Origin of the sequence: Pseudoalteromonas sp. NSLLW24 (assembly GCF_015864725.1) — a bacterium.
Classification (GTDB): Bacteria; Pseudomonadota; Gammaproteobacteria; order Enterobacterales; family Alteromonadaceae; genus Pseudoalteromonas; species Pseudoalteromonas arctica.
In genome coordinates this window covers 115,343-157,459 of the sequence record NZ_JADYWQ010000010.1, presented here as the reverse complement: position 1 = coordinate 157,459, position 42,117 = coordinate 115,343, and the positions used below count along the sequence as shown (strand labels likewise).

The 42,117-nt window shown below is 41.0% G+C and carries 32 protein-coding genes, 1 tRNA gene and 1 pseudogene (1 of these 34 running past the window's edge); 10 read left to right on the top strand and 24 right to left on the bottom strand.

Features of this window, described 5'->3' with window-relative positions:
* From I6E72_RS12470 to I6E72_RS12410, 13 genes and pseudogenes are all read right to left on the bottom strand, one after another.
* Positions 1–77 (bottom strand): annotated as a pseudogene (locus tag I6E72_RS12470) (GTP-binding protein); the annotation flags it as partial.
* 62 nt (positions 78–139) lie between these two features.
* Positions 140–2,254, bottom strand: coding sequence for an elongation factor G (gene fusA / locus I6E72_RS12465; RefSeq protein ID WP_007580132.1), 2,115 nt, complete (start codon positions 2,252–2,254; stop codon positions 140–142).
* A gap of 27 nt (positions 2,255–2,281) precedes the next feature.
* Positions 2,282–2,752 carry a 30S ribosomal protein S7 gene (gene rpsG, locus I6E72_RS12460; protein ID WP_010555004.1) on the bottom strand — a complete coding sequence of 157 codons (471 nt, stop codon included), beginning with the start codon at positions 2,750–2,752 and terminating at the stop codon, positions 2,282–2,284.
* A gap of 97 nt (positions 2,753–2,849) precedes the next feature.
* Positions 2,850–3,224, bottom strand: a complete 375-nt coding sequence (gene rpsL, locus I6E72_RS12455; protein WP_008165517.1) for a 30S ribosomal protein S12 — start codon at positions 3,222–3,224, stop codon at positions 2,850–2,852.
* 194 nt (positions 3,225–3,418) lie between these two features.
* Entirely contained in the window at positions 3,419–7,594 is a 4,176-nt protein-coding gene (gene rpoC / locus I6E72_RS12450; RefSeq protein WP_007580130.1) for a DNA-directed RNA polymerase subunit beta', read from the bottom strand.
* 104 nt (positions 7,595–7,698) lie between these two features.
* Complete coding sequence (rpoB, locus tag I6E72_RS12445) at positions 7,699–11,724, bottom strand: DNA-directed RNA polymerase subunit beta (protein WP_007580127.1); 4,026 nt, start codon at positions 11,722–11,724, stop codon at positions 7,699–7,701.
* A 271-nt stretch (positions 11,725–11,995) separates the two neighbouring features.
* Positions 11,996–12,358, bottom strand: coding sequence for a 50S ribosomal protein L7/L12 (rplL, locus tag I6E72_RS12440; protein WP_002958882.1), 363 nt, complete (start codon positions 12,356–12,358; stop codon positions 11,996–11,998).
* A 76-nt stretch (positions 12,359–12,434) separates the two neighbouring features.
* Positions 12,435–12,929, bottom strand: a complete 495-nt coding sequence (rplJ, locus tag I6E72_RS12435; RefSeq protein WP_002958881.1) for a 50S ribosomal protein L10 — start codon at positions 12,927–12,929, stop codon at positions 12,435–12,437.
* A gap of 322 nt (positions 12,930–13,251) precedes the next feature.
* Positions 13,252–13,956 carry a 50S ribosomal protein L1 gene (rplA, locus tag I6E72_RS12430; protein ID WP_007580124.1) on the bottom strand — a complete coding sequence of 235 codons (705 nt, stop codon included), beginning with the start codon at positions 13,954–13,956 and terminating at the stop codon, positions 13,252–13,254.
* A gap of 3 nt (positions 13,957–13,959) precedes the next feature.
* The gene (rplK, locus tag I6E72_RS12425) at positions 13,960–14,388 is read right to left on the bottom strand and encodes a 50S ribosomal protein L11 (protein ID WP_002958879.1); all 429 of its coding nucleotides are present in this window, start codon (positions 14,386–14,388) and stop codon (positions 13,960–13,962) included.
* Positions 14,389–14,601: 213 nt separating this feature from the next.
* On the bottom strand, positions 14,602–15,165 hold the full coding sequence (gene nusG / locus I6E72_RS12420; RefSeq protein WP_024600085.1) for a transcription termination/antitermination protein NusG: 564 nt from the start codon (positions 15,163–15,165) through the stop codon (positions 14,602–14,604).
* A 4-nt stretch (positions 15,166–15,169) separates the two neighbouring features.
* Entirely contained in the window at positions 15,170–15,547 is a 378-nt protein-coding gene (gene secE / locus I6E72_RS12415) for a preprotein translocase subunit SecE (RefSeq protein WP_002958877.1), read from the bottom strand.
* A gap of 132 nt (positions 15,548–15,679) precedes the next feature.
* Positions 15,680–15,756, bottom strand: a tRNA-Trp gene (locus I6E72_RS12410).
* A 164-nt stretch (positions 15,757–15,920) separates the two neighbouring features.
* Here I6E72_RS12410 and I6E72_RS12405 point away from each other — a divergent pair.
* Positions 15,921–19,901, top strand: a complete 3,981-nt coding sequence (locus tag I6E72_RS12405) for a hybrid sensor histidine kinase/response regulator transcription factor (RefSeq protein WP_197112486.1) — start codon at positions 15,921–15,923, stop codon at positions 19,899–19,901.
* A gap of 136 nt (positions 19,902–20,037) precedes the next feature.
* Entirely contained in the window at positions 20,038–21,168 is a 1,131-nt protein-coding gene (locus I6E72_RS12400; RefSeq protein ID WP_197112484.1) for a CsgG/HfaB family protein, read from the top strand.
* A 50-nt stretch (positions 21,169–21,218) separates the two neighbouring features.
* Here the strand turns inward: I6E72_RS12400 and I6E72_RS12395 are convergent, their stop codons facing one another.
* Together I6E72_RS12395 and deoC are read right to left on the bottom strand one after the other, a co-directional pair.
* Positions 21,219–22,067: an SPFH domain-containing protein gene (locus I6E72_RS12395; protein ID WP_007580116.1), complete on the bottom strand. Its 849-nt coding sequence runs from the start codon at positions 22,065–22,067 to the stop codon at positions 21,219–21,221.
* 10 nt (positions 22,068–22,077) lie between these two features.
* Positions 22,078–22,824 (bottom strand): deoxyribose-phosphate aldolase, encoded by a 747-nt coding sequence (gene deoC / locus I6E72_RS12390; RefSeq protein WP_197112473.1) that lies wholly within the window; start codon positions 22,822–22,824, stop codon positions 22,078–22,080.
* A gap of 450 nt (positions 22,825–23,274) precedes the next feature.
* Between deoC and cysG the strand changes: the two genes are divergently transcribed.
* The 6 genes from cysG to cysQ are packed head-to-tail and all read left to right on the top strand — an operon-like array spanning position 23,275 to position 30,237.
* Entirely contained in the window at positions 23,275–24,702 is a 1,428-nt protein-coding gene (gene cysG / locus I6E72_RS12385; RefSeq protein ID WP_197112471.1) for a siroheme synthase CysG, read from the top strand.
* 49 nt (positions 24,703–24,751) lie between these two features.
* A complete protein-coding gene (gene cysD / locus I6E72_RS12380) occupies positions 24,752–25,651 on the top strand; it encodes a sulfate adenylyltransferase subunit CysD (protein ID WP_138586364.1) in 900 nt (299 codons plus the stop codon).
* Positions 25,651–27,075, top strand: a complete 1,425-nt coding sequence (gene cysN, locus I6E72_RS12375) for a sulfate adenylyltransferase subunit CysN (protein ID WP_007580108.1) — start codon at positions 25,651–25,653, stop codon at positions 27,073–27,075. Before cysD ends, cysN begins: the two co-directional genes overlap by 1 nt.
* Before the next feature lie 31 nt (positions 27,076–27,106).
* Positions 27,107–28,831, top strand: a complete 1,725-nt coding sequence (locus tag I6E72_RS12370; protein WP_165740257.1) for an SLC13 family permease — start codon at positions 27,107–27,109, stop codon at positions 28,829–28,831.
* A 32-nt stretch (positions 28,832–28,863) separates the two neighbouring features.
* Positions 28,864–29,457 (top strand): adenylyl-sulfate kinase, encoded by a 594-nt coding sequence (gene cysC, locus I6E72_RS12365; protein ID WP_010555008.1) that lies wholly within the window; start codon positions 28,864–28,866, stop codon positions 29,455–29,457.
* Between the two features lie 9 nt (positions 29,458–29,466).
* Positions 29,467–30,237 (top strand): 3'(2'),5'-bisphosphate nucleotidase CysQ, encoded by a 771-nt coding sequence (gene cysQ, locus I6E72_RS12360; RefSeq protein WP_024589584.1) that lies wholly within the window; start codon positions 29,467–29,469, stop codon positions 30,235–30,237.
* A 125-nt stretch (positions 30,238–30,362) separates the two neighbouring features.
* Here cysQ and I6E72_RS12355 read toward each other — a convergent pair whose 3' ends face one another.
* Both I6E72_RS12355 and I6E72_RS12350 read right to left on the bottom strand, forming a co-directional pair.
* Positions 30,363–30,692: a hypothetical protein gene (locus I6E72_RS12355; protein WP_039488582.1), complete on the bottom strand. Its 330-nt coding sequence runs from the start codon at positions 30,690–30,692 to the stop codon at positions 30,363–30,365.
* A 163-nt stretch (positions 30,693–30,855) separates the two neighbouring features.
* Positions 30,856–31,653: an alpha/beta fold hydrolase gene (locus I6E72_RS12350; protein WP_007580097.1), complete on the bottom strand. Its 798-nt coding sequence runs from the start codon at positions 31,651–31,653 to the stop codon at positions 30,856–30,858.
* Positions 31,654–32,101: 448 nt separating this feature from the next.
* Here I6E72_RS12350 and I6E72_RS12345 point away from each other — a divergent pair, with 448 nt between their 5' ends.
* A complete protein-coding gene (locus tag I6E72_RS12345; protein WP_197112469.1) occupies positions 32,102–33,391 on the top strand; it encodes an aromatic amino acid transport family protein in 1,290 nt (429 codons plus the stop codon).
* Positions 33,392–33,521: 130 nt separating this feature from the next.
* Complete coding sequence (locus I6E72_RS12340) at positions 33,522–34,865, top strand: M24 family metallopeptidase (protein WP_197112467.1); 1,344 nt, start codon at positions 33,522–33,524, stop codon at positions 34,863–34,865.
* 53 nt (positions 34,866–34,918) lie between these two features.
* Here the strand turns inward: I6E72_RS12340 and speD are convergent, their stop codons facing one another.
* The 7 genes from speD to I6E72_RS12305 form a co-directional block, all read right to left on the bottom strand.
* On the bottom strand, positions 34,919–35,731 hold the full coding sequence (gene speD / locus I6E72_RS12335) for an adenosylmethionine decarboxylase (RefSeq protein WP_007376266.1): 813 nt from the start codon (positions 35,729–35,731) through the stop codon (positions 34,919–34,921).
* A gap of 88 nt (positions 35,732–35,819) precedes the next feature.
* Positions 35,820–36,233, bottom strand: coding sequence for an OsmC family protein (locus I6E72_RS12330; protein ID WP_002958863.1), 414 nt, complete (start codon positions 36,231–36,233; stop codon positions 35,820–35,822).
* 86 nt (positions 36,234–36,319) lie between these two features.
* A complete protein-coding gene (locus I6E72_RS12325; RefSeq protein WP_007580087.1) occupies positions 36,320–36,667 on the bottom strand; it encodes a DUF3802 family protein in 348 nt (115 codons plus the stop codon).
* Positions 36,668–36,799: 132 nt separating this feature from the next.
* Positions 36,800–38,269, bottom strand: a complete 1,470-nt coding sequence (gene astD, locus I6E72_RS12320; RefSeq protein ID WP_007580085.1) for a succinylglutamate-semialdehyde dehydrogenase — start codon at positions 38,267–38,269, stop codon at positions 36,800–36,802.
* A gap of 15 nt (positions 38,270–38,284) precedes the next feature.
* Positions 38,285–39,301, bottom strand: coding sequence for an arginine N-succinyltransferase (gene astA / locus I6E72_RS12315; RefSeq protein ID WP_197112465.1), 1,017 nt, complete (start codon positions 39,299–39,301; stop codon positions 38,285–38,287).
* A gap of 85 nt (positions 39,302–39,386) precedes the next feature.
* On the bottom strand, positions 39,387–40,592 hold the full coding sequence (locus I6E72_RS12310; RefSeq protein ID WP_024600070.1) for an aspartate aminotransferase family protein: 1,206 nt from the start codon (positions 40,590–40,592) through the stop codon (positions 39,387–39,389).
* A 379-nt stretch (positions 40,593–40,971) separates the two neighbouring features.
* Positions 40,972–42,117 carry the 3' portion of an HDOD domain-containing protein gene (locus I6E72_RS12305; RefSeq protein WP_197112464.1) on the bottom strand. Its footprint extends 15 nt past the window's final position, so the window shows 1,146 of its 1,161 coding nt (coding positions 16–1,161); the start codon falls outside the window, past its right edge; its stop codon occupies positions 40,972–40,974.

Genomic DNA, 42,117 nt, shown 5'->3' with positions numbered 1-42,117 from the left:
GTTTTACCGTGGTCAACGTGGCCAATTGTACCAACGTTTACGTGCGGTTTTACGCGTTCAAACTTTTCTTTTGCCATCTTAAAAAATTCCTAATAAAGAAATTAAAGCCTGACTCACTATTGAGCCAGACAAGCTAAAATTATATAACAGCGCGAGCTGAAATTATTGTATCTGCAACGTTTTTAGAGGCTTCAGCGTACTTCACAAACTCCATAGAGTATGAGGCACGGCCCTGTGTTGCAGATCGTAAAGCAGTCGCATAACCAAACATTTCAGAAAGAGGAACCTGCGCATTAATTTGCTTAAGTCCACCTAATGCATCTTCCATGCCTTCGATTATGCCGCGGCGACGGTTTAAGTCGCCAACTACATCACCCATATTTGAATCAGGAGTGAGTACTTCAACCTTCATTACTGGCTCTAGTAGTACAGGGTTAGCTTTAAGCGCCCCATCTCTCATTGCCAGTGAACCTGCTATTTTAAATGCCATTTCATTCGAATCTACATCATGGAATGAACCATCATATAAAGTCGCTTTAACGCCAAGTAATGGGTAGCCTGCCAGTACACCTTGAGACATTTGCTCTTGGATACCTTTGTCTACCGCAGGGACGAACTCTTTAGGAACAGAACCACCTACGGTTTCGTTAACGAACTCGTAAATTGGTGACTCATCATCCGTAATATCCATCGGTTCAAGTTTAATCCAAACGTGACCATATTGACCACGACCACCTGACTGACGTATAAACTTCCCTTCAACCTTAACAGTTGAACGAATAGCTTCTCGGTATGAGACCTGCGGCTTACCAACGTTACATTCAACACTGAATTCACGTTTCATACGGTCGACGATGATATCTAGGTGAAGTTCACCCATGCCAGAGATTATAACCTGGCCTGATTCTTCGTCAGTTTGTACTCGAAAAGAAGGGTCTTCAGCAGCTAGTTTACCCAGCGCGATACCCATCTTATCTTGGTCAGCTATAGTGCGGGGCTCAACCGCAATAGAGATTACTGGTTCAGGGAATTCCATACGCTCAAGCGTAATAATAGAATTCGGATCACACAGTGTTTCACCTGTTGTTACGTCTTTAAGACCAATAGCTGCCGCGATGTCGCCTGCGAAAACTTCTTTGATCTCTTCACGAGAGTTTGAATGCATCTGTACGATACGGCCAAGTCGCTCACGCTTACTTTTTACTGGATTATATACCGTGTCACCCTGTTTAACAGTACCAGAGTAAACACGGAAAAAGGTCAAGGTTCCAACAAACGGGTCTGTTGCAATCTTAAAAGCGAGTGCAGCAAACGGCGCTTTATCATTAGCTGGACGTTCTTCCTCAGTACCATTTTCTAGGATACCTTGGATTTGTTTCACTTGCTCTGGTGAAGGCATATATTCAACAACGCAATCAAGCACAGCTTGAACACCTTTGTTTTTAAATGCGCTACCACAAGTAACTGGAACAATCTCATTAGCTAATGTTCGTTGGCGTAAAGCATTTTTAATTTCTGCTTCACTTAACTCTTCACCTTCTAAGTATTTATCCATTAGTTCTTCTGTTGCTTCAGCAGCGCTTTCAACTAAGTGAGAGCGCCATTCTTCAGCTAATTCCAGAAGTTCTGCCGGTATTGCCTCATAAGAGAAAGTCATACCCTGGTCCGCTTCGTTCCAGTTAATCACTTTCATTTTTATAAGGTCAATAACACCTTTAAAGTCGTCCTCAGCGCCTACAGGCAACTGAATTGGAACAGGCGTTGCTCCAAGACGAGATTTCACCTGGCTAACCACAGCTAAGAAGTCAGCGCCCGTGCGATCCATTTTATTTACGAAGATCATTCTCGGAACTTCGTATTTGTTCGCTTGACGCCAAACTGTCTCAGTTTGCGGCTGTACACCAGATGAAGCACAAAGAACAACTACCGCACCATCTAATACGCGTAAAGAACGCTCTACTTCGATAGTGAAATCTACGTGTCCTGGAGTATCAATAATATTGATACGATGGGCGTCAAATTGAGCGTCCATCCCTTTCCAAAAACACGTTGTTGCAGCAGAAGTGATTGTGATACCACGCTCTTGTTCCTGCTCCATCCAATCCATAGTTGCAGCGCCATCATGTACTTCACCGATCTTATGAGAAAGACCCGTGTAGAACAGAACACGTTCTGTTGTGGTGGTTTTGCCTGCATCTACGTGAGCGACAATACCTATATTACGATAGCGCTCAAGTGGAGTTGTACGTGCCATATGATCCTCTTAAAGGTTAAAGACAGATTACCAACGGTAATGAGCGAATGCTTTATTCGCTTCAGCCATACGGTGAACGTCTTCACGTTTCTTAACCGCAGTGCCTTTATTATCAGAAGCGTCAACGATTTCTTGAGCTAAACGTAAGCCCATAGATTTTTCGCCACGCTTACGTGCAGCGTCTACTAACCAACGCATACCTAATGCGTTACGACGAACTGGACGTACTTCAACTGGTACTTGATAAGTTGAACCACCAACACGGCGAGATTTAACTTCTACCTGTGGGCGGATGTTATCAAGTGCAGTTTCAAAGATTTCTAGGTGCGACTTGCCTGATTTCTCAGCAGCCACGTCTAGCGCACCATAAACAATTTTTTCAGCAGTAGATTTCTTGCCGTCTAACATCACGATGTTAACGAATTTAGCAAGAAGTTCCGATCCGAACTTAGGATCTGGAAGAATTTTACGTTGACCGATTACGCGTCTTCTAGGCATTTTGTATCTCCGGTTTATTCAGGTTTGCTCTTTCGAGTCAATCACCCAAAACAATAATTATAAATATTTAGTGCTTGGCCTTACTAACGGAATACAATTAGCCTTTAGGGCGTTTTGTACCGTATTTAGAACGAGCTTGACGACGATCGCTAACGCCTGCACAGTCAAGTGCACCACGAACAGTGTGAAAACGCACACCTGGTAAATCTTTAACACGACCACCACGGATTAGGATTACACTATGCTCTTGAAGGTTATGACCTTCACCGCCAATGTATGAAGTTACTTCGAAACCGTTAGTTAAACGTACACGTGCTACTTTACGTAACGCCGAGTTTGGTTTCTTAGGTGTAGTTGTATATACGCGAGTACATACACCGCGCTTTTGCGGACACGCTTTTAGTGCAGCTGAGTTACTTTTCGTAACCTTGCTACGGCGTGGCTTACGCACTAGCTGGTTAATAGTTGCCATTTAAATAGCTCCTGAAATTAAAATTACTACTGAAAAAAATAAAAAATCCGCCCTTTATTTACGAGCCTGCATTAAGCACACAAGTAAATGGGTGGCGGAATTTTAATGAGCAAAGTTTAACCTGTCAACCTAAACTAACCGCAAGACAGCATATAACTGCCTTGCGATTACTTAATCTATTGATTAAGAACAGTTTATTGATTTCCAGACAAATCAGCATTTAGAGCGTCTGTAAGTGCTTGAGTTGCCTCTTCTGCACTTACTGTTTGCTCTTCTACTACTACTTTGCTTTGTTTACGGCGAGCCATACGTTCTTGATGATACGCAAAACCGGTACCGGCTGGGATCAAACGACCCACAATTACGTTTTCTTTAAGACCGCGAAGTTCATCGCTCTTACCATTCACTGCCGCATCTGTAAGAACACGTGTTGTCTCTTGGAAAGACGCTGCAGAGATGAAAGATTCTGTTGCTAGTGATGCTTTTGTGATACCCATTAACTGGATTTCAAACTTAGCTGGTATCTTACCTTGTTTTTCAAGGTCACGGTTTGCGATATTAACGCGCGCCACTTCGATTTGTTCACCGGCTAAGAAGTCAGTATCACCGCCGTGCATAATGGTACATTTACGTAACATTTGACGGATAATTGTTTCAATGTGCTTGTCATTGATCTTAACGCCTTGCAAACGGTAAACCTCTTGCACTTCGTTAACGATATAGTTAGCAACATGAGTCACACCACGTAGGCGTAAGATGTCATGCGGTGATTCAGGACCATCGGCGATAACTTCACCTTTAGACACTTGCTCACCTTCAAACACGTTAAGTTGACGCCATTTAGGAATCATCTCTTCGTAATGATCACCTTCAGCTGGAGTAATAACTAAACGCTTCTTACCTTTAGTCTCTTTACCGAAGCTAATTGTACCAGTTACTTCAGCTAATATAGCTGGTTCTTTTGGCTTACGAGCTTCAAATAAGTCGGCTACGCGTGGTAGACCACCCGTGATATCACGAGTTTTCGAACCTTCTTGCGGAATACGTGCTAACACGTCACCTGGGTTTGCTGTAACGCCGTCAATAACTTCAATCGTTGTGAATGAAGGAAGACGTGTTTCTTGCAGACCGCGCTCTTCACTTTCAATGATAAGCTTTGGTTCTTTCGTATTTACTTTAGCAAGATCTTTTACAACTACACGGGTTAAACCAGTTAGCTCATCAGTCTGTGCTTCAGTATTTGAATCATCGATATCGCTAAACGATACTTTTGACTTATGCTCAAGAACGATTGGGTGACTATGCGGGTCCCAAGTAGCAACAATGTCGTTACCTAGAACTTCAGCATTGTCTTGCACTGTTAATACCGCACCGTAAGGTACTTTATAACGCTCTTTCTCACGACCATGACTATCAATGATAGTAATTTCCGTAGAACGAGAGGTAATAACAATCTTACCGTCTGTGTTTAATACGTACTTAGAGTTATGAAGTTTTAATGTACCGTTAGTTTTAACTTGTACATTATTTTCTGCAGATGCTCTAGATGCCGCACCACCGATGTGGAAGGTACGCATTGTTAACTGTGTACCCGGCTCACCAATTGACTGTGCCGCGATAACACCCACCGATTCACCAGCGTTGATGATATGACCACGTGCTAGGTCACGACCGTAACAGTTAGCACAAACACCAAAGTCATTATCACAAGTGATAACAGAACGTACACGAACTTCATCTACTGAATGCTCTTCTAAAAGATCACACAGTTTTTCGTCTAGCATGATATTACGTTCAACAAGCACTGTATTAGTACCTGGAATCACAATATCTTCAGCAACAACACGACCTAGAACACGTTCACGAAGTGCTTCTACAACATCACCACCTTCAATAAGCGGTTTCATTGTTAAGCCATCTTCTGTGCCACAGTCATCTTCATTGATTACCAAATCTTGTGCAACGTCAACTAGACGACGCGTTAGGTAACCCGAGTTTGCTGTTTTAAGTGCTGTATCGGCAAGACCTTTACGCGCACCATGCGTTGAGATGAAGTACTGAAGTACGTTTAGACCTTCACGGAAGTTAGCTGTGATTGGCGTCTCGATGATTGAACCATCTGGACGTGCCATTAGACCACGCATACCCGCCAACTGACGAATCTGTGCAGCACTACCACGAGCACCTGAGTCGGCCATCATAAACACTGAGTTAAATGACGGTTGCTCTACTTCTTCACCTTGTGCATTGATAACTGTGTCTTTCGACAAGTTAGACATCATCTCACGTGATAAGTTTTCGTTTACACGTGACCAGATATCGATAACTTTGTTGTACTTTTCACCAGCCGTTACAAGACCTGATTGGAATTGTTGGTTGATTTCAGTAACTTCAGCTTCAGCTGATTCAATTATCTGTGCTTTAACCGGTGGGATAACTAAGTCATCAATACCGATAGAAACACCTGACTTCATTGCATAATGGAAACCGGTGTACATAACTTGGTCAGCAAAGATAACTGTATCTTTAAGACCTAGACGACGGTAACACTCATTCAATAAGCCAGAAATCTGCTTTTTACCTAGCGGCTGGTTGATTGACGCAAACGGCATGCCTTTAGGTAAAATTAGAGACAGAATCGCACGACCAACAGTTGTATCGATAACAGTAATAGTATCTTCTACTACGCCGTCTTCGTTTTTAACTGATTGGCTAATACGTACTTTCACAATTGCGTGAAGGTCTGCATTGCCACTGCGGTATGCTTTTTCTGCTTCTTTTGGATCTTTAAATATCGCGCCTTCGCCTTTAGCGTTAATGCGGTCACGAGTCATGTAATAAAGACCCAATACAACATCCTGTGAAGGAACGATGATTGGCTCACCATTCGCAGGAGATAGAATGTTGTTTGTTGACATCATCAATGCACGAGCTTCAAGCTGCGCTTCGATTGTTAACGGTACGTGTACCGCCATTTGGTCACCATCGAAATCGGCGTTGTAAGCCGCACATACTAATGGATGCAAATGAATCGCTTTACCTTCGATAAGCACAGGTTCAAACGCTTGGATACCCAAACGGTGAAGTGTTGGTGCACGGTTAAGTAATACTGGATGTTCACGAATTACTTCGTCAAGTACATCCCATACTTCCGGAACTTCACGTTCAACCATCTTCTTAGCAGCTTTGATTGTCGTAGCCATGCCGCGACGTTCTAATTTGCCATAGATGAATGGTTTGAATAGCTCTAGTGCCATCTTCTTAGGAAGACCACATTGGTGAAGCTTAAGTGTAGGACCAACTGTGATTACAGAACGGCCTGAATAATCCACACGCTTACCAAGTAAGTTCTGACGGAAACGACCTTGCTTACCCTTGATCATATCAGCAAGAGATTTAAGAGGACGTTTGTTAGAACCTGTAATTGCACGACCACGACGACCGTTATCAAGTAGCGCATCTACCGCTTCTTGTAACATACGTTTTTCGTTACGTACAATAATGTCTGGTGCTGCTAAATCTAGTAGACGCTTAAGACGGTTATTACGGTTAATAACACGACGGTAAAGGTCATTTAGATCAGATGTCGCAAAACGACCACCGTCTAATGGTACTAATGGGCGTAGATCAGGTGGCAATACTGGAAGTACTGTCATGATCATCCACTCAGGGTTATTACCTGATTGGTGGAACGATTCCATTAACTTAAGACGTTTAGTGATTTTTTTACGCTTAGTTTCAGAGTTAATTGTTGGTAACTCTTCACGCATCTCAGCAATTAATTGAGCAAGATCAAGTTCACGAAGCAAGTCTAAAACTGCTTCAGCACCCATCTTAGCTTCAAACTCATCACCGTGCTCTTCTAGTGAATCTAAGTATTCTTCTTCACCTAATAACTGACCACGCTCAAGCGTTGTCATACCAGGTTCAGTTACTACGAATGATTCGAAGTAAAGAACACGTTCAATATCACGAAGCGTCATATCTAGCATTAAGCCAATACGTGACGGTAATGATTTTAAAAACCATATATGTGCAACTGGGCTCGCAAGGTCGATATGACCCATACGATCGCGTCGCACTTTAGTGAGTGTTACTTCAACGCCACACTTTTCACAGATCACACCACGGTGTTTAAGGCGTTTATATTTACCACATAAACACTCATAATCTTTCACTGGGCCGAAAATACGGGCACAGAATAAGCCATCGCGCTCAGGCTTGAAAGTACGGTAGTTAATAGTCTCAGGTTTCTTTACTTCACCGTATGACCATGAACGAACCATGTCTGGTGAAGCAAGACCAATGCGAATTGCATCGAATTCTTCGGTCTTATTTTGTTGCTTCAGAAACTTAAGTAAGTCTTTCACCTTAGCTCTCCTGTCGGAGTTAATCTTGAGGACGGATAATCTCGTCCCTACATTCTATTCAGCCGTAACAGATGCTGCAGCGTTAACTGCAGCATCTAATTGGCTTAATTTTCTTCCAACTCGATGTTGATACCCAGTGAGCGGATTTCTTTCAACAATACGTTGAACGATTCTGGCATACCTGGTTCCATTTTATGGTTACCATCAACGATGTTTTTATACATCTTAGTACGACCGTTCACGTCATCCGATTTCACTGTTAGCATTTCTTGTAGAGTGTAAGCAGCACCATAAGCTTCAAGTGCCCATACTTCCATCTCACCAAAACGCTGGCCACCGAACTGTGCTTTACCACCCAGCGGCTGCTGAGTAACAAGGCTGTAAGAACCAGTAGAACGTGCGTGCATCTTATCGTCAACCAAGTGATTAAGTTTAAGCATGTACATGTAACCAACAGTTACTTGACGTTCAAACTGATCGCCAGTACGGCCATCATAAAGTGTAACCTGACCACTACGAGGATAGCCCGCAAGCTCAAGCATGTCTTTGATTTCGCTTTCTTTCGCGCCATCAAATGCAGGAGTAGCTATTGGTAAACCACCTTTTAAGTTTTCAGCTAGACGACGAATTTCGTCATCAGTGAAGCTAGCAATATCTACAACTTGGCGAGATTCGCCAATTTCGTATGCTTGCTTGATGAAGTCACGTAGCTCATGAAGCTCACGTTGCTCTTTCATCATCTCTTCAATACGTTCACCGATACCACGTGCAGCAAGACCCATATGTGTTTCAAGGATCTGACCGATGTTCATACGTGATGGTACACCTAGTGGATTCAATACGATATCTACCGTACGACCTTTGTCATCGTAAGGCATATCTTCTACTGGTACGATAGTCGAGATAACACCTTTGTTACCATGACGACCCGCCATTTTATCACCCGGTTGGATACGACGTTTAACAGCTAGGTATACTTTAACAATCTTAAGTACGCCTGGTGCTAAGTCATCACCTTGGGTAATTTTACGACGTTTGTTTTCAAACTTCTTATCGTATTCAGCTTTAAGTTCATCGTACTGTGCAGCTAGTTGCTCAAGCTCAGCTTGCTTGTCTTCTTCAGCAAGGCTTTGCGTAAGTACTTTTTCAGCATTTAGAGATGCAAGTTTATCTTCATCAAAACCAGCAGCTATAAGTAGCTTACGTGCACGGTCTAAAACGCCAGCTTCTAAAATACGGAACTCTTCGTTGAAGTCTTTCTTCGCTTCGCGAAGCTGCATGTCTTCAACTTCTAATGCGCGTTTATCTTTTTCAACACCATCACGGGTGAAAACTTGCACGTCAATTACAGTACCAGTTACAGAATTTGGTACACGTAAAGAGCTGTCTTTAACGTCAGACGCTTTTTCGCCGAAGATAGCACGCAGTAGCTTCTCTTCAGGTGTAAGCTGTGTCTCGCCTTTAGGAGTCACTTTACCTACTAGGATATCGCCGCCTTTAACTTCAGCACCAATATATACAACGCCTGATTCATCAAGCTTGCCTAGCGCAGACTCACCCACATTCGGGATATCTGCAGTGATCTCTTCTGGACCTAATTTAGTATCACGGGCAACACACTGTAGTTCTTGAATATGGATAGTCGTTAGACGATCTTCTTCAACTACACGCTCTGATAACAAGATTGAATCTTCGAAGTTGTAACCGTTCCATGGCATGAATGCCACGCGAAGGTTTTGACCAAGGGCTAAGTCACCTAAGTCAGTCGAAGGACCATCTGCTAACACGTCACCACGAGTAACCGGTTCGCCAACCATACAAGTTGGTTTTTGGTTAATACATGTATTTTGGTTTGAACGTGTGTATTTGGTTAAGTTGTAGATGTCGATGCCCGCTTCACCAGGAATGCGTTCTTCTTCATGTACATTTACAACGATGCGACTTGCGTCAGCATACATTACTTCACCACCACGTTTAGCAACGATAGTTACACCAGAATCTTTCGCTAGTGTTAACTCAATACCAGTACCTACTAACGGCTTATCCGCTTTCAATGTTGGTACTGCTTGACGTTGCATGTTTGAACCCATCAATGCACGGTTAGCATCATCGTGTTCTAGGAACGGGATAAGTGCTGCCGCTACAGAGATCACCTGTTGTGGTGATACATCCATATACTGCTGGTCCATGCGACCCATAAAGGTAGATTCACCTTTGTGACGACATGGGATAAGTTCATCAACAAACTCATTGGTTTCAGTTAAGTTTGAGTTCGCCTGTGCGATAACAAACTGACCTTCTTCAATGGCTGATAAATAATCAACTTCATCAGTTACAACACCGTCTACCACTTTGCGGTAAGGTGTTTCTAAGAAACCGTAGTCATTTGTACGTGCGTACGTAGACAACGAGTTAATTAGACCGATATTTGGACCCTCAGGAGTCTCGATTGGACATACGCGACCATAGTGAGTTACGTGAACGTCACGTACTTCAAAGCCTGCGCGTTCACGAGTTAGACCGCCCGGACCTAATGCAGAGATACGACGTTTATGCGTAACTTCTGATAGTGGGTTATTTTGGTCCATAAACTGTGATAACTGAGACGAGCCGAAGAACTCTTTAACCGCTGCCGAAATAGGCTTAGCGTTAATAAGATCTTGTGGCATTATCGCGTCAAGGTCACCTAAGCTTAAACGCTCACGTACAGCACGTTCAACACGTACTAGACCAACACGGAATTGGTTCTCAGCCATTTCGCCAACACTACGTATACGACGGTTGCCTAAGTGATCGATATCATCAACATCGCCTTGACCGTTACGAATAGCAATTAATACTTTCATAACAGACACGATGTCTTCTTTGCTTAATGTGCCAGGGCCTGTGTCTGTATCGTAACCAACACGGCTATTGAACTTCATACGACCTACAGTAGATAAGTCATAACGTTCTTCAGAGAAGAACAAGTTCTGGAATAAGGCTTCAGCCGCGTCTTTCGTCGGTGGCTCGCCTGGGCGCATCATGCGGTAAATTTCTACTAGTGCTTCTAAACGGCTGCTTGCAGAGTCAATGTTTAATGTATTTGACATGTAAGCACCGCTGTCCACTTCATTGATATATAACGTATCAATTTTAGTGTAACCGGCTTTAACCAATTCAGCCATTAGCTCTAGAGTTAGCTCGTCATTTGCATTTGCAATAACTTCACCAGTTGACTCATCAACATAGTTTTTAGCTACAATACGGCCAATGATGTACTCATGTGGTACTTCTAATTGCTTAATGCCTTTCTTTTCGATGCTCTTGATGTGGCGAGCCGTAACACGACGACCGCTTTCAACAAATACTTCACCGTCTTCGCTCTTGATATCAAAAGCGGCAGTTTCACCACGTAAACGCGAAGGTACAAGTTCCATAAGAACTTTACCATTCGTTACTTCAAACGTAGTGTTATCGAAGAACATATCTAGGATTTGTTCGCTAGAATACTCTAGTGCACGTAGGATGATAGACGCCGGTAATTTACGACGACGGTCAATACGTACATATAAGTTATCTTTTGCATCAAATTCGAAGTCTAACCATGAACCACGGTAAGGTATAACGCGTGCGTTATATAATACTTTACCCGATGAATGGGTTTTACCGCGGTCGTTATCAAAGAATACACCAGGGCTACGGTGTAGCTGAGAAACGATAACACGCTCTGTACCATTGATTACAAAAGTACCGGTATCTGTCATGAGCGGAATTTCGCCCATGTAAACTTCTTGCTCTTTAATGTCTTTAACTGTGCCTGGTGCTTCTTTGTCCATAACAACAAGACGCAGTTTCACGCGAAGTGGAGCAGAATAAGTCACACCGCGAATTTGACATTCTTTTACATCGAAAACTGGCTCACCAATACGGTAACTTACGTATTGAAGCTCAGAATTTCCCGAGTAGCTTTTAATAGGGAACACAGAACGGAAGGCAGCTTCCAAACCATGATCGCCATCAGCGTCCGGCACTAAGAATTTTTTAAACGATTCTAACTGTGTAGACAGTAAAAAAGGTATATCCAAAACTTGTGGACGTTTACCAAAATCCTTACGGATACGTTTCTTTTCAGAATAAGAGTAAGCCATGGGGTTCCTCAGCTTGCTGATCTTTGACCCGACCTGTTCTTGTAAGAACAGACTTAACTGGCAGCTATGCCAAGATTTTACAACATTTAACTGTTGTTCTAATTAGATCCCACTTTAACACTAGCAAACTATAAAGCGTTGAAAGTAAAGAAAAAATCAGATTTTATTTGAACTAAAAGAGTGCATCACTCTATAGCGCAAAAAGGCCGGTGATTAAATAATCACCAGCCCTTGCCTGATTTCTCAGGCAGCGAACTTAGCAAAAGCTAAATTACTTAACCTCAACTTCAGCACCAGCTTCAGTAAGATCTTTTGCAAGTGCTTCAGCTTCTTCTTTAGATACACCTTCTTTAACAGGTGTAGGAGCAGCTTCAACAAGAGCTTTCGCTTCTTTAAGGCCAAGGCCAGTTGCGCTACGAACAGCTTTGATTGCAGAAACCTTGTTAGCGCCAGCGCCAGTAAGGATTACGTCAAATTCTGTTTTCTCTTCAGCAGCTTCAGCAGCTGGACCAGCTACCATTGCAGCTGCAGCAGTTACGCCGAATTTTTCTTCCATTGCTTCGATAAGAGCAACAACGTCCATTACTGACATTTCAGCAATTGCGTCAAGGATTTGGTCTTTAGATACAGACATTACAAATTTCCTAATAATTAACGGACATTACGTCCAAATAAATTTTACACCGAAAGTGAGATTAAACAGCTTAAAATTAAGCAGCTTGCTCTTCTTTCTGTACACGTACCGCTTCAATTGTTTTACACAATTTGCCAGCAGACGCTTCTTTCATAGCACTCATTAAGCGTGCAACAGCTTCGTCGTATGTAGGTAATGTAGCAAGCATTGCTGCATCAACAACATTTCCTTCAAAAGCGGCCGTTTTAAGCTCGAATTTCTCATTCTTTTTCGCGAAATCTGAAAAGATACGCGCAGCAGCACCTGGGTGCTCTGATGAGAAAGCGATTAAGCTTGGACCAACAAATGAATCAGAAAGACACTCAAAATCTGTTCCTTCAAGAGCACGTTTTGCTAAAGTGTTACGGACAACTTTCATCCAAACACCATTTGCACGAGCTTCTTTACGAAGGGCAGTGATTGCGCCAACTGTTACACCACGAGAATCTGCAACAACTGCAGATAGAGCACCATTGGCTGCTTCGTTGACTTCAGCAACTATTGCTTTTTTGCCTTGAAGATTTAAAGCCATGGGTGTTACTCCTGGTTTAATGGGGATACCGATTATCGGATTCCCCTGTTCTACTCTTCCCTACCAAACAAGGTAGAGATGCTTTTTACGGCGAGAGCCAGAAGGATTAGGAAAAATCTATCTGGGGTCTACACCGTCTACGTAGGTGAATATTAAGGCCGAAGCCACCTACGGTCTTGGACGGAAGCCCAATTTATCGTTAACCCCGAAGGCTTAACGAAATTATGTACTTCAACCCGAATTCTTTACTTTGCCAATTAATAAATTAATCAACAAAATGGCGCGAAATTATAGTACAAATTTCACGCCATGTAAACACTGATTAAGCTACAGTTGTGCTTAAAGTGTTTTGGTCAACAGAAACGCCTGCGCCCATTGTTGTAGAGATAGTTACTTTCTTCAAGTAAACACCTTTAGCTTGAGAAGGTTTAGCCTTCTTAAGCGCAACAATTAGAGACTCAAGGTTTTGTTGTAATTGCTCTGCAGTGAAATCAACCTTACCAATAGTAGTATGGATGATGCCATTTTTGTCATTACGGTAACGTACTTGACCTGCTTTAGCATTTTTAACTGCTTCTGCAACGTTAGGCGTTACAGTACCAGTTTTAGGGTTTGGCATTAGACCACGTGGGCCTAAGATTTGACCTAGTTGACCAACAACACGCATAGCGTCTGGTGATGCAACAACAACGTCAAAGTTCATCTCGCCTTTTTTAACTAGTTCAGCAAGATCTTCCATGCCTACTAATTCAGCACCGGCTTCTTTTGCAGCTTCTGCATTAGCGCCTTGTGTGAATACAGCAACACGAACGTCACGACCAGTACCGTTAGGTAGTACAGTAGCACCACGAACGTTTTGATCAGATTTACGAGCATCGATACCAAGGTTAACGGCAACGTCAACACTTTCTACGAATTTAGCTGTCGCTAACTCTTTTAAAAGAGCAACTGCTTCATTGATTTCGTAATCTTTTGTTACTTCCACTTTTTCGCGGATAGTACGCATACGTTTAGTTAATTTAGCCATTTCTTAGTCCTCTACGTTCAAGCCCATCGCACGCGCAGAACCTGCGATAGTGCGAACCGCTGCGTCCATATCGGCAGCTGTAAGGTCAGTTCGTTTTGTCTCAACAATTTCTTCAAGTTGAGCACGAGTTACTGTGCCTACTTTATCAGTGTTAGGACGGCCTGAGCCTGACTTGATACCAGCAGCTTTCTTAAGTAAGTAAGCAGCAGGTGGCGTTTTCATGTCGAACGTAAATGAACGGTCACCGTAAACAGAGATCACTACAGGAACTGGAGCGCCTTTTTCGATAGACTCTGTACGTGCGTTAAACGCTTTACAGAATTCCATGATGTTTACACCGTGTTGACCTAGTGCAGGACCTACTGGAGGACTAGGATTAGCCATACCAGCGGCAACTTGTAGCTTGATTAGAGCTTCAACTTTTTTAGCCATTATAAATACCTCATTTGGTGGGTCTCAGCCTTGTGCGCGCGAGGACGCGTACTCTAACGGCTTCCCAGTTTAAAAATTGGTTTCGTACTTTTTGCACAGTAAAAATAAATTTTACCTTAATACAAAAAGGCCGCTGATTATAAGTTAATCAGCGGCCTTTTTCAAGCTTCATGCCAAAATTTAAATAAAAATTAGCGAAGCTTTTTTAATCAATTACTTATCTTGCTCAACTTGACCGAATTCAAGCTCAACTGGCGTAGAACGACCAAAAATAAGTACAGATACTTTTACGCGGCTCTTTTCGTAGTCAACTTCTTCAACTACACCACTGAAATCTGCAAATGGTCCATCAGTAACGCGAACAACTTCACCTGGTTCAAATAATGTAGCAGGTTTAGGTGCTTCAGCATTTTCTTGAAGGCGATTAAGAATGCGTTCTGCTTCTTTAGGACTGATTGGAGCAGGACGATCAGACGTTCCACCAATAAAGCCCATTACACGTTCAGTGCTGTTCACTAAGTGCCAGCTTGCGTCGTTCATATCCATTTGTACTAATACATAACCTGGAAAGAATTTACGCTCAGATTTACGCTTTTGGCCAGCGCGCATCTCAACAACTTCTTCAGTTGGTACTAGTATCTCACCAAAGCTCGATTCAAGACCTTCGATTTTAATGTGTTCAGTTAACGTTTGAGCTACACGCTTTTCGTAACCAGAAAAGGCTTGTACTACATACCAACGTAACTTAATTTCTTTGTTCTCGTTCTCATCCGACATGGGATCAGATCTCCAATCCAGTTAAAAAGCCTACAGCGCGGAATAAAATGCCATCTAATCCCCAAAGGATAAGTGCCATAATCACTGTTGCAACCATTACAATTAATGTCGTGTGGGTAGTTTCTTGGCGCGTTGGCCAAATAACTTTGCGTACTTCAATTCGAGCTTCTTTAGCGAAAGCAAGAAAGTTACGTCCCTTAAATGTTTGCGAGGCAATTGCTAATCCGGCCGCTATTGCAACAACAACGCCGATAGCACGTAGTAGTACAGATTGATCTGCATACATGTGATTACCAACAACTGCGCCTGCAAGTAGCGCGATTGCTACTAACCACTTTACTGACTCCATCGCACTTGATGGTGTTTCTACATTCGTGCTCATAATATTATTACCTTAACTACAGACACAACAACCCTACACTACGGTAAGGTTAATCCATTAAAATCTAAACTTAAAAACAGACTTAATTTAAACCGGTTTTTAATCTCAGACTACTCAAACCACAAGTAAAACTGGCAGGGGCGGAGAGATTCGAACTCCCAACCATCGGTTTTGGAGACCGCTGTTCTACCAATTGGAACTACGCCCCTGCAAAGTGGATGCCTATTATACTTACGCAGTCCATTAACACAAGCCTAAAAGATACCCACATTGGAAAATCTCGGCATTGCATTAAAAAATCAATCTTAACATTGATTAAAAAGCAGTTTATGATTGTCCAAATTATAGGGACTCACAATTAGATGGGAAGTCTGTGAAAGCAATAAAAACAATCATAAGATATAAAATTATTAGCTTTTTATTATTATTTCATATTAGTTCTTATGCCCTGCCATTGTACTTAGATACATATACAAATGAACAAGGTTTATCACAAAATTCAATCACCTGCAGTACCACTGATGAAAAAGGGTTTCATTGGTTTGCTACCCAAGGTGGCTTAAACCGATTTGATGGGTATGAATTTAAGCACTATAAATTCAATCCTTCACACCCTAGTATTTCGGGGAATTGGATTACGGACTGCCTGAATTTAGGAAACGGCCACATTTGGTTTGCTACAACAAGTAATGGGCTCAACTTATTAAATACTGAAACAGAAAGTTTTAGTGTTTTTAACCAGTATTCAACCCCTCCTATTACAAACGAACGTATTTCATCAATTTCTTCTAATTCGCCACAAATCATTTGGATTGGTCACGATAAAGGGCAACTTACTCGTTTAGATACATACACAGGTACTACCGAATTATTTTCTTATCAGGGCACGAATCACTTAAATGTTGTTTTTAAGGATGTGCTTTTTGATGATCAAAAAAACCTTTGGTTAGCAAGTAGTATCGGGCTGATTAAGTTCGATACACAAACACATCGGTTCGAACATATATCTAATAGCCCTGAACAGCTCTGGCAATTAAAAAAAGCAGCAAACGGCAAATTTATTATAGGAGGCAAGACTGGTCTAAGTGTTTTTGACTCAAACACACTCGCATTTTATAACTTTGAGCAACTCAAAAATGTTTGGGTCACAGATATACTTTTTGATGATGAAAAAAAATTATGGGTAAGCACTTATGGTCATGGTCTTTATTACCAAGCTACAGATAATTTATTAAGTAGCGAGTTTCGTCAACTTACTCACTCTCCAGATTTAAAACATGGCTTAGCTAACGATCACCTATTATCACTTTACCAAGACCCTCAAGGCATTATTTGGATTGGTACAGACGGCTATGGATTACATCGCTATGATAAAAGGCAGACTCAGTTTGGTCATCAAAAACATCAAAGCAATAACCCAGCTTCTATCTCGAATGACTTTGTAAGAGCAATACTCAAAGACAGTAACAACTTACTTTGGGTGGGTACGCGCGACGGACTTAACAAACAAACTGACACAGGATTTAAACGCTATAAAACAGATAAAAATCAAGATATAGGCTTAACTAATAACAATATATTTAGTCTTTATGAAGATGCCAATAAACGCGTATGGATAGGCACATACGGAGGTGGTTTACTGCTTTACAACCCAATTAATGATAACTTTTCGGCTTTTACTGTGCAAAGCCATCAACTCAGTAGTAACCGTATTTATGCAATCGAAGGTGACCTAAGTGGTAATTTATGGCTGGGCAGTAACGAAGGCTTAACGCGATTTAATCCCGATACTTTACAGGTTACAAATTTTAAATACACCGCAGATAAAAATAGTATCTCAAATAATACTGTTTTTAGTATTACTTATGACAGCGACAACAACGCTATATGGGCAGGAACCCGCGCAGGGTTAAATAAACTTTCTTTACATGATGAAACATTCACCCATTACCAAAGCGATCTTAAAAAGCCTAATAGTTTAACGCATGACATGGTTACATCCTTGCATTTACAAGATAAAAACACTTTATGGGTAGGTACTTTTGGCGGGCTCAATAAGTTAAATATCCAAACAAACAAAGTAATAAACATTACAGAGTTTGATGGCTTACTTAACGATAATATTTTTGCAATTAAACAAGATAGCAGCGGTTACTTGTGGCTAAGCAGCAACCAAGGCCTAACCCGTTACGCTCCTCAAACCCAACAAATGCAGCATTTTTTACCCGCAAACGGTATACAGCATCATTCTTTTATTTTAGGTGCCGCTTTTCAAGCAGATGACGGCGAGCTATTTTTTGGTGGTATTAACGGTTTTAATCAATTTGATCCGTTAAAACTAACCCTAGCAACTCAACCCCCAGAACCCGTTATTACAGACTTACTTATTTATAACCAGTCAGTCGCGACGCAGCAATATATAAAAAACAAGAGCCAAACGGCTAAGCTTATAAGCTATACAGACAAACTCTTTTTTAAAGAAGAGAATGGTGTTATCGGCTTTAAATTTTCTGCTTTAAACAGTGCAGAGCCCCCTTCTCAATACCAATATGCTTACAAGTTAGCTGGGTTAGATAAGCAGTTTTTATACGCAAACAAAAACCAGAGGCAAGTTAGTTATTCTCAACTTCCCGCTGGAAGCTATCACTTTATTGTAAAAGTTAAAGATCAATACGGTCAATGGAGTGATGATAAAACAATGGTTGCGCTTAAAGTTACTCCACCTTGGTGGAAGAACAATGTTGCCTATGTCACTTACATAATTATCGTATTATTTATAATGTGGTTAATTATAACAGCAAGGTATAGAGCTAACGTTGCAGAGCAAGCAAACTTAAAAGAGAAAGAACTTAGCAACTTAAAAACCCAACTATTAGATAATGTTAGCCATGAACTTAAAACACCATTGAGCTTAATATTAGCGCCACTTGAGAGTTTACAAAAAAGCCATAAGGATTCAGACACCCAACAAAAACTAGCGATGATTCAACGTAATAGCTATAAGCTATTGGATCAAATAAACCAACTTTTACAGCTCAGTCAGCGCCCAAGCACAGCAGTGAAACACGTCACACCCTATGCTATAAAGCCGGTAGTTGAACAATTAATTGAAGATTTCACCCCTTTATTTAAACAAAAAAATATTACGTTCGAGTTTGAAGATTTAACACAAAAAACTATTCCCATTAAATTAGAGCTAAATCATACAATTTCTATTATCAGTAACTTATTAAGTAACGCCCAAAAATACACTCCAAACACTGGCAAAGTATTACTTCAGCTATTAACTCAAAAACAAACATTAATCATCACAGTCTCAGATACTGGTGTTGGTATAGATAAAGAGCACCTTGAAACCGTTTTTCAACGATTCACACGTATAGATACGAGTAATCAAAGCGGTAGCGGTATTGGCTTAGCGCTGGTGAAGCAGCTAGTTGAGCAATATGGAGGAACTATTGAACTTAAAAGTGAATTAAACAAAGGCAGTTGTTTTACTGTTTCACTCCCAACAACTCAAATAGACGAAACCTCTAACCTTACCGCTCTTGCTGTGTCTAAAAGCAATAATTTATGTGCAGTAAAAAGTAATAAGATTCTTATTATTGAAGACAACGATGAAATGCGTGATTTAATAACGTCACTATTTATTAGTAGCTTCACGTGTATAAGTGCAGCTAACGGAGAGCTAGGTTTAGCTTTATGTAAAAACGAAATGCCTGACTTGGTAATAAGTGATGTAATGATGCCTGTTATGGATGGCTATCAGTTTATTAAAGCACTGCGCAGCGACACGGCTATTAGCCATATTCCGGTGTTATTACTTTCAGCAAAGGCAGATACGCATAGTAAATTAAAGGGCCTAGACTTACTTGCTGATGACTATTTGAGTAAACCTTTTGAGCCGCAGCTGTTACTCAGCCGCGTTCAAGGGTTATTAACGATTAGAGAAGTACTTAATCAACATTTAAAACAACAACTACCTGCTTTATCACAAACAGCCCAGCTCGACCCACAAATGGCGCAAAGTAAAGATTATGTATTTACCGAGCGTGTAAAAACAACAGTAAAAGAGCATTACCAAGACGAAGCATTTAGCGTAGAAGAATTTGCAGCATCGCTCTACCTTAGCCCTCGCGCTTTACAATTAAAAATGAAAGCCTTGTACAACCTAACACCAAGCGATTACATTCGAAATATTCGTTTAGAATTTGCACAAGAGCTTTTAAAAAATAGTGAGCTTGCAATTGGCCTAGTAGCACAGCAAGTTGGCTTTAATTCACAAAGCTACTTTGCCCGGTGCTTTAAAGCAAAATATAATATGTCCCCAAAACAGTTTCGCGAACAATCCTGATAAATTTCGCCTGTGTGACTAAGAATTTCGCACCAGTACTATTATTAACCTACTGATTTAACTAAATTAACATGAATTTAAATATTAAAGGAAATGCACTGCATTTCCTTTAAGCATATTAATTAAGGACAGTCATATGTTAAAAGCACCACAAAAACTACTATTAACTGCACTATTAACGACCACTCTGAGCGCTTGTCAAAGCACCTCTACAAATGTCACTTCAGGTCAAAACTCACCAGACATAAATGCAGTTGCACAAGAACAATACAATGGCCCTAAAGCTCGTATTGCTGTTGCACGCTTTACCGATAAATCTAACAACTCAAAATGGTGGCGTAAAGAAATAGGCGACGGTATGGCTGATCAATTAACTACGGCACTCGTATCAACAAATCGCTTTATTGTTTTAGAGCGCCAAGCGCTTGATGCTGTTTTATCAGAACAAGACCTAGCAGCCTCAGGTCGCGTTAGTGCATCATCGGGTGCCGCTTATGGTGAGATTGAAGGCGCTGAAATAGTCGTTATTGCAGCGGTAACTGAATTTGATGACGATAGCTCTGGTGCAAGTGTTGGCAGTGGCGGCTTTATGGGCGATGTATTTAGCTCTGTATCAGCTGGTTTTTCAGGTTCTCATATGGCGATTGATCTTCGTCTAATAGATACACGCACATCACGAATTTTAGCAGCAACAAGTGTTGAAGGGGGCAGTAAAGATTTTGACTTTACTGGAGCCGCAACCAACTTTGGTGGCGCACTTGTTGGCGGTAATATTAGTGGATGGTCTGATACCCCTAAAGAAAAAGCCCTTCGTGAAGTTATTATTAAAGCGGTTGAGTTTTTAGAAACTAAAATTCCAGATACTTACTATCGCTATAACAGTAACAACACTTTAGCATCGGGTTACACTGCGCCGCCACCGGCAGCTGTACAAGCAAAAACAGTCAGCAAGAGCGCTGTAACAGTTGATGTACCAACCCATAGAATGCCACATTATGAAAAGATGGATTTAGCAATGTCGCGCCTAAGCTTGGTATGTTTGGGTTACCTAAGAAACCAGCCTGATTACGAAGAATTCGAAACACAGGATGTTGAGTACGATCGTAAAACAGTTATCGCACTTCGTGAGTACCAACAAGACAAAAAATTAAAGGTAACGGGTTTAGCTGATGAAACAACTAAAAAGTCACTTGATGATAGTGGTTGTATTGCTAAAACGAACAAATCAAGCCTCGAAAGTATAAGCAACATGTTTAAGTTTAATTAATGGCTTTGACTTGGGTAGCTAATAAAAAGAGCTACCCAAGTACTCACTATTTAGTTAGCACCTTTAACAAGTGGTACTCCGTTATTGCCTACCGGAATATAAACAGTTGTATGATTAGGTGACTCAGCCATTTTTATTTGTGCATTAATAGCTTCATGTTGAATGTAATTAGCTGTTAGTGTTGCGTTAATGATCTTCTGAGCTTGAGCAATCCCTTTGGCTTCTTCAACCCTAATTTCAGCGTCTTTTTTGGCAATCTCTTTTTGTGTTTCTTTTTCCGATAATAGCTGCTGAGCTGCCAATTTTTTCTCAACTGCATTAGCAACAATATCGGGGTAATTAATATTGCCTACTACAACGTTTGCAAGTTTAAACGGCGTTGTCGATAAATAACTTTGCAGGCGCAGAGTCACTTCTTTCGCAATTTTCTCACGATTTGTTTTAAGCTCACCACTATCGTATTTTTGTACTGTATCGCGCACATACGTTCTAAAAGTTTCACGTACAAAGCGTTTATACCAATTTTCGGCGCCGTACTGCTCTACCACAGTTTTAACAGAGCCACTCTCAATAGCAATAACAGCATGAAAATCAAATTTAATATTTAAATCATCATTCGCTAAGATTCTAAATGTCTCGGTATATGTATTAGGTCGCATATCGATGTTTACCACTTCATTTCGCAGTAATGACATACCGTAATTAGATGGGCCCTTCATTGTTCCTTGATAACCACCTTCACCAAATACACGCGGCTTTTCGAATACGTAGCCTTCTTCACCTGCGGGTGTGCTTGGGTTAGTACATGCAGTTAATCCAAAACCAACGACTCCTACAACCAATGCACCTTTAAATAGGTTATTAAACAATGTTTGTGTCCCGGAGTTTCTTGCTCTCATCATCTTTCCTTTAATTACTTTTTAATATTGTATAAACGTCACTTAACAAGCTTGAAGCACCAAATCTAAATGTATTTTCTTGCAAATAATCATCACCCATTATTGCGCGTGCTAGCGCTAAATAATCACTGGCATCGGCAACAGTTTTAACACCACCGGCAGCTTTAAAGCCCACACGTTTATCCGAGTTTTTAATGGCTGTTAGCATAATTTTTGTTGATTCAAGGGTTGCATTAATGGCCACTTTACCCGTACTGGTTTTTACAAAATCGGCACCACCTTCAATTGCCAATTGAGTAGCCTGCGTTATTAGCGCTTCGGTTTTTAGCTCACCGCTTTCTATTATTACTTTTAGTTGGGCGCGCGACCCACATGCTTTTTTACTTTCGCTTACATAGCTAATTACTGTTTGAACATCGCCCGCTATTAACTTTTTATAAGGAATAACGAGGTCAATTTCGTCAGCGCCGCGCTCTATAGCAATAAGTGTTTCGTTAATTACATCACTCAGTGGCGCATCACCCGTTGGAAAGTTAGTGACCGTTGCTACTTTTACGTGGTTAAGCTCACGCGCTGCGAGTGCTATTTTTGCATCATCAACAAAGTCGCTATAAACACATACTGCAGCAGGTGTGCCCAGCGTCGGGTTTATACTATCAACAAGCGCTTGAATGCTTTTGGTGGTATCGCTGGTGTTTAAGCTTGTTAAATCCATCAGTGCGACTGCTAATGCGGCATCTTTTTGGTGTTGTATCATTAGAGCTCCGTTGCTTATGTAATACCAATTTTATTAAAAACATAATCATTTTAGCGTATTAAATAACTCACTAACTACGTTAAAAATTATTTATATAGAACAACTATGTATCATAATTTTAGCCTTGTTATTGAGCTATTTTCTCGTCGCTATAATAGATCACTAATTTAATGCAATTGGTATAAGTACAAAATAGAATATGCTTCCATATTAACAAATTAAACCAAACTCGCTATAGCTCATAACCAAACACTATAAGCTGTTTATTTTACTTGTAACTCGGCGCAATCCCTTGTTAACTAACTCTTAGGCCTAAAAAGCCCACCTATTATAACTTTTGGTTATATCAACTTGGTTTTAATTATTTTTTACTTATTGATAGCCGCTATATTCTGCTTATCAGAATAAAGCGTTTTCTTATATTTGAATTTGTTTAGGGGTCTTATTAACGTGCAGTATTTACCTATCTTTACCAAACTCGACAACAAACCAGTATTGGTTGTTGGCGGTGGAGAGGTCGCATTACGCAAATGTCGCGCGTTTTTAAAAGCGAGAGCGAGCGTTACTTTAGTAGCGCCTTGGTTTTGCGACGAACTAAAAGAGCATGCGCATAATAATGAAGTAACGCTTATTGATGCTTATTTTGATGAGTCGCATCTCGATGGAAAAATGCTTGTTATTGCAGCAACCGACCGCGATGAAGTAAACAACAACGTATTTGAACTTGCCAATGCCCGCAATGTATTTGTAAACGTGGTTGATGACCAACCTAAATGTACGTTTATATTCCCATCTATTGTTGACCGTGACCCAATTACGATTGCTATATCAAGTGCGGGCACAGCGCCCGTACTTGCACGTCGCTTACGCGAAAAACTCGAAACCCTTATTCCGCATCATATTGGGCCACTTGCAACACTTGTAGGCGGCTTTAGAGACAAAGTAAAAAAACGCTTTAAACATTTTTCAGACCGTCGCCAATTTTGGGAAGGCGTGTTCGACTCATCTGTCGTGAGTAAAGTACAAACCGGTGACACTCAAGCCGCTGAGCAACAACTAGAGCAAATGTTAGATGCTAAAGCCGAGCCTGAAGGCGAAGTATATGTAGTAGGAGCAGGCCCTGGCGATCCAGAGCTTTTAACACTTAAAGCACTGCAACTTATGCAACAAGCAGATGTGGTTGTATACGACTTTTTAGTGTCTGACGAAATTATGGAATTAGTGCGCCGCGATGCTGACCTTATTTGTGTAGGCAAACGTTTAGGCGATCATAGTGTTGTTCAAGACGACACCAACAAAATGCTGGTCGACCTTGCTAAACAAGGCAAAAAAGTGTGCCGCATTAAAGGTGGCGACCCGTTTATTTATGGTCGTGGTGGCGAAGAAGTACAAGTACTGGCTGCTAACAACGTAAATTATCAAATTGTACCGGGTATTACAGCTGCTGCAGGTTGTAGTGCGTATGCGGGTATTCCGCTTACGCATCGTGACCATGCACAAGCTATTCAATTTGTAACGGGCCACTGTAAAAAAGACGGTCAAGAACTTGATTGGCAATCACTGGCAAAAGCAAATCAAACGCTTGCTATTTACATGGGCGTAATTAAATCGCCGCACATACAAAGCGAGCTTTTAAAGCATGGCCGCAAAGCCGACACGCCTGTTGCCATTATCGAAAACGGTACACGTAAAAATCAGCGTGTAGTAACAGGCCAATTAGGCGAACTTGCCGACTTAATTGAACGCAACAGCATTATATCGCCTGCGCTACTCATTATTGGTGAAGTAGCCGCCCTGCACTCGCAACTAGCGTGGTTTGGGAAAAACGAACAAACAAGCAGCTTTGCACAGCCGCTAACAGATGTATCAAATACATAACCGAATTTTAAATTTGTAACTTTTAATCATTTTAGTAGGACGACTAACAATGGCTTTAACTCACCTTCAGCAACTTGAAGCTGAAAGTATCAAAATCATGCGCGAAGTCGCCGCTGAGTTTGAGAACCCAGTAATGCTTTACTCTATTGGTAAAGATTCGTCGGTACTTTTGCACTTAGCGCGTAAAGCATTTTACCCTGCAAAAATTCCGTTCCCGTTATTACACGTAGACACCAATTGGAAGTTTCGTGAAATGATTGAGTTTCGCGACCGTATAGCTAAAGAATACGGTTTTGACCTACTGGTACACAAAAATCCAGAAGGCATTGAAATGGGTGTAGGCCCGTTTACGCATGGCTCGGGTAAACATACCGACATAATGAAAACCCAAGGCTTAAAGCAAGCACTTAACAAATATGGTTTCGATGCTGCATTTGGTGGCGCACGCCGCGACGAAGAAAAGTCACGCGCAAAAGAGCGTGTTTACTCGTTCCGCGACAAACACCATCGCTGGGATCCTAAAAACCAACGTCCTGAGCTTTGGAACACTTATAACAGCCAAGTTAATCCGGGCGAAAGCATTCGTGTTTTCCCGTTATCTAACTGGACTGAGCTTGATATTTGGCAATACATTTACCAAGAAAACATCGACATGGTGCCGCTTTACCTAGCAAAAGAGCGCCCTGTTGTTGATCGCGACGGCACCCTAATTATGGTTGACGATGAGCGTATGCCACTTAACGAGGGTGAAGTACCGCAAATGAAATCTGTACGTTTTCGTACGTTAGGCTGCTACCCACTTACCGGTGCAGTTGAGTCAACAGCAAGTAACCTAACCGAAATTATTGAAGAAATGCTGCTATCTACGTCATCTGAACGTGAAGGTCGTGTTATTGACCATGATTCAGCAGGCTCAATGGAGAAGAAAAAACGTGAGGGGTATTTTTAATGTCTAGCCAAAATAACGATACATTTAACGAAGTAAAAGAAATAGGCATAGACGCCTACCTAGCACGCCAACAAGATAAAAGCTTATTGCGTATGCTTACCTGTGGCAGCGTAGATGACGGTAAATCAACATTGATTGGCCGCCTACTGCACGACAGCCACCAAATTTATGAAGATCAGCTAGCCGCCCTTCACAAAGATAACGAAAAAGTAGGTAATGCAGGTGAAGATCTTGACCTTGCATTATTAGTTGATGGCCTACAAGCTGAGCGCGAGCAAGGCATTACCATTGACGTAGCGTACCGTTACTTTTCAACGGCTAAGCGTAAATTTATTATTGCCGACACGCCTGGGCACGAGCAATACACGCGTAACATGGTAACAGGTGCATCAACAAGCGATGTTGCTATTATTTTGGTTGATGCGCGTTACGGCGTGCAAGTACAAACCAAGCGCCACAGCTTTATTTGTGACTCGCTTGGCATTAAGCAGTTTGTTGTTGCCGTTAATAAAATGGATATCGTTGATTTTGACGAAACCGTGTATGAAAAAATTAAGGCCGATTACCTTAAATTTGCTGAGCAACTTAACGTATCAAACATTAAGTTTGTGCCTATGTCGGCGCTTAAAGGCGACAACGTAGTAACGCGATCTGCTCATACACCGTATTACACCGACAAGCCGCTACTTGAATTACTAGAAGATTCACCAGCAGCCGAAACAGATACAGGCTTTGAAGCGCGCCTACCGGTGCAATATGTAGTGCGTCCTAACTTAAACTTCCGTGGTTTTCAGGGCACACTTACGTCGGGCAAGATACACGTAGGCGATGCAATAAAAGTATTACCGTCGGGTAAAACATCAAGCATTAAAGAAATTGTTACTTTTGATGGCAATTTAGATAGTGCTGAAGCAGGCCAAGCAATTACCGTTACCCTAAATAACGAAATTGATATTAGCCGAGGCGACGTAATAGTACCTGCAAATTCAACGGCCGTTGTTACTAACCAGCTGCAAGCTAAAATTGTGTGGATGCATGAGTCGCCATTAGTATTAGGTAAAAGCTATAACCTAAAGCTAGGCAGCAAAAACACTTCAGCTATTGTTACAAAAATTGATTACACAATTGATGTGAACACGCTTGAACATGGCACTAGCGACTCACTGCAGTTAAACGAAATTGCGATTGTAACACTTGAACTAACCGAAACTATTTTGGCAGACGAGTACCACAGCAATCACGAAACAGGCTCGTTTATACTAATCGATCGCTTATCAAACCTAACGGTTGCTGCGGGCATGATTGAACAAGTACTGCAAAGCCAAGCACAGCAAAGTAACTTTAGCGAATTTGAAGTTGAATTTAACAGCTTAGTACGCAAGCACTTTCCGCATTGGCAAGCGCTTGATATTTCTAAGTTATAAGTTAACTTTAGCCTGTTAGGAATTTAAAAGCATGGTAGAACAGCTCGTTTTAACAGGCATTATGCTTACCTTAGTCGGGTGCCTTTTTGGCACCCGTATTAATCCAGCATGGTTATTTGTAAGCGCAATTGGCACCAGCTACTTAGCAGGGCTAATCGATCTTGAAAGCATGTTAATTAATTATGCTAACCCGTCGCTTATCACCTTAGTACTATTGGTGTTAGTGTCGACCGCAATAGAAAAAACCACCCTAATTCAAAAGTTAGCGCAATCGCTATCTAAAGGTAGTTTAGTAAAATCGGTAACAAAATTGGGGTTATCAACCGCCTTTTTATCGTCGTTTACTAACAATACCGCCGTTGTTGCATCGCTTATTACCGCGATAAAAGACAACCCTAATCACTCCCCTTCAAAGCTATTATTACCGCTGTCGTATACCGCTATTTTGGGCGGCACTATTACGCTTATTGGTACATCAACCAACTTAATCGTCAATGGCTTTGCAGTAGATGCGGGCATGGAACCACTGGGCTTTTTTGACTTTACCTTAGTGGGTTTAGGCGCGTTAAGCGTAGGCCTAATTACCATTTTAGTGATGCTTAAATACTTACCCGACAACGGTAAAAGCGACCAAGAAGTCGTGCCTTTTTACCTAGAAGGTAAAGTACAAGCAAATTCAAAATTAATAGGCCAAACCGTTGAAGAAAACGGCCTGCGTGATTTAAAAGACTTATTCCTCGCTGAAATTATTCGCGATGGAAGCCGCATTTGCGCAGTCACCCCGCAGCAAATTATTCAAAAAGATGACGTGCTGCTTTTTGTAGGTGACATAAAATCGGTGCCATTACTTACCCGTTTCGACGGCCTAAAAGTAGTTCACGAGAATCATCAAAAAGACATAGAACACTTAGTAGAAGTAGTCGTAAGTCAGTCTTCAAAATTTATTGGCAAAACCGTAAAAGAAGCCCGCTTTAGAGAGCAATTTCATGCTGCTGTTATTGCCATTCGTCGTGGGCACGACCGCTTACAAGGCGGCCTTGGGCAAGTGCAATTACAAGCTGGCGACTCACTTATACTCGCACCAGGCAAAAACTTTTACACCTTGCCTAATTTAAAGCGCGAATTTGTGTATATTTCAGGGTTTGACTTACAAGCCCACCTTGCACCTAAACAATCAAACATTGTGCTACTGTGCTTTGCCGCAGTACTGGGTTTAAGCATTATTGGCATAGTGCCGCTGGTTAAAGGCTTATTAGTATTACTGATTGGCTTGATGCTCAGCGGCACCATAAAACTTAACGAAGTTAAACGCCGTTTTCCTATCGAGTTATTAGTGGTAGTAGGTAGTGCCATTGGCCTTGCTAAGTTAATGATAGGCACCGGACTTGCCGGGCAAATATCCGACGCCATGTTTATGGTACTTGGCGACTTTGGCCCTTACGGCGCATTTATAGCTATATTTTTAATGACCGTATTATTTACCGAGCTTATTACTAATAACGCAGCAGCTGCCTTGTCGTTCCCTGTTGCTTACTCGCTCGCGGTTGGTTTTAATGTAGACCCGCTACCATTTATTATGGCGGTTGCATTTGGCGCATCCGCCAGCTTTATATCGCCATTTGGGTATCAAACTAATCTAATGGTTTATAGCGCGGGTAACTATCGCTTAAAAGATTACATAGTGATGGGCTTACCGCTTTCTATTATTTATTCAATCACGGTATTAACCTTGATCCCGCTGGTATTTCCGTTTTAATACCTGCGCTCACAGTATAAGAGACTCTCACTATGGATGAAAATATAGTTTGGCATAACTACGCAACTACAAAAGCACAGCGTAGTGAGCAAAAAAAACATAAGCCCGCTATTTTATGGTTTACCGGCTTTTCAGGCTCTGGTAAAAGCACCGTAGCAAACGCACTAGAAGCGGCGCTTAATCAACAAGGTACGCACACTTACCTGCTTGATGGCGACAACGTACGCCACGGTTTATGTAAAGACCTAGGCTTTAGCGACGAAGACCGCATTGAAAACATACGCCGCGTAGGCGAAACCGCTAAACTAATGACCGACGCTGGCTTGTTAGTACTTACTGCGTTTATATCGCCTTTTAGAGCAGAGCGCGATATGGTGCGCAGCCTAGTAGATGACGGCGAATTTATTGAAGTATTTATCGATACCCCACTGGATGTATGCGAAAGCCGCGATCCAAAAGGCTTATACAAAAAAGCCCGCGCAGGGGAGATAAAACACTTCACTGGTATCGACTCAAGCTACGAAGTGCCAAACAATCCAGAAATAATTTTAGATACAAGTAAAAACACCCTAGACCAATCGGTTACACAACTGATAACGTATCTAAAACAAAAGCACATAATATAGGTTAACCCCATGAATCAAACCGAACTGCTAGAAGAAACCCTCATCCTTGCCCGCAAAGCAGGCCAAGCGATAATGGGAATTTACGAAAAGGACTTTAACGTTGAGTACAAAGCCGATGAAAGTCCCGTAACCGACGCCGATTTAGCAGCTCACAAACTGATTGTGGCAGGGCTTCAACAGCTCACACCTGATATTCCAATACTCAGTGAAGAAAACGCCGACATAAGCTGGGATGTACGCCAAACGTGGAAAAGCTACTGGTTAGTTGACCCAATCGACGGCACTAAAGAATTTATTAAAAAGAACGGTGAATTTACCGTAAACATCGCCCTAATTAAAAACGGCATTCCTATTTTAGCCGTAGTTGATGCACCCGCCCTTGGCGTATCGTACTTAGCCGCCGAAGCCATTGGCGCATTTAAAGATAAAGGCGATGAGCGAATTGAGCTTAAAGTAACAACTAAACCTAACAAAGGGTTAATTCGTGTTGTAGGTAGCCGCTCGCACCCATCACCCGATTTAGCTGAGTTTGTAAAACGCTTTGATGAGGTTGAAATGGTGTCTAAAGGCAGCTCACTAAAGCTGTGTTTAGTCGCTGAGGGCAGCGCCGATATTTACCCGCGCTTAGGTCCAACCTGCGAATGGGATACAGGTGCAGGCCATGCAATCGCCGAAATAGCCGGTGCAAAAGTAACTAAACTTGATGGCAGCCCGCTTATTTATAACACCAAAGATGAATACTTAAATCCGTATTTTATTGTAAGTGCGATAGAAGAGTAAGCGCATTTTTGAGTAGTTAGCTATCAGTTGTCAGCAAGGCAAGGCAAGTGATAGCTATAAATACTATAAGTAGTTGTACTTATTATAGAATAACTTCAACCATAAACCTTCATCGTTTTTATAGTTCAATCATCGCCTTTAACTTTTAATTCTTTTAGAAGTTTACCTATTGAAATTAATAATAAATAAAAAATTAGTAATAAAGCCGTCGTCCCCCAGATATATGCAAAATTTGGAATCACATAAGAGTAAAGATTATTATCTTCATAAGGAATTTCTAGTTCCCAGAAAGTAAAATGAATACCACCAGAAAAGCATATAATTATCAGCCACATCTGGGGGAAAAACTCAGCAAGCTTCTCCATCAAGTAGCTATAACCTTTAGGGTTGTTGTATGCCAAAAAGAATATTCCCGTTGCAGCCGCAACCAATAGAGCTGTATATAACTTTTCCAAAATGCACTCCTATGCGAGAAATACCGCCTCAGCATTAGAGGCGTTAGTATGTTTTCTAAAATTTTTTCTATAGCTTCACTACTGAAATAGTTTGTTTTGCACATGTTTTTAGTTTAGGACGAAAGTCAAAAAGAATTTACCGATCCTATTCCTTCTACAACCCTTAACGATTTTGCTGGGCGATAAAAGCAAGCGAGTGCTGATTAAATAAGTCAGGGCGTTCCACATTACAAACATGGCCACAATGGTGAATAGTTTGCAGTACGCTATTTTTATGACGCTTAACCATTTCTTTAACAGGGCCAAGGAACATATGATCCTCCTTACCCATAATGTACAGAATAGGTATATCAATGTCTTTTTCTTTGAAGTACTGCATTAAGGGGTTTACGTCCATGGCTAATTTAAACCATTTTATAAACTCTTTTTGGCACAAGCGTTTTGCTTCACGAACAAACAAAAGTCGAGATTCTTTATGGCGCTTTTTAGGCATCATAATAAAAGCAAATAAGCGATACAGCCACATATAAGGCAAGAAGTGTTTAAAAGTATTACCTAAATAAACCAATGTATTACTGCGAGTATTAAAACGAGTAACCGCTCCACCTAGCACCATGCTAGAAACATATTGCGGCGCAATTTCAGCAATATTTCTAATAATAATTGTGCCCAATGAAATACCAACAAAGTGTGCGCTGGTGATATTGTTATGATCTAACACATCGATAATGTCTTTAGAGACATTATTAAATGAATAATTATTATCAACAAAGTTTTGTACTAAGTTATTCGATTTACCGTGACCACGAAGATCTAGCAACAACACATTATATTCTTTTTTATAAGCTTTAAGCTGACGAAACCAAATTGCCGAACTACCACCTGCTCCATGGACAAATACAACCCATGTTTTACTGGTTTCGTGCGCAAAAGTAGTATGGAAAAGAATTTCTTTGCTCATTGCAGTTAGCGGCCTATTTACTTCGTTTGGCATATTCAATTGTAGGAAGTATAACGGAGTTTAATAAAAATCTCTTATGAAGTTGAGATCAATGGCTTCTACTTAACAGCTTTTGAGAGCAGACTTTGATTTTTAAATGAAAACCAATAAAAATGACCTTCCCCTATTTTTACGTTATGAAAACCGCCTTCCTCGGCTTTTCTGCTAGCATGACCTATAGCGTGTTGGGTTTCGCTTCGCTCTACCCAACCTACTCTTCAATTATAATATGGGTGTTGCCATTTAAGGCTTTTGCTCACTTTTACACCGCTGTTTCGTATTCATGACACTTACCCTCCAATTGAGTCTAATTAATTAGTCTAAAAATCTCTTCAAAACATGAAAAATGTCTCTAAAAACTATACCCTTCGGCGCAGTTATTATTTAAATAATGGATGAGCACACACACATGACAACATCTCAAGATGCAACGCTTTCAAATGCATCACCAAACACACACACAAATTCAAGCAAAAATTCAAATACAAAAACTAAATGGAACCTGCACGATACGCAGTGGACATTAAGTTTATTTGGTACCGCCGTTGGTGCGGGTATTTTATTTTTACCTATTAACATTGGTATTGGCGGTTTTTGGCCGTTAATTATTATGGCGTGTTTAGCGTTCCCAATGACCTTTTTTGCGCACCGTGGACTAGCACGTTTTGTACTGTCGTCAAAAAATAAAGATGCCGATTTTACCGACGTAGTTGAAGAACACTTTGGTGTGACTGCGGGTCGATTAATTTCCTTGTTGTACTTTTTATCTATATTCCCAATTTTGCTTATTTACGGTGTGGGTTTAACCAATACTGTTGATAGTTTTATGGTTAATCAAATGGGGATGGAATCACCTTCTCGCGTGCTACTTTCGGGTGTATTAGTTGCAGGTATGATTAGCTTAATGATGGGCGGCGAGCGCTTAATGCTACGTGCCTTTGCTATTTTAGTTTATCCGCTTGTGGGCATATTGTTCTTTTTATCACTTTATTTAATCCCTAGCTGGCAGATGCCAGATATGACTGTGCCTGAAATAGGCAGCTTTGGTAAAACGTTGTGGTTATCGATTCCTATTATTGTGTTTTCGTTTAGCCACGCAGCGGCTATCTCAAGCTTTGTGAATGTGCAACGCGGTCATTACGGCGAACAAGCTACACGTAAGTCTGAGGCGATTTTAAAGCGCACTAGCTTGCTACTTATTACCTTTGTACTGTTATTTGTATTTTCTTGCGTGCTGTCGCTTACAGGCGAACAAATGGCGGCGGCTAAAGCAGCTAACGTGTCGGTTTTATCCTACCTGGCTAATATTACTGATAACTCGTTTATTGCCACACTTGGGCCACTTGTTGCCTTTATTGCTATTACATCGTCGTTTTTGGGGCACTTCTTAGGTGCACGCGAAAGCTTTACAGGTTTAGTAACTAAACAAACAGGCTTAAGCGCTGGCGTTACCGATAAAATTGGTGTGTTAATCATGTTTTTAGCTATTTGGTTTTGTGCAGTTAAAAACCCAAGTATTTTAGACATGATGGATCAGTTGTCAGGCCCTATCATTGCAATGATTTTATTCATCATGCCAATGATTGCAGTTTATAAAGTACCTGCACTTAATAAATACCGAAATCGCTTTAGCACGCTATTTATATTAGCGATTGGCTCACTTGCTGTATTTGCACTTTTATACAGTATGCTTAAGTAATAAAACTGTTTATACAAAAGCCCGGCTACTTATTAGCTGGGCTTTTTTGTGTGCAGTTTATCTCAAATTGTTTTTTTATAGTCGCTCTTCAGGCATGTTATAAATTAACTAGCCTAAAAATAAAACAATTATGCACTTTACTAAACAACTCCTACTTTACGTAAGCTTGCTAACTACGCTTGTTTTAAGCCTCTTTGTTAAAGCTGATGACGCTCCCGCTATTTTATCGATGAAAGAGCGCGCTGCGTTTATAGATAAAATAACTGAGCTTAGAGTTAATACCTTAATGCCCTCATTAATGAAGCAGCACAACACTGATATGTGGCTACTTATAAGTCGTGAATATAACGAAGATCCAATATTAAAAACAATGCTGCCTGCAACATGGCTTTCAGCCAGACGCACCACGATTTTACTATTTGCACTTAATAAACAAGGTGGTGTTGATGCTTACGCTATTGCGCCTTATAAAATAGGTAACGTATTTAAAAAAGGGTGGGATAAACAAACACAACCTAGCCAGTGGCAGGCACTCAATACACTTATTGAGCAATACAAACCTCGCAACATTGCGCTTAATACTTCTACCGACTGGGCACATGCCGATGGCCTTGTGCTAGGCGATTACAAAACCTTAATGGCTAACTTGCCCGCCACTTATCACAATAAAATAATTTCTGCCGAGCCGCTTGGTGTTGCGTGGTTAGAACAACGCATTCCTGAAGAAGTTAAAATGTATAAACATATTGTCGCTATTGCCCATCATATTATTGCAGAGGGGTTTTCGGGTAAAGCAATTACGGTTGGTGAAACAACTAGCGATGACTTGGTATGGTGGTTTAGAGAGCGCGTAAAAGAGCTCAAACTACAAACATGGTTTCACCCAAGTGTTGCTATTCAGCGCGCCGATGCGAAGTCGTTTAATCATGAAGAAAGCTTTACCAATGGCTACGATGATAACGTTATACAAGCCGGTGACTTACTTCATGTAGATTTTGGTATTACTTATTTACGCTTAAATACCGACACGCAGCAGCATGCGTATGTGCTCAAAGAAAACGAAACGAGTGCGCCTAGTTACTTAGTTGAAGCACTAAAAAGCGGTAATAAACTACAAGACATATTTACCAGTCAATTTGCGGTAGGTAAAACCGGTAATGAGGTTTTAGCTGCAGCACGAAAAGCCGCTATTGAGCAGGGATTAAAGCCCACTATTTATACCCATCCTCTTGGCTATCATGGCCACGCTGCTGGCACTACATTAGGTATGTGGGATTCTCAGCAAGGTGTACCGGGAGATGGTGACTATCCGCTACATTTAAATACAGCTTACTCAATTGAGCTTAACAATGCTGTGTTTATAAAACAGTGGAATAAAGAAATAAGAATAATGCTAGAGGAAGATGCTATTTTTGATAAAAGCGGTGTCTGGTATTTAAATGGCCGACAAACACAGCTATTGCTTGTAAAATAAAGCATAAAAAAATGGCGCTCATTGAGCGCCATTTTTAATTTAATTCGTTGCTATTATTCTGTATCTGGCAGGTTACGGCCATAGAATATTTCTTGCATTTCACGGGTCAGCTTTGAGCGAATTTCGTCTTCTTCGCCCTCAGATAAATCTGCCGTAGAAAGGCCGAACAAATACGTGTTTAGATCGGTTTCTTTTAACATCATTTTGGTATGGAACAGGTTTTCTTGATACACGTTCACGTCCATCATTTGGTACGCTTCTTTTGTATCTTCTGTCATGAAGTTTTGAATCGAGCTAATAGCATGATCAATGTAGTGCTTAACACCGTTTATGTCGCGGGTAAAACCACGAACGCGGTAGTCAATTGTTACTACGTCTGATTCAAGGCTATGAATTAAGAAGTTTAACGCTTTAAGTGGCGAAATAATGCCACAAGTAGACACTTCAATATCAGCACGGAATGTACAAATACCATCATCAGGGTGAGCTTCTGGGTATGTGTGTACACAAATGTGGCTTTTATCTAGGTGCGCAACAACTGAATCAGGTAATGGGCCTGGTGCTTCGTCAGCATCGTAATTTTGCTGCTCTTCTACTGGTTCTTCTGAAACCAAAATAGTTACACTTGCGCCTTGCGGTTCATAATCTTGGCGCGCTACATTTAAAATGTTAGCACCAATAATATCAACAACTTCACCTAAAATGTCGGTTAGTCTATCTGCACTGTACTGCTCATCGATATATTCAATATATTCTTTACGTTGTTGCTCGGTCTTTGCGTAACAAATATCATAAATACTAAAGCTTAAACTTTTGGTTAAATTGTTAAAGCCATGAAGTTTAAGTTTATCGAAGGGTTTGTTCATAATAAACCAACCTATAAATTAGTGGGTTCTGCACCTGCAGAATGAAAAGTTCGCGGATTTTATACGAATTTCCCTCGTGGAAAAAGCGTTATTTTGCTTGATCTTGCACAACTTCGTGGCTATGCGTAATTTCTACTGTTTTATCAAGCATTAATGCAACTGAGCAATACTTTTCAGCAGAGAGTGAAACGGCGCGTGCAAGGTGCTTTTCAGACACATTATTGCCTTTAACAACAAAGTGTAAGTTGATTTTGGTAAACACACGTGGGGCTGTTTCGGCGCGCTCTGCACTTAGTTGTACTTGTACATCTGAAAAATCTTGTTTGGCTTTTTTTAAAATACTAACCACATCAACTGATGAACAACAGCCAACTGACATTAAAACCATTTCCATTGGGCTTGGTGCTGCACTATCGCTGCCGCCATCAAACACAACATTGTGGTTAGAATTAGAACGACCAATAAACGTATCGCCTTCAACCCATTTTACATTTGCTTGCATTGTTATATCTCAAAAAAATATTTTCTTGATTGTAAGCAAGTTAGCCGTAGTTGCAAATGAAAATGCAACGCAGGGCTATAAAATGGCTAAGATTGTTGTGTTAAAGCGCTATCAAAGAGGTTTTTTACTAAACCTGCAAATTCATCTATAAAGGCATGCTGTTCAACCGTGACAGGCTGTGAGGTGATGCTGCTGAGGACTTCTTCTAAATCGTAAACAATGCCATCAACTTCGCGTACAATTTGACTACGCTGCTCTGTGTTGAGGTTTGTGTGCTGCTCGCAAATGAGCATCACATTTTGTGCAATAACGTCTTCGATTAATTCCATTACTGTTGGGGCACCTGGTTTTATTTCGCCTGGCTTCTCAAACAATGCTAAATTTTGAGTTAGATACATGATCAAATCATCGTACCCTTGCCTATCTAAAACCATTTTTGTACCACCTTTGTATAATTAATTATTTTTGATTTAAGCAGAAAGCGCTGTTGATTGCTAGCTTTGCGCGTTAGCAATACAAAAAAAGCAGCCGAAGCTGCTTTTATAATAATTAAGTAGTATTACTACTTAATCTATTTTTAAGCCTGGGCTTAGTGTTGCTGGCATAGCTACTTTTTCAAGCTCTACTGAAGCAACTGGGTATGCACAGTAATCGGCTGCGTAATACGCGCTTGCTCTGTGATTGCCCGATGCGCCAATACCACCAAACGGTGCTGCGCTTGATGCGCCAGTAATTGGGCGGTTCCAGTTAACAATACCTGCACGAATACGACGTAAGAAGTGGTCGTAATCTGCTGCACTGTCACTTAATAAACCAGCCGATAAACCAAAGGTTGTATCGTTTGCTTTATCAATTGCTTGGTCAAAGTCGTCAAAGCGGAATACTTTTAAAAGTGGTCCAAAATGCTCTTCATCTGGGAAGTCACTAATATTTGTACACTCAATAATACCTGGTGTTACAAAGCCAGTATTAGCTGTGTGCTCAAGTTCTACTAATACTTCACCACCAAGTTCAACAAGCTCGTTTTGCGCTTTAACCATACCCGCAGCTGCAGCTGATGAGATCATAGAGCCCATAAATGGCTGGTCTGCATCGTCATAATTACCTACTTTAATCGCTTTAGTTGCTGTGATTAAACGCTCCAGTATCACATCGCCTTTGCTACCCGTTGGTAAAAATAGTTTACGTGCACACGTACAACGCTGGCCACTTGAGATAAACGCTGATTGAATAATATCGTGAACAACCGCTTTAGTATCTTCAACGTCAGTAATAATAAGTGGGTTATTACCACCCATTTCTAGCGCTAAAATTTTGCCAGGTTGACCCGCAAACTGTTCATGTAAAATATGACCAGTACGCGAAGAACCCGTAAAGAACAAGCCATCAATACCTTTGTGAGCAGCAAGGGCTTTACCCGTTTCTACTTCACCTTGTACAAGGTTAATGACACCTGCTGGTAAACCTGCTTTTTCCCACAGTTTAAGCGTAAGCTCAGCTACTTTAGGAGTAAGTTCAGACGGTTTAAACACAACCGTGTTACCTGCTAAAAGCGCTGGCACAATGTGGCCATTAGGTAAGTGACCCGGAAAGTTATACGGACCAAATACGGCTACAACACCATGTGGCTTATGACGAATCATCGCACGGCCAAGTGGCATTGCGTTTTCTACGTCGCCAGTGCGCTCTAAAAATGCTTTTTCAGAAATGGCAATTTTACCAACCATAGCACCCGCTTCTGTGCGAGTTTCCCACAGTGGCTTACCTGTTTCTTGTGCAATAGTAATAGCGAGCTCTTCGCTGTTTTCTTTTAATTGCGCTGCAAATGCTTTAATTATTTCTAAACGCTCAGTAAAGCTTTTATCAGCCCATGCATAAAACGCTTCGCGCGCTGCATTTACTGCGGTGTCTACTTGCGCCGCAGTTGCCGATGAAGCCTGCCAAATAACGTCGTTATTTGCAGGGTTTACTGAATTAAATTCTGTGCCTTGGCCTTGTGACCATTGACCATTTATAAATTGTGCAGGATGAGTCATATACTTTCTCCTAAATTAAATCGTGGTTGCACTAACAATATCGCCAGTTTGCAAATGCAGTGCATCTGCTATTTCTTGCGATAAAATAAGGCTTTTCGCGCGCTCGTCAAATGTCATTGGTGCAACGGTTGCTCTAAAATCTTCAAGCTTTTCGTTAGCTAGTAACACCATGGTGTCGCCAGTCATTTGGCCTATTTCAACTTTAAAGTTATGCGCATTACGAATAGTCGCAATGTTATCTACTTTTGCTTCAACCGTTGGGCCGCCGTCAAAAATATCTACGTAGCCATTAAACGTAAAGCCTTCGCTTTTTAATAACTCGATTGCTGGGCGAGTGTTGTCGTGTACTTTACCTATTACGGCTTGCGCATCTTTACTTAGCAAGTTTACGTAAATTGGGTATTTAGGCATTAGTTCAGCAATGAAAACCTTTTGGCCAATACCTGTTAGGTAATCGGCTGTTGGAAAATCCATTGAGAAAAAGTGCTCTTCAAGCCACTGCCAAAAAGGGCTACTGCCGTTTTCGTCAGACACACCGCGCATTTCTGCGATTACTGTTTGCGCAAAACGCTCTTGATGCTGTTTTATAAACATAAAGCGCGCTTTTGAAAGTAGCTTACCGTTACAATTTTTACGATAACCATCTTTTAAAAACAATGTGCAAAGCTCTGTAGCACCTGTGTAGTCGTTACATAGCGTTAGAATATCAACCGCTTTGTATACGTCTAATGTGCGCGAAGAGTGAATCACTTTACTTAAGTGATAATGATAAAATGCATCATCAAGCCCTACCGCAGCTTCAATTGCAGATGTTCCTACAACTTCACCGGTTTCGCTATCTTCAAGAACAAACAGGTAGCCTTCGTCACCAGGTTGTGACGTTTGTTTAGCAAAAGAGCTTACTGAATGGTCGATCTTTTTTTGCAATAGTTCTTCGTTTAATGGCAAAGACGTAAAACCATGCCCTGATTCGTGGGCAATTTTCAGTAATGCTGAATAATCATTTTGCTGGATTGGGCGAAGGATCATCATGAGTCCGCTTGCTCCCTTATAAATAACGGTAAATAGGAATTGCAGGGCAAGCGGTGCTTGCCCTTAATTGGTTGGCTTAAGCCGCTTATGCGTTTACTACGCTTGCTACTGCTTTTTCAAAGCGTGCCATACCTTCGCGAATGTCCGCTTCAGGAATTACTAAAGATGGAGTGAAACGTATTACATCTGCACCAGCAACTAATGACATAAGGCCTTGCTCAGTCCCTGCCACTAAAAACTCTTTTGCACGACCTTTATATTGCTCGTTCACTACTGCACCAATTAATAAACCTTGGCCACGGATTTCGCTAAATACGTTGTATTTTTCGTTAACCGCAGTAAGTAGTTCATTAAATAATGCTGCTTTAGCTTTTACGCCAGCAAGTACTTCTGGGGTATTTACTGTATCAAATGCAGCTTCTGCAACAGCACACGCAAGCGGGTTGCCGCCATAAGTAGAACCATGAGTACCTACTTTAAGATGCTGTGCAATTTCAGTTGTTGTGATCATAGCGCCAATAGGGAAACCGCCGCCAAGTGCTTTAGCTGAAGTTAAAATATCAGGTACTATGTTTAAGCCTTGGTATGCGTATAAATCGCCAGTACGGCCAACACCAGTTTGAACTTCATCAAAAATAAGCAGTGCGTTATGTTTAGTACATAAATCGCGAACGCCTTGAGCAAACTCGTCAGTTGGTGAAACAATACCGCCTTCACCTTGAAGAGGTTCCATCATTACGGCACATGTTTTGTCGCTGATAAGCGCTTCAAAAGCAGCTAGGTCGTTGTAATCACAATGTACAATGTCGCCAGGCTTAGGACCAAAACCATCTGAATATGCAGCTTGGCCACCAACAGTTACGGTAAAGAATGTACGACCGTGGAAACCTTTGTTAAACGCGATAATTTGTGATTTTTCTGCGCCAAACTTATCAAGTGCAAAACGACGCGCTAATTTAAGCGCTGCTTCGTTTGCTTCTGCGCCTGAGTTGGCAAAGTAAACTTTTTCAGCAAATGTCGCATCAACCATTTTTTTAGCTAGGCGAAGTGCCGGCTCATTGGTCATTACATTTGATAGATGCCAGATTTTTTCGCCTTGCTCTTTTAATGCGCCTACTAATGCAGGGTGGCAATGGCCAAGACAGTTAACTGCAATACCACCAGCAAAGTCGATAAACTCTCGACCTTCTTGATCCCATACGCGAGAACCTTCGCCTCGAACAGGAATTACGCTTGAAGGTGCGTAGTTAGGAACCATTACGTGATCAAATAATTCGCGATTGACTGTCATTTTATTTCCTCTTAATTGTGAGCAACACAAAACATCAAAATAGGTGTTTGGTTAATATTTGTAACCAACTTTATAGGCAAGATCAGAAATCTGATAATTGCGCAAAATTGCTTTGTGGTTCAATTTTCAGACGCACATTATTTCAGAATTACTTATATCTGTCTCGTTAAAAACTTTCATGTATCCCTTGAGAATAAAGGGCTAAAGATATTATTTCATAGATAGTGAATAACTATTTGCATAGCTATTTATGCTTATTTTTAAACAACTAACCGCATGAGCACCAAGGCGCGCATGCTTTAATCGGCAAATATGCAATATAACAATAGAGTGAGAATGAATGGTTAGTCGCAAAAAAATTAACAAAAAATTCAGATTTTTAGTCAATTTGAATAGCTAAATTGGTAAAATTACTCGATTGGAGGGTTTTTAGTTCCGTTTTAGTGAACTTAAAGTACGAAAACCAGCTTAGAGTTTCATCAGCCTCAATAAGTTGATGCTCTTTTAAATTAAGATATTGAGAGTAGCAACGTGCCTTTAGCATTACTTCTGTTAATGGCAGTAATGTATCGCCTTTATCTACCCCATTTACTAGCTGCTGCATGACACCTTTAAACGGTAAATATTTAAAAGCCATTTTGTCTATTACTTTGGCGCTTACTTCTATCGACTTATTGCTAAGTAGAGTGGTTAAAAATAGCGGGTCGGGCTGTAGCTCTAATAATGCGGTGTGTAAATCTTTTTGGTTTTCATTTCGGGCTAACTGCACTTTGCGTTGCCATACTTTCTCAAACGTTTTTAAGTACAAGCGCACTAATGCAATTCGCCCTACATCTAAAAGCATACCAAGGGTAAATGCATGTACGTCATTCACATTATTAATTTGTGCAATTTTTTGCGCAGCAATCGCGTTTGCCATCGCGCTGTCGCGTAGCCGGCGTTTTAATAATGAAAATGGTTCGGTGCTATGTGGCATCCAATGACGGGCAGCAAATGTAGGAATAACAAGCTGTAAGTTATCAAGGCCAATATAACGAAGGGCAAGCGATGGTTTATCTACTTTTACAGACGTATTTTTACTACGCTGATTACGATAGTAAGGTAAATTAACGAGCGTTACTAATTCTCTACCCAACCAGCTTATATCATTAACCAGTGGCTCTAAACGTCCTACCGACGCCGACTTTACAGCTAATATATCGAGTATATTGGCAATACCATCTTCAATACCTATAGTGCTGTGAATTACACCATCTATATCTTCGAGCTGCTTATATATAGCTGTTTCAATTGTTTTGTGCAGTTGCTCACTCGCTTGAGCGCGGTACTTATGATGTGCAGTACTGCTTTGCTGGCGTTTATTCTGTGCGGCCACTTCAACCTGAAGCAAAGTGCGTTGCTTCATGGGTTCGCCGTAATCTATATCTAATGTATGAATGAAACCAATTTGCTGATGCGCAAAGCTGTGCCCAAGCAATAAGTCATGAGCCCGTTGGCTTAGTATTTTGGCAGTACGCTGTTGCGC

Excerpts from the sequence above, each read along its gene's own strand:
- rpoB (WP_007580127.1), bottom strand. The coding sequence starts at position 11,724 with ATGGCTTACTCTTATTCTGAAAAGAAACGTATCCGTAAGGATTTTGGT.
- rpsL (WP_008165517.1), bottom strand. The coding sequence starts at position 3,224 with ATGGCAACTATTAACCAGCTAGTGCGTAAGCCACGCCGTAGCAAGGTT.
- secE (WP_002958877.1), bottom strand. The coding sequence starts at position 15,547 with ATGAGCACGAATGTAGAAACACCATCAAGTGCGATGGAGTCAGTAAAG.
- I6E72_RS12395 (WP_007580116.1), bottom strand. The coding sequence starts at position 22,067 with ATGAGAGCAAGAAACTCCGGGACACAAACATTGTTTAATAACCTATTT.
- fusA (WP_007580132.1), bottom strand. The coding sequence starts at position 2,254 with ATGGCACGTACAACTCCACTTGAGCGCTATCGTAATATAGGTATTGTC.
- nusG (WP_024600085.1), bottom strand. The coding sequence starts at position 15,165 with ATGTCGGATGAGAACGAGAACAAAGAAATTAAGTTACGTTGGTATGTA.
- I6E72_RS12350 (WP_007580097.1), bottom strand. The coding sequence starts at position 31,653 with ATGAGCAAAGAAATTCTTTTCCATACTACTTTTGCGCACGAAACCAGT.
- deoC (WP_197112473.1), bottom strand. The coding sequence starts at position 22,824 with ATGATACAACACCAAAAAGATGCCGCATTAGCAGTCGCACTGATGGAT.
- I6E72_RS12370 (WP_165740257.1), top strand. The coding sequence starts at position 27,107 with ATGGTAGAACAGCTCGTTTTAACAGGCATTATGCTTACCTTAGTCGGG.
- I6E72_RS12330 (WP_002958863.1), bottom strand. The coding sequence starts at position 36,233 with ATGCAAGCAAATGTAAAATGGGTTGAAGGCGATACGTTTATTGGTCGT.
- I6E72_RS12345 (WP_197112469.1), top strand. The coding sequence starts at position 32,102 with ATGACAACATCTCAAGATGCAACGCTTTCAAATGCATCACCAAACACA.
- cysN (WP_007580108.1), top strand. The coding sequence starts at position 25,651 with ATGTCTAGCCAAAATAACGATACATTTAACGAAGTAAAAGAAATAGGC.
- astD (WP_007580085.1), bottom strand. The coding sequence starts at position 38,269 with ATGACTCATCCTGCACAATTTATAAATGGTCAATGGTCACAAGGCCAA.
- I6E72_RS12400 (WP_197112484.1), top strand. The coding sequence starts at position 20,038 with ATGTTAAAAGCACCACAAAAACTACTATTAACTGCACTATTAACGACC.
- rplL (WP_002958882.1), bottom strand. The coding sequence starts at position 12,358 with ATGTCTGTATCTAAAGACCAAATCCTTGACGCAATTGCTGAAATGTCA.
- cysD (WP_138586364.1), top strand. The coding sequence starts at position 24,752 with ATGGCTTTAACTCACCTTCAGCAACTTGAAGCTGAAAGTATCAAAATC.
- rpsG (WP_010555004.1), bottom strand. The coding sequence starts at position 2,752 with ATGCCTAGAAGACGCGTAATCGGTCAACGTAAAATTCTTCCAGATCCT.
- cysC (WP_010555008.1), top strand. The coding sequence starts at position 28,864 with ATGGATGAAAATATAGTTTGGCATAACTACGCAACTACAAAAGCACAG.
- speD (WP_007376266.1), bottom strand. The coding sequence starts at position 35,731 with ATGAACAAACCCTTCGATAAACTTAAACTTCATGGCTTTAACAATTTA.
- rplA (WP_007580124.1), bottom strand. The coding sequence starts at position 13,956 with ATGGCTAAATTAACTAAACGTATGCGTACTATCCGCGAAAAAGTGGAA.
- I6E72_RS12325 (WP_007580087.1), bottom strand. The coding sequence starts at position 36,667 with ATGGTTTTAGATAGGCAAGGGTACGATGATTTGATCATGTATCTAACT.
- rplK (WP_002958879.1), bottom strand. The coding sequence starts at position 14,388 with ATGGCTAAAAAAGTTGAAGCTCTAATCAAGCTACAAGTTGCCGCTGGT.
- cysQ (WP_024589584.1), top strand. The coding sequence starts at position 29,467 with ATGAATCAAACCGAACTGCTAGAAGAAACCCTCATCCTTGCCCGCAAA.
- astA (WP_197112465.1), bottom strand. The coding sequence starts at position 39,301 with ATGATGATCCTTCGCCCAATCCAGCAAAATGATTATTCAGCATTACTG.
- I6E72_RS12340 (WP_197112467.1), top strand. The coding sequence starts at position 33,522 with ATGCACTTTACTAAACAACTCCTACTTTACGTAAGCTTGCTAACTACG.
- I6E72_RS12310 (WP_024600070.1), bottom strand. The coding sequence starts at position 40,592 with ATGACAGTCAATCGCGAATTATTTGATCACGTAATGGTTCCTAACTAC.
- rplJ (WP_002958881.1), bottom strand. The coding sequence starts at position 12,929 with ATGGCTTTAAATCTTCAAGGCAAAAAAGCAATAGTTGCTGAAGTCAAC.